The following is a 56,285-nucleotide window of genomic DNA, read 5'->3' as shown; positions in this document are numbered from 1 at the left end:
CGTAGATCGGCCCCACCGCCTGCATCACGCCGTCGGACAGGATCCGCGCGGCCGCGTCGGCCATCGGCACGAAGCCGGTGGCGTAGACGATCACATCGGCCGGCAGTTCGCTGCCGTCGCTGAGCACCAGGCCGTGCTCGCGCACCTCCTGGACCTCGACCCCCGCCCGCAGCCCGATCCGGCCGTCGGCGATCAGCTCAGACGCCCCGACATCGATATAGGTGCCGGAGGCGCGGCGCAGCAGCTGCGGCAGCAGGCCGGAGCCGTCCTCGCCATCCGTCAACAGGAACCCGGCCTGTTCGAGGCGGTCGTAGAAATCCGCATCCTGCTGCCGGATCGCCGCCGTGGCCGCCACCCAGCGCCGGGTCAGCAGCTTGAGCGGCAGCGAGGCGAACAGCAGGTCGGCCTTGTCGGTGGTGATGCCCTGCGCCACCGCCTCGTCGGAATAGGAGGCGGCGATGACGTCGATCATCCGGCCGAGGCGGGCGACGATGGTGGGCGAGCGCTGCACCATGGTGACATGCGCCCCGGCCTCCCACAGCGCCGCGGCGATGTCGTGCGCCGAGGTGCTGGCGCCAACCGCGACGCAGCGCTTGCCCTTGTAGGCGGGGCCGCCATGATGGGCGGCAGCGTGATGCTGCTCGCCCCGGAAAATCTCCATACCAGGATAGCGCGGCAGGCTCGGCGTCCCGGTCAGGCCGCTGGCGAAGACCAGGTGCCGGGGCCGGAGCGTCTGGACCTGGCCGCCGCGCTGGATCTCGACCCGCCATTCCTGGCACTGGCCGTCATAGACGGCGCTGCGGCACTCCGCCCCGGTCCAGATGTCGAGCTCCATCAGCCTGGCATAGGCGTCCAGCCAGTCGGCCATCTGGTCCTTGGACCGAAACACCGGCCAGCTCTCGGGATAGGCCATGTACGGCATCTCGTCGAACCGCACCGGCGAATGCAGCATCAGCGCCTCGTAGCGGTGGCGCCAGGTGTCGGACGGCCGGTCCTGCCTGTCGACCAGCAGCGTCGGCACGCCCAGGCGCTTCAGCCGGGCACCGAGCGCCAGCCCGGCATGGCCGGCGCCGACGACCAGGCAATAGGGCTGATGATTGACACCAAGTTCCGCCGCCTCGCGGTCCCGGTTCATCCGCCAGGACGGCCGGCCCGGGCTGTAGGCCTCCGGCATGCCCCGGGGCCGGCGGAGGCCGACCGCCTCCTCATGCCCCTTCAACTCGGTCATCGTGGTCAGCAGGGTCCAGCAGCGGCCGTCCTTGAGCCGGACCACGGCTTGGCCTCGCGCCCCCGCGGTCTCGAAGGTCAGCGTCGCCTCGACCACGCCGTCGGCCAGGCGGGCGGGGCCGGAAGCGGCCCAGCCGCTGGGCGCGGTGCCGGCGAGGCAGCCCTCCAGCAGGCCGCGGATAGCGTCGCGGCCTTCGGCGGTGTGGATGTTCCAGGTGAAGGCGACGACATCGCGCCAGAACCCGTCCGGCAGGAACAGGTCGGTGGCGGCGGCGATGTCGCCGCGGCTGAGAGCGCTGTCGAATTCCGACAGCCAGAGCGCCAGCTGCTGATCCGGCGCAGCGGTCATCATCGAGGCCATGGGCAAGATCTTTCGCGTTTGCGACAGAAACTTGCCCTGGATTAGGCCCCGCGGATTACCCGCTCATGTCCTCGTGAGTTGCGACGGTAACCGCTGTCCTATCGTCGCCATACGCCGGCGCGGGTGGCGCCGGCGGACCGGTTCAGCGATCCTTGTCGCCTCCGAGAACCAAAGCCGCGACATCGCCGCGATCCTCGGCGCTCAGGCCTTCGACCACGCCGGCGCGGTCGGCCGGCGGGCGGTTCTGGCTCATCTTCCACTTGCCCTCGAGGCGGGCGATCGGCAGGGCGAAGCCGATGATGCCCTTGAGCTGGCCGCGGACGAAATCGGCCGGCGCATCCGCCACGGCCCAGGGCGCGGCCCGGCCGCCTTCATGCCGTTCGGTCAGCCGCGTCACCAAAGCGAGCAGCCGGTCGGCATCGTCGTAGAGTTCGAGCGGCCCGGTGGCGTGGATCGCGACATAGTTCCAGGTCGGCACCACCTTGCCGGTCTGGCGCTTGGTCTCATACCAGGACGGGGTGATGTAGGCATCCAGCCCCTGGAAGATCGCCAGCGCCTGGACATCGGCGACCCCGGGCGACGCCTGCGGATTGGCCTTGGCGAGATGGCCGTGCAGCGTGCCGTAGGGCCCCGCCTCCGGGTCCAGCAGCATCGGCACATGGCTGGCGATCAGCCCATCGGCACGCAGGGTGACCAGCGTCGCCAGGCCGGACTGGCGGATGGCGTCGTGCAGGGTTTCGATCCGGTCTTCCCGGAAGGCGGGCGGAACATACATGGCAATGACCAAGGCAGCAGTGCGGAGGATAGAGAGATGGCAAGGAATCGGACCTTCCGGTAGGGCCAATCCGAACGGAATCGCCGAACCAATTCCGGCAGCGACGCACCGGCGGCATGCAGGCCCTGCGCTTCCGCCCTGCCGCAGCATGCTGCTATACCCGGCCAGAGTATCGGGACAGGTCTCTCTCAAACTGTCATGCCCGGGCTTGACCCGGGCATCCAGAGGCTGTCGACATCTTTTGGATTGCCGGGTCAAGCCCGGCAATGACAAGGAAAAGAAGACCCGTCCCCCGACCATCCATCCCCTGTACGGACCACGCCGATGATCCCGCGCTACAGCCGCCCCGAGATGACCCGGATCTGGGAGCCCGAGAACCGCTACCGGATCTGGCTGGACATCGAGGTCGCGGCGCTGGAGGCGATGTCCCAGCTGGGCATCGTGCCGGAGAGCGCGGTCAAGGCGGTGCGCGAGCGCGGCAATTTCGACGTTGCCCGGATCGATGAGATCGAGCGCGAGACCCGGCACGACGTCATCGCCTTCCTGACCAACCTGGCGGAATACGTCGGGCCCGAGGCGCGCTTCGTCCACCAGGGCATGACCTCGTCCGACGTGCTGGACACCACGCTGGCGATCCAGCTGACCCAGGCGATCGACCTGCTGCTGGCCGATGTCGACGGCCTGCTGGCCGCGCTGCAGCGCCGGGCGGAAGAACACCGCCACACCCTGACCGTCGGCCGCAGCCACGGCATCCACGCCGAGCCGACCACCTTCGGCCTGAAGCTGGCCAGCCACTGGGCCGCCTTCCGCCGCAACCGCGACCGGCTGGTGGCGGCGCGCGCGGAGATCGCGACCTGCGCCATTTCCGGGCCGGTCGGCACCTTCGCCTCGGTCGATCCCTTCGTCGAACGCTATGTCGCCGACAAGCTGGGCCTGGCGGTCGAGCCGGTGTCGACCCAGGTGATCCCGCGCGACCGCCACGCCATGGTGTTCTCGGTGTTCGGCGTCGTCGCCTCCTCGATCGAGCATTTGGCCATCGAGATCCGGCACCTGCAGCGCACCGAAGTGCGCGAGGCGGAGGAGTTCTTCCATCCGGGCCAGAAGGGCTCGTCGGCGATGCCGCACAAGCGCAACCCGGTGCTGACCGAGAACCTGACCGGCATCGCCCGGCTGGTCCGCGCCGCCGTGGTGCCGGCGCTGGAGAATGTGGCGCTGTGGCATGAGCGCGACATCAGCCATTCCTCGGTCGAACGGGTGCAGGGGCCGGATGCCACCATCGCGCTGGACTTCGCCCTGTCGCGCCTGACCGGCGTGGTCGACAAGCTGCTGGTCTACCCCGAGCGGATGCAGGCCAACCTGGATTCGCTGGGCGGCCTGGTGTTCTCGCAGCGCGTGCTGCTGGCCCTGACCCAGGCCGGCGTCAGCCGCGAGACCGCCTATGCCATGGTCCAGCGCAACGCCATGAAGGTGTGGCACGAGGGCGGCAGCTTCCTGGACCGGCTGGCGGCCGACCCGGAGGTGGCGAAGGCGATCCCGCGCGACGAGCTGGCGCACGCATTCAGCTATGATTTCTACACCAAGCACGTCGACGACATCTTCACCCGCGTCTTCGCGGCGTAACCACTGCCGGGGGGCGGGACGATGGACAAGAGCAAGCTTTCACAGGCCAGCATCGCGGCGCAGGCGCTGGGCTGGGTCGACCCGATCACCAAGGCGGTGACCCCGGCGATCCACCCCTCCTCCACCTATATCCGCGATCCGGACAACCAGTACACCTCGGGCCGGATCTACGCCCGGGACAACAACCCGAGCTACGACCAGGCCGAGGCGGTGCTGGCGGCGCTGGAAGGCGCGGCCGGTGCGGCCGTCTTCGCCTCCGGCATGGCGGCGGCGACCGCGGTGTTCCTGTCGCTGGCGCCGGGCGACCATGTGCTGGTGCCGACCGTGATGTACTGGTCGCTGCGCAACTGGCTGCTGACCGAGGCGACCCGCTGGGGCCTGAAGGTCGAACTGGTCGACACCAGCGACCTCGACGCCGTCCGCGCCGCGCTGCGGCCCGGCGAGACGAAGCTGATCTGGCTGGAGACCCCGTCCAACCCGATGTGGACCGTGACCGACATCGCCGCGGTGGCCGAGGCGGCGCATGCCGCCGGCGCCCGGGTGGCGGTCGATTCCACCGTGTCGACGCCGATCCTGACCCGGCCGCTGGCGCTGGGTGCCGATCTGGTGATGCATTCGGCGACCAAGTATTTGAACGGCCATTCCGACGTGATCGCCGGCGCCGTGGCCACTGCTCGCGATGACGAGCAGTGGCAGCGGATCAAGCGCAACCGCGCCCAGCTCGGCGCCATCCTGGGGCCGTTCGAAGCCTGGCTGCTGCTGCGCGGCATGCGCACGCTGGTGCCACGGGTGCGGCAAGCCTGCGCCACCGCCATGGCCATCGCCGAGCATTTCCACGGCCATCCGCGGGTCTCGGCCGTGCTGTATCCTGGCCTGCCCAGCGCCGCCGGCCATGCCATCGCGGCGCGGCAGATGCGGGGCGGTTTCGGCGGCATGCTGTCGATTCGCGTCGCCGGCGGCACCGAGGCGGCGATCGCCACCGCCGCGAAGGTCGAGCTGTGGAAGCGCGCCACCTCGCTGGGCGGGGTCGAGAGCCTGATCGAGCATCGCTCCAGCATCGAAGGCCCGAGCAGCCCGGTGCCGGGCGACCTGCTGCGCCTGTCCGCCGGCCTGGAAGACCCGGCCGATCTGATCGCCGACCTGGAACAGGCGCTGCAGGCCGCAGCGGGGTAGAGCGGCCGAAGGCTTGATGACCGCAACGCCGATTGCCTTGCCGCCTTCCGGGTCGCGCTGCCGTCACGATGTCGCCGAGCGGATGTCGCCGATACCGCAAATGGTGTGAGCGGATCGGCGTGCGCCCTCCCCTCGGATCATGCGACCTTCGGCAGATGGTCCAGGAGCTTGTCCAGCGTGACCGGATAGTCGCGCACGCGCACACCAGTGGCGTTGTAGACTGCGTTGGCGACGGCCGCACCGACGCCGCAGATGCCAAGTTCGCCGACCCCCTTGGCCTTCATCGGCGACGACATCGGGTCGGTTTCGTCGAGGAAAATCACGTCCTGATGCGGGATGTCGGCATGGACCGGCACCTCGTAGCCCGCGAGGTCGTGGTTGACGAAGAAGCCGCGGCGCGTGTCTACCGCCAGCTCCTCCATCAGCGCCGCGCCCACGCCCATGGTCATCGCCCCGATCACCTGGCTGCGCGCCGATTTCGGGTTGAGGATGCGGCCGGCGGCGCACACCGCCAGCATGCGCCGGACCCGGATCTCGCCGGTGGCGGCGTCCACCGCCGTCTCGACGAAATGCGCGCCGAAGGTCGATTGCTGGTGCGTCTTGTCGAGGTCGCCATATTCGATGGAATCCTCGGCGACCAGTTCGCCCTCCCCCGCCGCCTGGGCCAGCGGCAGGCTGCGATTGCCGGCGCGCACCTGGGCACCGGCGAAGACCGCCTCGGTGGCGTTGAAGCCGAGCCGCTGCGCCACGGCCTCGCGCAGTTTGATACAGGCCGCATAGACGCCTGAGGTCGCGTTGTTGGCGCCGAATTGTCCGCCTGAGCCGCAGGACACCGGGAAGCTGGAGTCCCCTAGGCGGACGACCACCTTGTCGAGCGGCACCCCCATCATCTCGGCCGCTGTCTGGGCGATGATGGTGTAGCTGCCGGTGCCGATGTCGGTCATGTCGGTCTCGACCGTTACGTCGCCGCGATGGTCGAGCCGGACACGGGCGCCGGATTTCGTCAGCAGGTTGTTGCGGAATGCGGCGGCGACGCCCGTGCCGATCAGCCAGCGCCCTGCGCGCGTCGAGCCGGGCTGCGGGTTGCGCCGGCCCCAGCCGAAACGATCCGCACCGATGCGCAGGCATTGAATGAGGCTGCGCTGCGAGTAGGGCCGCTCGGGCTTTTCCGGATCGACCTGGGTGTCGTTGCGGATGCGGAATTCGACCGGGTCGAGGCCCAGCTTCTCGGCCATCTCGTCCATGGCGATCTCCAGCGCCATCAGTCCCGGCGCCTCACCCGGTGCGCGCATGGCATTGCCCTCGGGCAGGTCGAGCACTGCCAGCCGCGTCGCCGTCATCCTGGCAGCGCCGGCATAGAGCAGCCGCGTCTGGTTGACCGCGGTCTCCGGCGTGCCCTCGGGCAGATTGCCGGACCAGCTTTCGTGGCCGATCGCGGTGATCTTCCCATCCCGATCCGCGCCGATGCGGATGCGCTGGATCGTCGCCGGACGATGCGTGGTGTTGTTGAAGATGAGCGGACGCTGCAGCGTCACCTTCACCGGCCGGCCGGCGGCACGCGCCCCGAGGGCCGCGAGCAACGCGTCGGACCGAACGAACAACTTTCCGCCGAAGCCGCCGCCGATGAAGGGCGAGATCAGGCGGACATTATCCTTGGCGATGCCGAGCGTTTTCGCCACATCCCCGACGCCCCAGGCGATCATCTGGTTCGAGGTCCAGAGCGTGAGCCTGTCGCCGTTCCAGGCGGCGGTCGAGGCGTGCGGCTCAATCATCGCGTGCCCTTGATCGGGCGTGCTGTAAGTGGCGTCAAGCTGCACCGGCGATGCGGCGAAGGCACCGGCGAAATCGCCGATGGCCGTGTCAGCCGGGCTGCCGAGGGTCGGCGGCGGCATGAAGGCGGCGTCCTTGGCGGCGGCCAGGTCGAAGGCACCGTCGGCCTTCACATAGTCGACGCGGACAAGTTGCGCGGCGGCGCGGGCCTGCTCGAAGGTCTCGGCGACGACCACCGCGACGGCCTGGTGATAGTGCGCGATCTCCGGGCCGCCGAGCAGCCTGGCGGTGTTGTAGTCGCCCTTGCCGAGCGTGCCGGCATTGTCCGCCGTGACGATGGCGAGCACGCCGGGCGCCGCGCGGGCGGCGGCCAGGTCCATCGACGCGATCCGGCCCTTGGCGATCGCCGATCCGACCACGTAGCCATAGGCGGGGTCCGCCACGGCATCGTGCCGCTCGAAGGCATAGGGCGCGGTGCCGGAGGTCTTGAGCGGGCCGTCGATCCGGTCGGTCGGCCGGCCGATCACCTTCAGCTGGTCGATCGGATTGATGGTGGCGGGGGTGTCGAATTTCATGGCTCAGGCCCTCGCTTCGGCCAGCAGCGCGGCGAGCGTGCGCTCCACCAGCGGCAGCTTGAACGCATTCTCCGGGGTCGGCCTGGCATCGGCCAGCAGTTGCTCGGTCACGGCCTTGGCCCCGCGTGGCAAATCGGCCTCCGCCGCCTCGATACGCCACGGCCTGGGCGCCACCCCGCCCAGCGCGACCCGGCCGGTGCCGTCGGGCTGCACGATCACACCGACCGAAACCAGCGCGAAGGCATAGGACGCGCGGTCACGCACCTTGTGGTAGATCTGCCGGCCCCCGAGCGGCTTCGGCAGCGTGACCGCGGTGATCAGTTCGCCGGATTCCAGCGCCGTCTCGATCTCCGGAGTATCGCCCGGCAGGCGGTGGAAGTCGGCGATCGGAATGCGCCGCGTCACACCGCCCGGCGCCACTGTCTCGACCACGGCATCCAGCACGCGCATCGCCACGGCCATGTCGCTCGGGTGGGTCGCGATGCAGACATCACTCGTCCCGACCACGCCCAATTGGCGGCTGACGCCGCCGATCGCGGCGCAGCCGCTGCCGGGCCGGCGTTTGTTGCAGGGCTGGTTGGTGTCGTAGAAATAGGGGCAGCGCGTGCGCTGCAGCAGGTTGCCTGCGGTCGTGGCCTTGTTGCGCAACTGGCCCGAGGCGCCCGCGAGCAGCGCCCGAGACAGCAGGCCGTAGTCGCGCCGGACGCGCGCGTCAGCGGCTAGATCCGTGTTGCGGACCAATGCGCCGATCCGCAATCCGCCCTCCGGCGTCGCTTCGACTTTGTCGAGGTCGAGGCCATTCACGTCAATCAGGTGCGTCGGCGTCTCGATCTCGAGCTTCATCAGGTCGAGCAGGTTGGTGCCGCCGGCGATGAACTTGGCGCCTCGGCTGTGCAAGACCGCCGCCGCGGCGTCGGCCGGCGAACGCGCCCGCTCATAGGTGAAGGCTCTCATGCCTGCCTCCCCGCCACGTCCGTAATCGCGTCGACGATGTTGGAGTAGGCGCCGCAGCGGCAGATGTTGCCGCTCATCCGCTCGCGCAGCTCGGCCTCGGTCAGCCGGGGCTGCGCGGTGAGATCGGCGGTGACGTGGCTCGGGATCCCGTCCTCGATCTCGTCCAGCATCGCCACGGCCGAGCAGATCTGCCCGGGGGTACAGTAGCCGCACTGATAGCCGTCGTGCCGGACGAAGGCGGCCTGCATCGGGTGCTGTGCGTCGGCCGTACCCAGCCCTTCGATGGTGGTGACGCTGTCGCCGTCATGCATGATCCCCAGCGTCAGGCACGAATTGATGCGCCGCCCTTCGACGATCACAGTGCAGGCGCCGCACTGCCCGTGATCGCAGCCCTTCTTGGTCCCTGTGAGATGCAGGTGTTCGCGCAGCGCGTCGAGCAGCGTGGTCCGGGTGTCCAGCTCGAGCTGCCGGACCTTGCCATTCACGGTGACGGACAGCGTCGACAGGACGGGTGCTTCGGCAACGCCTGCCTGCGCGTCGGCAACGATCGGGGCCGTCGTGACGGCCACGGACGCAGCAGTCCCGATCATCAGGCCGCGCCGCGTGATCGCGAGTTCGGATGAATCTGGCATGTCGTATCCCAATCTGTTCCTGGCCGGTCATATGCCGCCTTTGGCGCCCGCCTTCGTCTTGGGCGAGGCTGTCGGCCATCGGCTTCGAATGTCTGATCGGCAAGCCGGGGAGCGATGGGCAAGCGATGCCGGAATCGCAATACCCCTGTCCTGTGCCAATGCCCCGGGGCCTGTCGGAGTTCCAATGGCGTGGAACGATCCACCATCCGGTGATGCGCGGATTTGCACATCCATTCGCGGGCAGCGGCCGCGCAGGGGCGCTTTCACCGCGCCTGCGCTCAACAGGCGTCACACGGCCGCCGACGCATCGCACTTGCCTGTTTGCACGCATCCATGTTACCGGTCACATCAATAAGAAGGACAAAAGCCTTCGGGTCATGGGGAGGACCACCGACGTGCCTGTCGCCGATCGAATCCGCCCGACCGACCGCCGCATCCGGCCCTGAGCCATGCGCAGTCTTGCGGCCCGCCGTGCCGATCCGCGGCCTCCTCGTCCAAGCCTCCCTCTTTCCAGGCGGCGCGCCCGGCATCGGACTGATGCCGCGCCGATCGAGAGTTCCTCCATGCCCAAGCGTTCCCTGCGGCCGACCATGCGCGATGTCGCGCGCCTGGCCGGGGTCTCGCCGATGACCGTGTCCCGCGTCCAGGCCGGCAGCGCCCGGGTGCTGCCGGAAACGCGGGAGCGCATCAGGGCGGCGATGGACCGGCTGGGCTATGTCGAGGACAAGGTCGCCGCCAGCCTGTCGTCGCGCCGCACCGGCTTCATCGCCACCATCGTGCCGACCCTGACCAATTCCAACTTCGCCGACACCGCCCACGGCCTGACCGAGGCGCTGCGCCGGACCGGCTATCAGCTGCTGATCGGCTACACCCGCTACCGCATGAGCGACGAGGAAGCACTGATCCGGGCGATGCTGGAGCGGCGGCCGGAGGCGATCGTGCTGGCCGGGATGCACCACACCGCGGCAGCCCGGGCGATGCTGCGCGGCGCCGGCATCCCGGTGGTCGAGATCTGGGATTGCGGGGCTGCGGCGCCGATCGACCGCGCCGTCGGCTTCTCCAACATCGACACCGGCCGGGCCGCGGCGCGGCACCTGATCGCGCTGGGCCACCGCCGCATCGGCGCGATCGGCCCGATGACCGGCGACGACACCCATGATTTCCGCGGCGAGGCCCGGCTGACCGGATTCACCGAGGTGCTGCGCGAGGCCGGGCTGTCGACCGGCCGCATCGTCCAGCGTGGCGACGTGCCCCTGTCCTTTTCCGGCGGCGCCGAAGCCATGGCCCATCTGCTCGACACCGCCGGGCCGCTGGACGCCGTGTTCGCGATCTCCGACCTCGCCGCCTTCGGCGCGCTGATGGAATGCCAGCGCCGCGGCATCGCCGTGCCGGGCGACCTGTCGGTGATGGGCTTCGGCGATTTCGAGATCGGCAGCCAGTGCGTGCCGGCGATGACGACCATCCGGATCGATGCGGAGGGTATCGGCCGCCGGGTCGGCGGGCTGCTGCTGCGCCTGCTGGCCGCCGAAGCCGGCAGCCGCCCCGCCGCGGTCGACGATGTCGGCTTCGAGATCGTCGAACGGGGCTCGACCGCCCGAAGACCGTAACCGGTCCCACGCGTTCCGCTGCCTCGGCAGCCACCAGCAAGACGGCACAAGCCGCCGCCCATCACCCCCATCCGGGAGAAGCTGCATGCCCAAGATCGGTCTCCGCCCCATCGCGGCGGGTTGTGCCCTGGCCCTCGGCCTCGCCTTCGCGATGCCGGCCCAGGCGGAGGAAACGCTCACCGTCTGGTTCACCAAGGGCTTCTACAAGGGCGAGGACGATGCCCTGCTGGCCCTGATCGACCGGTTCCAGAAGTCGACCGGCGTCAAGGTCGACCTGTCGCTGTATTCGACCGAGGATTGCATCGTGAAGTCGGTCGCCGCGGTCGAGGCCGGCACGCCGCCCGATGTCGGCTACTGCACCACCTATGATTTCCGCACCACCGGCCAATGGGCCTATGAGGGCCGGCTGGAGGATGTCAGCGACGTCATCGCGCCGATCAAGGACGGCTTCCAGCCCGACGCGCTGGCCACCACCTTCCTGATGAACGGCAAGACCGGGCAGAAGGCCTATTACGCCTTCCCGATCGAACGCCAGACCATGCACATCTTCTACTGGAAGGACATGCTGCAGGATGCCGGCTTCACCGAGGCCGACATCCCGACCACCTGGGACGCCTATTGGGACTTCTGGTGCGGCAAGGTGCAGACGGCGCTGCGCGCCAAGGGCAAGCGGATCTACGGCATCGGCCAGCCGATGAGCGTCGCCGCCTCCGACACCTTCTTCAGCTTCCTGACCTGGGCCGACGCCTACAACGTCAAGATCGTCGACGAGAGCGGCAAGATCGTGCTGGACCAGCCCGAGAACCGCGCGGCGATGATCGAGGCGGTGAAGAGCTACACCTCGATCTTCATCCGCGGCTGTACCCCGCCGTCGTCGGTCAACTGGCTCGACACCGACAACAACGTCAACTTCCACAACCGCACCACGGTGCTGACCCACAACGCCACGATCTCGATCGCCGGCAAGCACCTGGACGATTCGACCAACCCGACGCTGACCGATGAGCAGCGGGCCCAGGCCAAGAAGAACTACGAAGAGAACATCCGCACCGCCTATTTCCCGACGAAGCCGGATGGCGGCGTGCTGCCGAACCTGGCGGCGACCAAGACCGCGGTCATCTTCGCCGATTCCAAGAACAAGGCCCGGGCCAAGGAATTCATGGCCTTCATGATGAAGGATGAGAACCTGACGCCCTTCGTCGAAGGCTCGGTCGGGCGCTGGTATCCGACCAGCAAGTCGGGTGCGGCCGCCCCGTTCTGGACCGACGGCAAGGACCCGCACCGCGCCGTGGTGTCGAAGCAGTTCACCGACGGCACCATCCCGTTCCCCTTCGTCTACAACTACCACTTCACCACGGTGAATGCGGAGAACGTCTGGGCCAAGGCGCTCGACCGCGTGGTCCAGGACGGGCTGACGCCCGAGCAGGCGGTCGATGAGATGATCGCCCGTATCAAGGTCATCGCCGGCTAAGCCCACGGCCCGGCCGGTGCGGCGCCTGTCACGCCGGCCGGGCTTCCCGCCCCCTTTCAGGGACGATCAACCGATGACCGCGACCACGATCGATGCGATCCCGGCCGCCGCCGGCCGGCACCGGCGCAGCTGGGCGATGTGGGGCTGGATCCTGCTGGCCCCCTATATCGCCGTGTTCCTGGTGCTGGTGGCCTATCCCGTCGGCTACGGCCTCTATCTCGGCTCCGACCCCGCCAGCTACCGCCGCCTGTTCGCCGACCCGATCTTCCTGACCGCCGCGGTCAACACGGTCCTGTTCCTGGCGATCGCGGTCAATGTGAAGATGGTGATCGCGCTCGGCCTGTCCGGCTTCTTCGCCGTGCCGCGCTGGTGGATCCGGCTGCTGCTGGTGCTGTTCATCCTGCCCTGGGCGGTGCCCTCGATCCCGACCATCCTGTCGTTCCGGGTCATGCTCAACCCCGAGAACGGCATGATCAACCAGCAGCTGTTCCGGCTGTTCGGCATCTTCGAAGGCCCGCCCTGGCTGACCAACCCGTGGCTCGCCTTCTGCTGCGCCATCGTGGTCCACATCTGGAAGTCGCTGCCGTTCTGGACCCTGATCCTGCTGACGGGGCGGCTGGCCATCGCCCGCGACCTGTACGAGGCCGCCTCGGTCGACGGCGCGTCGCGCTGGCAGCGCTTCCGCTTCGTCACCTGGCCGTCGGTGGCCGCGCTGTACGTCACCTCCACCATCCTGTCGATGATCTGGACGCTGGGCGATTTCAACAGCGTCTACCTGCTGACCGGCGGCGGCCCGGCCGACAGCACCCAGGTGCTGGCGACGCTGGGCATCCGCTATCTCCGCAACAACAACCTCGATCTCGGCGTCGCCTCGATCATCGTCGCCATGCCGCTGATCCTGCCGATGGTCTTCGTCATGGTGAAACGCCTGTCGAAGGGGAGCGAGGCATGAGGCGCTGGCTTGGAGAAGTGGTGCTGGTCCTGATCGCGATCCCGATCGTGCTGTGGACGGTGGTGCCGCTGTACCACCTGTTCATCCTGGCGATCTCGCCGCAGGATTCGGTGCTGGCCGGCGACCTGTGGCCGGAGCATCCAACCTTCACCAACTTCCTGACCGTGTTCCGGCAGCAGCACTACTATCTCAGCAATTTCTGGCTGCAGCTCGGCAACAGCTTCCTGATCGCGGTCTCCACCGGGGTGCTGACCCTGTTCGTCGCCACCTGCGCCGCCTTCGCCATCAGCCGGCTGCGGGCGCGGGCCGGCCGCACCGTGATGAACATGGCGCTGACCACCTATCTGATCCCGGCCGCCTTCCTGGCCGTGCCGATGTACAAGACCATGGGCTCCTACGGCCTCCTGAACACCCAGCTCGCCCTGATCCTGGCCATGGTCGCGCTGGCCTCGCCCTATGCCATCTGGGTGCTGAAGCAGGCGTCGGACAAGCTGCCGCGCGAGCTGGACGAGGCGGCGATCATGGACGGCGCCAAGCCGCTGCAGATCTTCCGCATGGTCTATCTGCCGCTGATGCGCCCGTCGCTGGTGGCGATCGGCATCTACGCGCTGCTGCTGGCCTGGAACGAGTACCTCTACGCCTTCCTGCTGCTGTCGAGCGAGAAGGCGGCGCCGCTGTCGGTCGGGCTGGGCCTGTTCCTGTCGGCCGATGATTCGCCCTGGAACCTGCTGATGGCGACCGGGCTGATCTACGCCGTGCCGCCAGCGGTGATCTACTATGTCTTCCGCAACGCCATGACCAGCGGGCTGACGGCCGGTGCGGTGAAGGGCTGACGCACGCATGAAAAAGGGCGGCCGGAGCCGCCCTTTTGTCTGCCGGAGGGTCGGCCCCTTACTTCGGGGTCGCCTCGGTCATGATCTGCTGCCGGGCCACGGCCAGCAGCGCGTCCATCTTCTTGCGCAGCCGGTGATCCGACAGGTCGACGTCGTGGATCTTGAGGTCGGCGTAGACCTTGTCGTGCACGTCCTCGTCCGTCTGCTTCTCGAAATCGGACATGATGACGTCCTTGGCATAGGCGTCGACGGCGCTGCCGGTCAGCCCCATCAGCTCCGCAGCCCACAGGCCGAGCAGCTTGTTGCGGCGGTTCTGAATCCGGAACAAAAGCTCCTGATCGTGCTGGAACTCCGCCTCGAAAGCCTGCCCCCGCGATTCGAACGTCATCCTACCGAATTCCTCTTATCTGCCCGCCGCCGCGGGCGCACTTCGCCAGAAACAGCATCCTATAACGACTCTCGCGCCCGGGGTCACGCGCGCGACGTCGCGGAGCGTGCAATTGTTTAGCGAACGTGCGCTTGCTATATCTGCGCGACCGCGGACGTCCGGCAAGGGCGTCCCGATCTTTTTTGTTGGCATCACCGTTCACATGGGCGATCCGCTATGAGCCGCCGCAGGCGCATCTACGAAGGCAAGGCCAAGGTCCTGTACGAGGGGCCGGAGCCGGGCACGATCGTCCAGTACTTCAAGGACGATGCAAGCGCGCAGAACGGGCAGAAGACGGCTGTGATCTCGGGCAAGGGGGTGCTGAACAACCGCATCTCCGAGTACCTGATGACCCGGCTGTCCGAGATCGGCGTGCCGACGCATTTCATGCGCCGCCTGAACATGCGCGAGCAGCTGATCCACGAGGTCGAGATCATTCCGCTCGAGGTCGTGGTCCGCAACATCGCCGCCGGATCGTTCTCGAAGCGCTTCAACGTGCCCGAAGGCACGCCGCTGCCGCGTTCGATCATCGAGTACTATCTGAAGTCGGACGAACTCAACGACCCGATGGTGTCGGAAGAGCACATCACCGCCTTCGGCTGGGCCAACGCCCAGGACCTGGATGACATGGTCTCGCTGTCGCTGCGGGTGAACGACTACCTCACGGGCCTGTTCCTCGGCACCGGCCTCAAGCTCGTCGACTTCAAGCTCGAATTCGGCCGTCTCTACGACGAGAACGACGAGATGCGGATCGTGCTGGCCGACGAGATCAGCCCGGACAATTGCCGCCTGTGGGACGTGCAGACCAACGAGAAATTCGATAAGGATCGCTTCAGCCAGGACCTGGGCGGCGTCATCGAGGCCTATCAGGAAGTGGCCCGGCGCCTCGGCATCCTGCCGGAAGGAAGCGTCGTCGACATCCGCGAAACACAGGCATCCCCATGAAAGCCCGCATCCACGTCATGCTGAAACCCGGCGTCCTGGACACCCAGGGCAAGGCGATCGGTCATTCCCTGCAAGGCCTCGGCTTCGGCGAGGTCGGCGAAGTCCGCCAGGGCAAGGTGATCGAGGTCGAGATCGCCGCCGACGACGCCGCCCAGGCGCGCGCCCGGCTGGACGAGATGTGCAAGAAGCTGCTCGCCAACCCGGTGACCGAGAGCTACGCGATCGAACTGGTCGCCTGAGGCGGCCAGTTCCGCTTCCCCTTCTGTCATTGCCCGGCTTGCCCGGGCAATCCAGGGGCCAAGCAGGGCCGCTCTGGTCGCCCCTGGATGCCACGGTCAAGCCGTGGCATGACATCGGAGGGTAAGGGCGCTCACCCGACCGTCGACGCCTGCGCTTCGAGATGGGCGGCCAGCCCGTCCGGCAGCTTCAGACGGGTGGCGAGGTCGTCGAGATAGGCCTTTTCGCGCGGGTCGTCCGGGTCGACCGCCAGGCGTGAGGCCAGCCAGATCTCCGCCGCCTGTTCCGGCGTCGCCGCCAGGGCCGCGATCGCAGCCACGTCGAGCGGCTTGGCCAGCTCATCCATCACGAACGCCTTCTGCTCGGTGTCGAGGCCGAGTTGCCCGATCCGGTCGAACAGCGCCCGCTGCTCGGTCGCATCGATATGGCCGTCGGCCTTGGCTGCGGCGATCATCGCCCGCACCACGGCGATGCGGGCATCACCGCCCCCCGCCGCACTCTGCGTCTCCAGGTCGAACGGGCTGCTCGGCGGTGGCAGGGCCAGGGTTTGCTGGACCGGCGCCTGGGCCGGGGCCGGCGCCCGCTTGGCCTGCCAATCCTGCCACGCCTTGAAGGCCAGGCCGCCCAGCACCGCCGCCCCGCCATAGCCGAGTGCCGAGCCGCCGAACTTGCGCACCTTCTTCGAGCCGAGAAGCAGGCCGATCACCCCGCCGCCGAGCGCGCCGGTCGCCAGCGTGCCGAGATTGTCGGACCAGCCAGACCCCTTGGCCTCGCCCTGCGGGGTCGCGCCTGATTTGTTCGTCTTGCCCAGGAAATTCTCGAACAGCGCTTTCGGGTCGATCACGCGCCTCTCCTCCCAATCATTGCGTTGGAGGGGAGATGGCCCGGCCGGCGGCGCCAGACAAGTCGCGTACAGGCTCAATCGCCCGGGCGCGACGTCATGACCGGCTCGCGCGGCGCCAGCGCGGTTTCCGCCGCGGCCGCCAGGATCCATTCCCGGAACGCCCGCACCATCGGCCGGCGCAGCGTGCGCGGCGGGGCTACGAAATGATAGCAGGCGTCGCTGGCGATCGAGAGGTCGAACGGCCGAACCAGGCGGCCGGCGGCCAGGTCATCGGCCGCCAGCGAATTCACCACCAGGGCCACGCCCTGCCCGCTGATCGCAGTCTGGATCGCCATGGAGGAATCGCTCATGCGCGGCCCCCGCACCCAGTCGACATCGGCCATTCCGACGGCGCGCAGCCATTCGCGCCAGGGCGCCAGGGACTGGTCGTGCAGCAGCGTGTACCGGCGCAGGTCGTCGAGCGTCCGCAGGCCGTCCCGCAGCGCCGGACTGCAGACCGGGAAGCTGTCATCCGCGAACAGCCGGTCGACCACCAGCCCGTCCCAGCCGCCCCGCCCCCAGCGGATGGCGCAATCCGCCTCGCCGCCGCCGAGATCGACCTGGGCCAGCGATGCGGTGACGTTGACGTCGACATCAGGGTGGGCCGCGATGAAGCCCGACAGGCGGGCGCCCAGCCATTTCGCGACAAAGGAGGTGGTGGTGCTGACGGTCAGGATGCTGGTCGAGCGGCCGGGCGCGATCTGCGCCGTGGCATCGGCGATGCCGGCCAGCGCGGCACTGACCAGCGGCAGGTAGGCGCGCCCCGCCTCGGTCAGCTCCAGGCTGTTCTCGCGGCGGTCGAACAGCCGGACGTCCAGCCAGCCTTCCAGCCGGCGCACCTGCTGGCTGACAGCGGCCTGGGTCACCGACAGCTCGCCCGCCGCCCGGGTGAAGCTGCGATGCCGCGCCGCCGCCTCGAAGGCCCGCACACCGTTCAGCGGCGGCAACCGCCACGCCATTTCGCATCTCCCCTAGCCCAAGCTTTTGTAGGGCTAGGGCCACACTATCCCGTTTGCGCGCGCGGCCGCCAGGACCGATCTTAAGGGCAAGGGTCGACCCTGATCCTTCACCCCGATCTGGACACATCACATGAGCACCGTCTGCATCGACGGGCCGCGCCGGGACTCTCGGCCGCGGCCGAGCCCCGCCCTTGCCTTCTTCCGCCGCCTGGCCGCCCTGCCGGCCCTGTGGCGCGCCCGCATCGTCGCCCGCACCGAGATGCAGCGCCTGGACGACGACGCCCTGCACGATCTCGGCCTGCGCCGTGATCAGGTCGAGGCGATGCGGCGCAAGCCGTTCTGGCGGGAATGACGCGTCAGCCCGCCAGCCTCAACCAACTGCGAAGCGGCGGCGGTAGTCGCCCGGCGACAGCCCGACCATACGGCGGAACAGGCGCCTGAACGCAGCGCCGTCCTCGTAGCCGACCGTCCAGGCGATCCGGTCGATGGGCTGCCGGGTGGATTGCAGCAGGTCCCGCGCCCGCTCGATCCGCACGCGCTGGGCATACTCCGTGGGCTTCATCCCCGTCGCCGCCCTGTAGCGGCGCAGGAAGGTGCGCTCACCCAGGCCGGCCTGCCCCGCCATCTCCGCCACCGTGACCGCCCGGGCCCCGGTGGCCTGCAACCAATGCTGCACCTTCAGGATGGCCTCGTCGCCATGGCTCAGCCGTGGCAGGAACCCGTTGTAATGCCGCTGTTCGCGGCCGGCGGGATCCGCCAGAAGGAAGCGCGCGGCCTCCGCCGCCACCGCTCCGCCGAAAACACGCTCGGCCAGGCGCAGGCCGAGATCGACCCATGCCATCATCCCGCTGGCGGTGACGATGTCGCCGTCGTCGACGATCATCCTGTCGACGTCCAGCCTGATATCGGGGAAGCGCGCCCGGAAGGTTTCGGCAAAAGCCCAGTGGCTGGTCGCGGGCCGTCCGGACAACAGGCCGGTCTCCGCCAGGAGGAAGGTTCCGCCGCACACAGCCGCCAGCGTCGCGCCGCGGGCATGCTGTTCCGCCAGCCACCGCGCCAGGGGGATGGCCTCCGCCGCATCGACCGGCCCCGACAACCGCCCGGGCACGATCAGGATGCCCGGATCCCGCCCGGTGCCCGGATGGCCTTCGGGGCGCCGCTCGATCCGGCCGAACGCATCCGCACCCCACCAGGTGACAGACAGGGGGCGGCCGCCGCGCCCGACCGCGATGTCGCTGGCGACCTGCAGCAGGTCGTTCAACCCGTGCACTGTCGCCGCCTGGCATCCCGGATAGAGAACCAGCCCGGCTTCCTCCACGGTTTCGACAGGTCCCGGGGCCATCTGCAACGGCATCATGCTCTCTGTCAGTTTTGGCACGGAGATTGTCGGATCCGCCAATCCCGCAGGTGGCGGGGCCGCCCTATGGTTTCAACCGGGACAGCCGCCCGACGAGGACGCGGCGCGGCACGGATGCCAATGAAAGGAACGATCGTGACATCGGGCAACAACCGGCCGGACTGGCCGGCGACGGGGCAATTTCACCGCTTCACGCAGGGCGAGTTCGATATCACCGTCCTGAGCGACGGCCACATCACGGTGCCGATCGACCTGGTGATGCCCGACGGCACGCCGGCCGATCGTGCGGAGGTGCTGGCCGCGACCGGCGATCCCGCCGCCGGGCTGGTCAATTCCAAGACGAACATCCCGGTCCTGCGCCGGGGCCGCGACCTGATCCTCGTCGACATCGGCGCCGGCACCCGATACCAGCCGAGCGATGGCCGGCTGTCGGCCAATCTCAAAACCGCCGGCATCGATCCCGGGATGGTCACCAAGGTCGTGCTGACGCATGGCCATCCCGATCACGCCTGGGCGATGCTGGCCGAGGATGGGCGTCTGCGCTTTCCCGACGCCACCTATTATGTCGCCGCCGCGGAATGGGATTTCTGGATGGATCCCGACTACCGCACCGCCATGCCGGCCGAACTCCACCCCTTCGCCGAGGAGACGCGGCGGGACTTTGACGCCATCCGCGAACGGGTCGTGATGCTGAAGGCGGGCGACGACGTGGTGACCGGGCTGCGCGCGCTGGACACCGCCGGCCACACGCCGGGCCATATCTCGCTGGAGGTGGCGGGCGGCGAAGGGCTGATCATCACCGGGGACGTCGCCACCAACGAGATCGCGTCGTTCCGGTTTCCCGAGGCCAGGTTCGGCTACGACACGCTTCCGGACCTGGCGATCCAGACCCGGACAGGCCTGATGCGCCGCGCCACGGCGGACCGCATCAAACTGCTGGGATACCACTGGACCTATCCCGGCGTGGGCTTCGCCGAAACGCGCGGGGCGGGCTACCGCTACGTCCCCTCCTGACGCGGGGGCGCCGCGGCAGCTGACGGGAACAGGCTCCGCCGGTCCGTGCCGCTTCGCCGATGGCGGAAATGCATGCCGCTCAGGACGCGCCGGGGCAAAAGGCATCGGCGCCGCCGCGCGACGGTCCTATCATCCCGGCACGGTCGCCCTTCTCCGAATTGCACCGCCGGCCCGGCTGCCCTGCCGGGCCGGCGGCCGCATGCGCGCCCTCGCGGCCGGGGCGAACTGACAAGGGATGGGCAGATGAGGCGCGACCTTCAGATCAGGACCTCGGACGGAACCGCCAAGGCGGCGCTGTTCCACCCCGATGGCGCCGCCGCCACCGGCAAGGCGCTGCGCGGGGTCATCCTCTACATGGACGCGATGGGCCCGCGCGCGTCGCTGGCCGGCATGGCGCAGCGGCTGGCCGATGCGGGCCATGTCGTCCTGCTGCCGGATCTGTTCTACCGCTCGGGGGCGTATGGCCCCTTCACCGGCGCCTCCTTCGGCAACGAGACGGACCGTGCCCGGATCATGTCGATGGTGCGCGAGACCAGCCAGGAGATGACGCGGCGGGACACGGCTGCCTTCCTCGACGTGCTCGACGCGGAGAATGTGACGGGCCCAATCGGCACCGTCGGCTACTGCATGGGCGGCGGTCGCGCGCTGACGGCGGCAGCCGCCTATGCCGACCGGATCGGCGCGGCGGCGAGCTTCCATGGCGGCAACCTGGCCAGCGAGACGCCCGACAGCCCGCATCTTCTCGCCGGCCAGATCAAGGGCCGCGTCTATGTCGGCGTCGCCGGAGTCGACAACAGCTTCCCGCCGGAACAGTCGGCCCGGCTGGCCGAGGCCCTGCGGCTGGGCGGCGTCGACCACATCATCGAGAACTACGTCGGCATGGCGCATGGCTGGGCGGTGCCCGACCACAGCGTCTATGACGAGACCGGGGCCGAGCGGCACTGGAAGCGGCTGCTGACCGTCTTCGACGAGGCGCTGGCCTAGGCCGAACCCTGCCGGCGGCTAGGCCGCCGGCAGGGTCTCCGGCGCGGCCTCGGCCTCCGCGGCGGCAGCGAACAGCCAGTCGCGGAAGGCCCGCACCAGCGGCCGGTTAAGCGCGCCGGGCGGCGCCACGAAGTAATAGGCATAGTCGCTCTTCAGGTGGTCGCTCGCCAGCGAGTGCCAGAACGGCCGCACCAGCCGGCCGGCGCGCAGATCGTCCATGACCAGCACCCGCTGCGCCAGCGCCACGCCCTGGCCTTCGATCGCCATCTGGATCAGCAGCGCCGAATCCTGCGTCCTGGGGCCGCGAACCCAGCCCAGCTCCTCCATCCCTGCCGCCCGCAGCCAGTGCTTCCACTGCACCAGCGTCTCGTCATGCAGCAGGCGGAAGCGGCGCAGATCCTCCAACCCCGACAGGCCGGCCGCGACCAGGTCCGGGCTGCACACCGGGAAGGTGTCCTCGGAGAACAGCTTTTCCGCCACCACCCCGTCCCAGGCGCCGCTGCCGAAGCGGATGGCGCAGTCGACCCTGTCGCGGCTGAAATCGATCAGCCGGGATTCGGCGTCGAGATTGACGTCGATCTCCGGCTGCTGCTCGTGAAAGGACGGGATCCGCGACACCAGCCATTTGCGGATGAAAGACGGAATCGCCGACACGGTGAGAATGCCGGAATGCGGCGGCGGCCGGATCCGGGCCGTGGCGTCGGCGATGGCGTCGAAGGCGTCGCGCAGCACCGGCAGGTAGGCGCGGCCGATCTCGGTCAGTTCCAGCCCGCCTTCGGTGCGGTCGAACAACTTGGCGCCCAGCCAATCCTCCAGCCGGCGGACCTGCTGGCTGACGGCGGCCTGGGTCACGGCCAGCTCCTCCGCCGCGCGGGTGAAGCTCTCATGGCGGGCCGAAGCCTCGAAGGCGCGGATGCCGTTCAGCGGCGGCAGGCGGCGGCGCGTGGCCATGGTCATTCCCCTCCTCGGGACCGGGTCCGATAGATTCTCTTATCCCCGGCACGAGAATATCCTGTTTGCGGTTTGTTCTCCAGAATCCGATCTTGCAGGTGTTCCCGACGAACCCCCGCCGGAAAGGGACATGAAATGACCACCGCCGCACGCACCGCCACGATCCAGCCCCGCACCAGCCTGCCTCAGCGCCGCGCCGGGCTGTGGGCGACGGTCAAGGCCACCGCGACCGTCCTGGTCGGCCGCCGCGGCGCCAGGCTGCCGGTCGACCGGCTGGACGACCACATGCTGCGCGATGTCGGCATCGACCTGCCGGCCGCCCCTACCGATCCGCGCGACCTGATCCTGCGCCTGTGACCTGAGGGCCCGCCCCTGTCACGCCGGTCACACACGGCCCGATGGCGGATGGGCTAAGCCCTCCGCCCATCGGACACTGCGATGGAGACCATCATGACCATGACCCACGGACATCTGAACTCGGCCACGAAAAACGCTGCCGCCAACACCCCGGCAGGCGGCACCGGCCGCCTCTGGACTGCCGCGATCGAGCCGGTCGCCCGGCATTTCGCCACCTGGTCCTACCGGCGCCGCAGCCGGCAGCATCTGCAGGCGATGGACGACCACATGCTGAGCGACATCGGCCTGTCGCGCGACGAGGCGCTCGACGAAGGGCAGAAGCCCTTCTGGCGTGCATGACAGGACAGCCCGCAGCGTTCTTGCCAAGGCCCTGCGGGCCGGTTAAACCGCGGGCATGCAAGCCGCCGTCATCGTCTTCCCGGGATCGAACGCCGACCGAGACCTCGCCGTGGCACTCTCCCACGCGACCGGACGGCCGACCCACATGGTCTGGCACCGCGAAACCGAGCTGCCACCGACCGACCTGATCGCCATTCCCGGGGGGTTCTCCTATGGAGACTACCTCCGCTCCGGAGCCATGGCCGCGCAATCGCCGGTCATGGGGGCGATCCGCCAGGCCGTCGCCCGCGGGGTGCCGACCGTCGGCATCTGCAACGGCTTCCAGATCCTGACCGAGGCGGGGCTGCTGCCCGGTGCACTGATGCGCAACGCCGGCCTGACCTTCGTGTCGCGCACCGTGTCGATGCGGGTCGAGACCTCGAACAGCCCGTTCACCCGCGGCTACAATGCCGGGCAGACGGTGCGCATCCCGATCCAGCATCACGACGGCTGCTATTTCGCCGATCCGGACACGCTGAAACGGCTGGAGGACGAAGACCGCGTTGCCTTCCGCTACATCGCGGACCAGGACGGCCGCGGCAACCCGAATGGCAGCCTGAACGACATCGCCGGCATCCTGTCCGAGAACCGGCGGGTGCTCGGCATGATGCCCCACCCCGAGCGTGCATCGGAGCCGGAACACGGCAACACCGACGGCCGCGCCCTGTTCGAAGGCCTGGTGCAGATCCTGTCATGACCACGCGCGCGCTTCCCCCCGAGCCCGAGGTCACGCAGGCGCTGGCGGCCGAATACGGCCTGACCGCCGATGAATTCGCGCTGACCCAGACCATCATGGGCCGGATGCCGACGCTGACCGAGCTGGGCATCTTCTCGGTGATGTGGTCGGAGCACTGCTCCTACAAATCCTCGCGCCGCTGGCTCAAGCAGCTGCCGACCACGGCACCCTGGGTGATCTGCGGCCCCGGCGAGAATGCCGGCGTGATCGACATCGGCGACGGCCAGGCCGCCATCTTCAAGATGGAAAGCCACAACCACCCGAGCTTCATCGAGCCCTACCAAGGTGCGGCGACTGGCGTCGGCGGCATCCTGCGCGACGTCTTCACCATGGGCGCGCGGCCGGTGGCCAACCTGAACGCGCTGCGCTTCGGCAGCCCGGACCACGCCAAGACCCGGCACCTGGTGGCCGGCGTCGTCTCCGGCATCGGCGGCTACGGCAATTGCGTCGGCGTGCCGACGGTGGGCGGCGAGACCAACTTCCACGCCTCCTACAACGGCAACATCCTGGTCAACGCCATGACCGTGGGCGTGGCCAACACCGACAAGATCTTTTATTCGGCCGCCGGCGGCATCGGCAACCCGGTGGTCTATGTCGGCTCCAAGACCGGGCGAGACGGCATCCACGGCGCCACCATGGCGTCGGCCGAATTCGACGACGCCTCGGACGAGAAGCGCCCGACCGTGCAGGTCGGCGACCCCTTCACCGAGAAGCTGCTGATCGAAGCCTGCCTGGAGCTGATGGCGACCGACGCCATCGTCGCGATCCAGGACATGGGCGCGGCCGGCCTGACCTCCTCCTCGGTCGAGATGGCGAGCAAGGGCGGCTGCGGCATCGAGCTGGATCTCGACCATGTGCCGCAGCGCGAGACCAACATGGTCCCGTACGAGATCATGCTGTCGGAAAGCCAGGAGCGGATGCTGATGGTGCTGAAGCCCGGCCGCGAGGCCGAGGCCGAGGCGATCTTCCGCAAATGGGAGCTGGATTTCGCCGTGATCGGCCGGGTCACCGACACCGGCCGCATGGTGCTGAAGATGTATGGCCGCACCTGGGCCGACATGCCGGTGGCGGAGCTGGTCGACGCCTCGCCGAACTACGCCCGGCCGTGGGAGCCGACGCCGAAGCAGCCGGAGATCGCCGCCGCGACCCTACCGCTGCCGGAAGCGCCCGAGGCGGTGCTGAAGCGCATGCTCGCCTGCCCCGACCTCGCCTCCAAGCGCTGGATCTGGGAGCAGTATGACAGCCGGGTCGGCGCCGACACCGTCGCCCTGTCCGGCGAGGCCGATGCCGCGCTGGTGCGGGTGCACGGCACCGGCAAATTGCTGGCCATCACCACCGACTGCACGCCGCGGTACTGCCTTGCCGACCCGGAGCGGGGCGGCGCCCAGGCCGTCGCCGAAGCTTGGCGGAATCTCACCGCCACAGGGGCCAGGCCGCTGGCGATCACCGACAACATGAACTTCGGCAACCCGCAGAAACCGCGGATCATGGGCCAGTTCGTCGGCTGCATCCAGGGCATGATCGCCGCCTGCCAAGCGCTTGATTTTCCGGTCGTTTCCGGCAATGTTTCGCTCTACAACGAAACCTCCGGTGAAGGCATCCTGCCGACCCCGGCGATCGGCGGCGTCGGCCTGATCGAGGCCGGTGGGCGCTACGTCAAGCTCGGCTTCAAGGCCGCGGGCGATGCCATTGTCCTGATTGGTGAAACCCAGGGCCATCTCGGCACGTCGCTGTACGCCCGCGAGATCCATGGCCGTGAGGACGGCGCGCCGCCGCCGGTCGATCTCGCCGCCGAGCGCCGCAACGGCGACCTGGTGCGGGCCCTGATCCAGGACGGCACGGTCACCGCCTGCCACGACCTGGCCGATGGCGGCCTCTATGTCGCCCTGGCCGAGATGGCGATGACCGGCCGGATCGGCGCCGAGATCGACTTGGCCGCCGAGGCGGGCGCGCTGTTCGGCGAGGACCAGGGCCGCTACCTCCTGACCACGGGGGATGGCGAGGCGGTGCTTGCGCAGGCCCGGGCGGCCGGGGTCCCGGCGCGGATTATCGGCACCACCGGCGGCGACCTGTTGAAGCGCCGGGATGGTGGGGCCATATCGGTAAGCGAGCTGCGGGCCGCCAACGAGGCGTGGCTGCCCGATTATATGACTGGCATCATCCAGGCTGGAGACGCATAGATGGCGATGGAGCCGGCGGAAATCGTCCGCCTGATCAAGGATGGCCTGCCGGGCGCCGAGGTGCGGATCGAGGATCTGCGCGGCGATGGCGACCATTACGCCGCCTATGTCACCAGCGCCGCCTTCACCGGCAAAAGCCGCGTGCAGCAGCATCAGATGGTCTATCAGGCCCTGGGTGGCCGGATGGGCAACGAGCTGCATGCGCTGATGCTGCACACCACCGCCGCCGCCGAAGCCTGACCCTCCGACAAGCGAGTTCCCCCATGGACAATCCTGTCTTCGAGCGCATCAAGAGCGACATCGCCAGCAACGACGTCGTCGTCTACATGAAGGGCACGCCCGTGTTCCCGCAGTGCGGCTTCTCCGCCGCCGTGGTGCAGGTGCTGACCCATATCGGCGTCCCGTTCAAGGGCATCGACATCCTGACCGATCCCGGCCTGCGCCAGGGCGTCAAGGAATACTCGAACTGGCCGACCATTCCGCAGGTCTACGTCAAGGGCGAGTTCGTCGGCGGCTGCGACATCGTCCGCGAGATGTTCCAGACCGGCGAGTTGCAGGAGTTGCTCGAGACCAAGGGCGTCGCGGTCGCCGCCCAGGGCTGACGCCCGGCACCACGACAACCGATCCAGCCAGTCCAATGCCCGCCCCTCCCGGGGCGGGCATTGTCGTATCGGCCGGCCCTACAGGACGAAATCGGAGGCCTGCAGGCTGGACGTCTGGTTGAGGACGATCTGGAAGTCGGCCACGTGGTCGCCATTGATGTCGCCTTCGACGATCACGGCACTGCCGGAGGCCTGGTATCGCACCTGCCCCGCCGCCGAGAAGGCGGAACTGCCGATGAAGCTGAAGGCCTGGTCGCCGGCAACTCCGGAATTGGCATCGATCGCGGACAGGTCGATGCGATCACCCTGGGCATGGCTGAAATCGGCGATCGTGTCGCGCCCCGCCGCGCCCGCCGCGGACTGAGCGGCATCGGAGAAGACAAAACGGTCCGCGCCGGCGAGGCCGGTCAGCACATCCTTGCCGGACCAGCCGTTCAGCACATTGGCGAGGATGTTGCCGGTGATGGTGTCTCCGCCGGTCGAGCCGGTAACGTTCTCGATGCCGAAATAGGTATCGCCCGCGGCGTTGCCGCCGCTGCCCTGCTGGGTGTTGAGGTTGACGATGATGGCGGCGGCGCCGTCGGTGTAGCTGATGGTGTCGACGCCGGCGCCGCCATCGAGGCGGTCGGCCCCTGCGCCGCCGCGGAGCAGGTCGCTGCCGTCTTCACCGTAGAGGGAATCATTGCCGTCACCGCCGGTCAGCACGTCGGTGCCGACTCCGCCCCGGAGGGTGTCGTTGCCGGTATCGCCGGAAATCGTGTCGTTGCCGCCCAGGCCGGAGAGCGTGTCATTGCCGGCACCGCCCTGCAGGGTGTTGGCATCGTCACTGCCGGTGAGACTGTCGGCAAAGGCTGAACCGATGACGGATTCGATCGAAACCAGATGGTCGCCGGTCGCGTCGCCGCCTGATGCGGCACCGGTGGAAAGATCGATCACCACGCCGCTGGCGCTGGTACTGTAGGTGATGGTGTCGGTGTCGTCCCCGCCATCCAGCCAATCGGCCCCGGCACCACCCGAGAGCGTGTCGTTGCCAAGGCCGCCATAGAGGCTGTCGGCGCCACCGGCGCCGGAAATCGTGTCGTTGCCGGCATCGCCATAGAGGGTCTCGGTGTCGGCCGACCCGACCAGGGTGTCGTTGCCGTCGCCGCCGGAGCCGTAGTCGCTGCCCCCGCCGCCCGTCTCGATCCGGTCGTCGCCAATTCCGCCATACATGTAGTCGGTGCCGAGCCCGCCGCGGAGAGTGTCGTTGCCATTCTCGCCATAGAGGCTGTCATTGCCATCCACGCCGGTCAGGGTGTCCGTGCCGTCGCCGCCATGGAGGCTGTCGTTGCCGGCCGCCCCGTTCAGGGCGTCGGTGCCGCCATAGCCATAGATCGTATCGGCCCCGCCTGCCCCTGTGACGGTGTCGTTGCCCGACCCGGCATAATAGGTCATCAGCTCCATGTTGATCGCCTGGCTGCCGTCGCTGCCGGCGGCACCGTTCAGGGTGAAGCTGACCCCTGTTGTGGCGGCGCTGTGGTCGACATACAGCGTGTCGGTGCCGGCGCCGCCATCGACGATGTCGACCCCGAGGCCGGTGGCGATGTAGTCGTCGCCGTCGCCGCCATTAACGGTGTCATTGCCGTCGCCGCCATAGAGCGTGTCGTTGCCGGCCGCCCCGGTGATGCTGTCGTTGCCGGCGTCGCCATAGAGGGTCTCGGCATCCGCCGATCCGACCAGGGTGTCGGTGCCGTCGCCGCCGGAGCCGTAGTCGCTGCCGCCACCCCCGGTCTCGATCCGGTCGTCGCCAAGTCCGCCATACATGTAGTCGGTGCCGAGGCCGCCGCGGAGGATGTCGTTGCCATCCTCGCCATAGAGGCTGTCATTGCCGTCCCCGCCGGTCAGCGTGTCGGTGCCGAGGCCGCCATGGAGGGTGTCGTTGCCGCCCGCGCCATTCAGGGCATCGGTGCCGGCATAGCCGTAGATCGTGTCGGCCCCTGCGGCACCGGTGATGGTGTCGTTGCCCGACCCGGCATAGTAGCTCATCGACTCCATGTTGATCGCCCGGCTGCCGTCGCTACCGGCGGCGCCGTTCAGGGTGAAGCTGACCCCTGTCGTGGCGGCGCTGTGGTCGACATAGAGCGTGTCGGTGCCGACACCGCCATCGACGATGTCGACCCCGATGCCGGTGGCGATGTAATCGTCGCCGTCGCCACCGTTCAGCGTGTCGTTGCCGTCGCGGCCGTAAAGCGTGTCATTGCCGATGCCGCCGCTGAGAACATCGTTGCCGGCCATGCCGTCGATGGTGTCGTCGCTGGTGGTGCCGACCAAAGTATCGTTACCGGCAGTGCCGGGTATGTAAGCCATGATGAAGCCCCCTTCGGTTCCAATCGCAGGTTGCGCCCAGCCTGCGGCAAAACTATGCCCGCCACATCAGCCGAACGGGGGACGCGCAACCGCGAGCAACGCTGTAGGCTGGTGGGTCGCCTTCGGCGTGTCCGTCATGCCGGGCAATGACATCCGGGCTGACGTGCCGTCATGCCGGGGCTGTGACCCAGGCATGACGAGGAGAGCGGCCCTGCCGCCGCCGGTTCGGTCCAGAATGGCGGCAAGGATGCCGCACCCATCTGCATGGGGAGCGGCCGATAATCTCAGGAGGGGAAGGCCCGTGTCAGCAGCCGAGAACGATCGGGCCGCTTCCGCATTTGCGTCTCACGTCCCCCCAGACCTGGCCGACGACCTTCTGATCGACGCCGAGGTCGACGAGATGCCGCCACCCACCCGGCTGAAGGCCGGCTGGCTGCTGGTGACCAGCCTGGTGCTGATCGCGATCAACCTGCGCCCGGCGCTGTCGAGCCTGGGCCCCGTCCTGAAGGAAATCATCGCCGACACCGGCCTGTCCGCCGGCGGCGCCAGCCTGCTGACCACCGCCCCGGTGGTGTGCCTTGGCCTGTTCGGCGTGCTGGCGCCGCGGATCAGCCGCCGGCTGGGCACCGAGCGGGCGGTGCTGGCGCTGCTGCTGGTGCTGGCGCTGGGCACCGCGCTGCGCGGCCTGGGCACGCCGCTGGCGCTGCTGGTGGGCGCCATCCTTGCCGGGGCCGGCATCGGCGTGACCAACGTGCTGTTGCCCGGCATCGTCAAGCGCGACTTCCCGGACCATGCGGCGCTGATGACCGGCGTCTACACCATGGCGCTGTGCGCCGGCGCCGCCATGGCCGCCGGCGCGACCCTGCCGATCGCCCGGGCTGCCGGCGGCTCCTGGGCCGCGGCCCTGGCATTCTGGACGATCCCCGTCGTGATCGCCGCGGCGGTGTGGCTGACCCAGATCCCGCGCCGCCACGGCCAGGCCGTCCAGGCCGGCTTCACCGTGCGGGGACTATGGAGCAGCCCGCTGGCTTGGCAGGTGACGCTGTTCATGGGGCTGCAATCCTCGCTCGCCTACACCGTGTTCGGCTGGCTGGTGCCGATCCTGCGCGATCGTGGCGTCGACGGAGTCGCCGCCGGGATCATGGTGTCGGTCTCGATCCTGATCCAGGTCGGCGCCGCCCTGGTGGCGCCGTCGTTGGCGACGCGCGGCCGCGACCAGCGCCTGGCCACGCTGCTGTGCATGGTGTTCTCGGTCGCCGGGCTGTGGGGCTGCCTGTTCGCGCCGCTCAGCACGGTCTGGCTCTGGGTCGTGCTGCTGGGCATCGGCCAGGGCGCCGCCTTCGCCGTGGCGATCACCCTGATCGTGCTGCGCACCAAGGATGCCCACGCCGCCGCCCACCTGTCGGCGATGTCCCAGGGCGTCGGCTACACCCTGGCCTCCGGCGGGCCGCTGCTGACCGGGCTGCTGCACGACTGGACCGGCGGCTGGACCGCGGCCGGCTTCCTGGTGCTGGCGATCGGCACCGTCGCCGCCCTGGCCGGCCAGGGCGCCGGCCGCGACCGCCAGGTCCCCGCGGTCACCGTCCGGCGCTGAGCCAGTCAAAACAAAAAGGGGCGCCCGCGGCCGCCCCTTCTGTTCGGTCAGCCGGCTGGATCAGCGGCTGTAGAACTCGACCACCAGGTTCGGTTCCATCTGGACCGGATACGGCACGTCGGCCAGGGCCGGGGTGCGGATCAGCTTGCCCTTGAGGGAGCCGTGGTCGACGTCGAGATAATCCGGCACGTCGCGCTCGGAGGACGAGATGGCGCCGAGGATGACCGGCAGCTCGCGCGACTTCTCCTTGACCTCGATCACGTCGTTGTCCTTGACCTGGTACGACGGGATGTTCAGGCGCTTGCCGTTGACCAGGATGTGACCGTGGTTGACGATCTGGCGCGCGGCGAAGACGGTCGGCACGAACTTCATGCGGTAGATGACGGTGTCGAGGCGGCGCTCGAGCAGGCCGATCAGGTTCTCACCGGTATCGCCCTTGCGGCGCACGGCCTCGTCGAACAGGCGGCGGAACTGCTTCTCGCCGATGTTGCCGTAATAGCCCTTCAGCTTCTGCTTGGACATCAGCTGCGTGCCGAAATCGGTCGGCTTCTTGCGCCGCTGGCCATGCTGGCCCGGGCCGTATTCGCGGTTGTTCAGGGGGCTCTTCGGACGACCCCAGAGATTGACGCCAAGGCGGCGGTCGATCTTGTGCTTGGAATTCTGGCGCTTGCTCACGCGCGAGATCCTTCTGTCTTCGTGTTGTCCCGGTAGGCCCTGCCCAAAGGCAGTGCGGGGCGCCGGCTCATGCACCGGACCCACGTTCCCAGGAATGGAAGCGGTGAAAGACGCGATTTCCCGGGCATTGTCAAGCCTTGAGGCCCTTGAAGCCCGCCTGGACGCCGCATCCGCCGCGGCGCGACTATGCCCATTGGCCGGACGGCACTCAAGACACATCTTTCGATATATCTTGAAACCGATCTCAGAGAGACCTATCTTTCGATATATCGAACATGAAGGAGTTCATTCGATGTTTGGCATGAGAGGCCATCGCGGGCATCGCGGCGAGTGTGGTGACGGCATGTCGGCCGGGGGCCGCGGTCGCCGCGGAATGTTCGGCCATCACGGTTTCGGCGAGGGCGGCGGGCGCGGCTTCGGCGGCGGCGACATGATGCGCGCCGGGCGGATGCTGGCCCAGGGCGATTTGCGCCTGCTGGCCCTGACCCTGATCGCGGAACAGCCGCGCCACGGCTATGAGATCATCAAGCTGGTCGAGGAAAAGACCGGCGGCTGGTACAGCCCGAGCCCCGGCGTGGTGTATCCCACCCTGACCTTCCTGGAGGAGGCCGGCTACGTCACGGTCGAGACCGAGGGCACCAAGAAGCTCTACACCATCACCATCGAGGGGCGGGCCTATATCGAGGAAAACCGCACCATCGTCGACGCCATCGTCGGCCGCCTGTTCGCCATCGGCGAGAAGATGAGCCGGATGAACCGGGCCTTCGGCGGCGAGCGCGAGCGGTCGAGCCGGATGCCGTCCCTGGTGATCGCGGCACTGGACAACCTGCGCGAGGCGACGGGGCAGAAGCTGGAATCCGATATCGAGGCCGAGACCCGGATCGTCGAGATCCTGGCCCGGGCCGCGGCCGAGATCCGGCGCGGCTGAGGGTGACGGCGTGAGCCCCGCCCCTGCCCTATCGGCAGCAAGCTTGCCCAGCGTCGCAAAGCTGCGCGACGCCGGGCTGCGGCCGACCCGGCCGCGCCGGGTGCTGCTGGCCGTGCTGGCCGAGGCCGAAGGCGCGCTCGATGCCCAGGAGATCCTGGGCCGGGCGCGCCGGCTGGATCCCCGTATCAGCCTGGCCACCGTCTACCGCTTCCTGGCTGCGCTGCGCCGCACCGGCGCCCGCGGCTGGTGGAACGACACGACGCGGCGCGCGGGCTGGCCGCCAGCCGAGCCGACCCGGCCGCTCGAGACGCTGACCCTGGGCGACGTCCAACTGCGCGCCGCCCTGGCGGATGTGCTGCGCCAGTTCGGCTATCACCTGCTCCGCGGGCGGGTCGAACTGGTGGTCGAGAAGCTGCACCCCGACGCGCCCCTGGCCGACCCGGCCTGGCACGGGCAAGCGTAGGGTCCGGGCCACCTTCCGTTCAGGGCCCTTCGCCGCGCTTTGAGGGGCCACCAGAAAGCCGGGACGTATTTTGCACCAGACCGTCCACGATGACCCTGATCTTGGCCGGCAGGGTCTTTGTCCGCGGCCAAAGCAGGTTGATCGGCACCTCCCCGCCTGACATCCCGTCGAGGACGGTCAGCAGCCTGCCATCCCGGATGTCATCCTGAACCATCCATAGGGGAAGCTGCGCCAGGCCCTGCCCTGCCCTCACAGCCCCCTGCATCATCTCGAAATCCTGGATTTCATGTCTGACGGAAATAGCCGGCCGCGCCATCGAACCATCCGGCTGTTTCAGCAACCAGGGAACGCGACTTCCTTGCCGTCGCCCGACGATGCAATCGTGGCCTTCGAGATCGGCCAGGGACCCGGGAACGCCGCGTTTGGCGATATATCCCGGCGCGCCGACGATCACCGAGTGCTGGATTCCAATCTGACGTGCGAGCAACTCGGCCGTGTCGTCGAGATGGCCAATCCGCACCACGAGGTCGATGTTTTCGCCGATAAGGTCGACCCGCCGGTCCGTAAAGCTCACGTTGAGACGCAGCGCCGGGTAGCGTTCAGCCAAGTCGAACAGCACCGGCATCACAAGCAGCCGGCCGAACGCTGTCGGCAGGTCGATCCGCACGTCGCCACAGGGCGTGTCGCGGGCGAGGACGAGTTCGCTCTCGCCGCGATCGAGTTCGGCGAGCGCCGTAACACAATGTTCGAGCCAGGCCTCTCCCGCCGGCGTCAGGATCAGACGGCGTGTCGTCCGGTGCAGCAGCTTGGCGCCCAACCGCGCCTCGAGCCGCGACACCGCCCGCCCGACCGCGGACTTGGTCAGGCCAAGCTCGACGGCAGCCGCGGTGAAACTCCCCGATCGCGTCGCGGCGACGAACTCCGCAATACCGTCAAAGCGTGTGTCCATCCGCTCTTTGTAGCCTCAGACACAACAATAAGTCGATCCACGGCCATCTAATAGGGACCCATCATCGGAATTAGATCAAGCGCGGCACCAAATCTTTTCCCCGATGAATGGAGCTGCCGCTATGCCGTCGCTGTTCGACCCCTATGATCTCGGCCCTCTTCCACTCAAGAACCGCATTGTCATGGCGCCGATGGAGCGATCGCGCGCGAGAAACCGGGACTGGGCCCCGGACGCGAACACGGCGCGCTATTTCGCGCAGCGCGCGGGCGCCGGGCTTATCATTACAGGCAGCATCGCCATCAGCGAATGGGCACGCACCTGGGCGTTCGAGCCGGGCCTCTACACGCCGGCCCAGATCGATTCGTGGCGCCATGTGGCCAACGAGGTTCATGACCATGGCGGGGTGATCTTCGGGCAGCTTCGGCATGGCGGCCGCGCCAGCCATTTCTCGCATCAGCCGAACGGCCAGGCGACCGTCAGCTCCACCGACGCGGGCGCGACGAAGGCAATCGCCATGGCCTTCGACAAGGACGGACTGCCGGCCTTCCTCGTGCAGAGCAAGCCGCGCGCCTTGCGGACCGAAGAGGTCCCGCAGATCGTCGGCGAGTTCGCCCGGGCGGCGCGCCACGCCCGGGAGGCCGGGCTGGACGGTGTCGAGATCCATGCCGCCAACGGTTATCTTCATGACCAGTTCATCAACGGCGCGCTCAACACCCGCGACGACCGCTACGGCGGCTCGATCGAGAACCGCATTCGCTTCACGCTGGAGACGGTCGATGCGGTGATCAGCGCCATCGGCAGGGAGCGCACGGGGATCCGGCTGTCACCCTTCGGCCGCTACAATGAGATGCCGGCATTCGAAGGCGAGGCCGCGACCTATCTGACACTCGCGGCCGAACTCTCCAGGCGCAACGTCGCCTATCTGCACGTCAGCGACCAAACCCGATGGGTGGACGATGTCTCCATTCCGGAGAATTTTCTCCGATCGTTTCGCAACGCCTTCCGAGGGCCTCTGATCCTCGCCGGCGGCTACCTCAAGGACAACGGGCAGGCCGCCATCGATGCGGGCGTGGCCGATCTGATCGGGATCGGGAAACCCTTCCTGGCAAACCCCGACCTGGTCGAACGGCTGCGCAATGACTGGCCGCTCAACACATGGAATTCCGAGACGTTCTATACGGATGGCCCGGCCGGATACATCGACTATCCCCGCCATGCGGATGAACCCGCACCGGGATCGGCCTGACCTCGGAACGGCCTATTCGCCGCCGGACTCTTTCTTCTGGCCCGACAGGGCGACGATGATGCCGTGCAGGGTCCGGACCTCCTGCGTCGAGAGCTGGGCGCGCTGCAGGAAGGCGCGGATGTTGCGCTGCATGCTCGGCCGCTTTTCCGGCACCCGGAAGAAGTTGCGGGAGTCGAGCACCTGTTCCAGATGCTCGAACATGTTGATCAGCTGGTCCTTGGTCGCCGCCGGGGTGTCGTCCTCATAGGTCATCTGCCGGCCCGGCGTCGCGTCGCCGGCGGTGAACCATTCATAGGACAGCAGCAGCACGGCCTGGGCCAGGTTCAGCGAGGAGAAGGCCGGGTTCAGCGGCACGTTGACCACCGCATCGGCCAAGGCGACGTCGTCATTGGTCATGCCGGCCCGTTCCGGCCCGAACAGGATGCCGCAATCGGCGCCGGCGGCGTGGTGCGCCCGCATCTCCTCCGCCGCCCGGCGCGGCGTCACCACCGGCTTCAGCTGGTCGCGCAGCCGCGCCGTGGTGGCGTAGACGGCGGTCAGGCCGGCGATCGCATCCTCGGTCCGTTCGAACACCCGAACGTGGTCCAGCACGGCGTCGGCGCCCGACGCGGTCGGCACCGCCCTGGGGTTCGGCCAGCCGTCGCGCGGCCGCACCAGCCGCAGATCGGTCAGGCCGCAATTCAGCATCGCCCGCGCCGCGGTGCCGATGTTCTCGCCCATCTGCGGCTCGATCAGGATGATCGCCGGGCCGCCGGTGCGCGGGGTCTGGGTCTGGTCGGTGCCGGCCATCAGCGAATCGCCTCGGTGCCCGAGCGCAGCAGCTTGTAGGTGAAGCTGTCGCCCAGCGCCTCGAACGAGGCATCGATGATGTTGGTCGAGACCCCGATGGTCGACCAGCGGGTGCCGTCGGCATCCTCGGTCTCGATCATCACCCGCGGCATGGCGCCGGTGCCGTCATTGGAGCGGAGGATGCGGACCTTGAAGTCGACCAGCCGCAGCGGCTGCAGCGCCGGATAGGCCGGCTCCAGCGCCTTGCGCATGGCGTTGTCGAGCGCGTTCACCGGGCCGTTGCCGAACGAGACCTCATGCAGGGTCTGGTCGCCGACCCGCACCAGCACCGTAGCTTCCGATTCCTGGACGATCTCGCCGCGGGCGTTGAACCGCCGCTCATCGACCACGGTGAAGCGTTCCATGGTGAAGAAGGACGGCACCTGGCCCAGCATACGGCGCGCCATCAGCTCGAAGCTGGCGGAGGCGGTGTCGTAGGAATAGCCCTCGAATTCGCGCTGCTTCACCAGGTCGACCAGCCGCTCGACATTGCGGTCCTTCGGGTCGATCGGCACACCGATCTCGGCGAAGCGCGCCAGGATGTTGGCCCGCCCGGCCTGGTCGGAGACCACGAGGTGGCGGCGATTGCCGACCCGCTCTGGCGCGACATGCTCGTAGGAGCGCGGATCCTTGGCGATGGCGGACACGTGCAGCCCGCCCTTATGGGCGAAGGCCCGGCCGCCGACATAGGGCGCGCTGGATTGCGGCACGCGATCCAGCCGCTCGTCGAACCAGTGGCTGAGATCGGTGAGCGAGGCCAGGCCGGCCTCCGTCACGCCGGTCTCGAAGCCCATCTTCAGCACCAGGGTCGGGATCAGGGTGATCAGGTTGGCATTGCCACAGCGCTCGCCCAGGCCGTTCAGCGTGCCCTGCACCTGGCGCACCCCGGCGCGCACCGCGGCCAGCGTGTTGGCCACGGTATTGCCGGTGTCGTCATGGGTGTGGATGCCCAGCCGGTCGCCCGGGATGTGGCGGGCCACGGCCGTGACAATCTCGCTCACCTCATGCGGCAGGGTGCCGCCATTGGTGTCGCACAGCACCACCCAGCGGGCGCCGGCCTCGAACGCCGCCTTGGCACAGGCCAGGGCATAGTCCGGATTGGCCTTGTAGCCGTCGAAGAAATGCTCGCAGTCGAAGCCGACCTCACGGCCGCGCCCGACCACCTCGGCGACGCTGTCACCGATCAGCACGACATTCTCGTCGCGCGGGATGCCCAGCGCGACGTCGACATGGAAATCCCAGGTCTTGCCGACCAGCGAGATCGCCTTCACGTCGCTGTTCAGCAGCGCCGACAGGCCGGGATCGTTGGCGGCGCTGCGCCCCGGCCGCCGGGTCATGCCGAAGGCGGTGAAGATGGCGCGGTCGAGCTTCGGCGGTGCCGCGAACAGCGCGTCGTCGGTCGGGTTGGCCCCCGGCCAGCCGGCCTCGACATAATCGATGCCCAGCGCGTCGAGCCGCTTGGCGATGGCGATCTTGTCGGCGACCGAGAAGTCGACGCCCTGGGTCTGCGCCCCGTCGCGCAGCGTGGTGTCGAACAGCCAGATCCGCTCGGTCATGACGGCCTCACCACTCCCGCCGCCACAGGGTACGGTCGGGCTTGTCCTCCAGCGCGATGCCGGCGGCGACCAGCTGGTCGCGCAGCCGGTCGGCCTCGGCGAAGTTCTTCGCCGCCCGCGCCGCCCGGCGATCGGCCACCAGCGCCTCGATCTCGGCGTCGGTCAGGCCGGACGCGGCCTTGGGCTGCCAGCGGAACCACTCCTCCGGCGCCTGCTCCAGCAGACCCAGCAGCGCGCCGCCCGCCAGCAACTCGGCCTTGAGCCGGGCCTGCTCGGCGGGTTCGGTCGCCTTGTTCAGCTCGCCCACGGTCTCGTGCAGTGCCGCCAGGGCCTGCGGCGTGTTGAGGTCGTCCTCCAGCGCCGCCAGCAGTGCGGCGGGCGCCTTGCCCGGCTCGGCAGCAATGGTCCCGACGGCGCGCAGCGCGCCATAGAACCGGTCGAGCGCCGCCCGCGCCTGGCGCACCCCTTCCTTGGTGAAGTCGATGGGCTGGCGGTAATGGCCCGACAGCAGGGCGTAGCGCAGCGCCTCTCCCGGGAACTCCCCCAGCAGCTCATGCGGCGTGTAGAAGTTGCCGAGCGACTTCGACATCTTCTGGCCTTCGACCTGCAGGAAGCCGTTGTGCAGCCAGATATTCGCCATCACAGGCGTGCCATGGGCGCAGCGGCTCTGCGCGATTTCGTTCTCGTGATGCGGGAAGACGAGGTCGATGCCGCCGGCATGGATGTCGAACACGTCGCCAAGATGGGCGGCGGCCATGGCCGAGCATTCGATGTGCCAGCCCGGCCGGCCGCGGCCCCACGGGCTGTCCCAGCCCGGCTGTTCGTCGGTCGACGGCTTCCACAGGATGAAATCGGCCGGGTCGCGCTTGTACGGCGCGACCTCGACCCGGGCGCCGTCAATCTGTTCGTCGCGGTTGCGGCGCGACAGCTGACCGTATTCCGGCATCGACGGCACGTTGAACAACACATGCCCGTCGGCGGCATAGGCATGGCCGTTGCCGACCAGCGTGCCGATCATCGCGACCATCTGCGGGATATGCTCGGTGGCGCGCGGCTGGACGTCGGGCGGCAAAGCCCCCAGCGCCGCCATGTCCTCGGCAAAGACCTGGCCGGTGCGCTGCGTCAGCTCGCCGATCGGCTCGTTGTTCGCCGCCGCCCGCTCGATGATCTTGTCATCGATGTCGGTGATGTTGCGGGCATAGGTCACCCGCGGATACAGCGACCGCAGCAGCCGGGACAGCACGTCGAACACGACGATGGGCCGGGCGTTGCCGATATGCGCGTAGTCGTAGACCGTCGGGCCGCAGACATACATCCGCACATGGCTCGGGTCGATCGGGACGAAGGTTTCCTTCGTCCGGGTGAGCGTGTTGTGCAGGGTAAGCGCCACGGGTCGGAATCCTACGGTCTGGCCGGCTTGGTCGGGACCGCGACGATTACCAGATCACGCCGCCGGCGTCCAAGGCCGCTTGGCCTCGGGGGATTGCAAGGCAGCCCGGTCAGCGGCGCTTACCGAACCAGCCCTTGCGCTGCGGCACCACCGGGCTGCCCGCCATCAGCGGCGGGCCGGCCATCGGCGCGTGCGGCAGGCCGGCCCCCGGCTCGTCGAACTGCGCGGTCAGCGATGGCCGATGGGCACGGGCCTGGGCGGCCGGGCGCGGTGCCTCCGCCGTGGCGGGGCCGAGGCGGGCGGGCCGGGACGCATCGGCCGGCGGGCCCATGCGCAGCCGCGGCGCCGGTTCGGCCGGCCGCACCGGGACGGGTTCGGACCGCAGCAGCGGCGCCGGCTCGGGCCGGAGCGGGACATTGGCGCGCGCCGGCGCAGGGGCCGGACGGATTTCGGGGGTCGACCGCATGTCGGGCCGCATCGGGGCCGCGGCCCGCTGCGGCCGGCCGAGTATGGCGCAATCGACGAACCGGTCGCATTCCGCCTGGAACAGCGGGTCGAGGCGGCGGGCCGGGCCGATGCCGATCACCTGCTTGCCGTGGCGGCGCAGGCTGCGCACCAGCGGTAGCAGTGCTGCGCTGCCGGTCACCAGCACGACGGTGTCGATGGCGCCTTCCAGCAGTGCCACTTCCATGGCGTCGACCACCAGGCGCAGCGGGGCGGGCTTGCCGCCGCGCTCGGTCTCGGTGGTCTGCACCTGGTCGAAGCCGTGGCGGTGGGCGACGCTGCGCAGATCGGGCAAGGCCGCCCAGTCGGCATAGGCGATGCGGCGGACCGGACGGCAGACGGTGCCAAGCCCCCCGAGGACGCGGGCAAGGCTTTCCGGCTCGTCGTCGGCCAGCGATGCGACATCGAGGAAGACCGCAGCCGCCGGCAGCGCCGGGGCGTCATGGGCAAACGAAGTCTCGTCGGTCATGACCGCTTCTTACCTCGACGGACAGCCCCTCGCCAAGAGGGGGCGAATTAAGATTTGGTATGTCGGATCGTCACGCCTCACGGCCGGACAGCCGTGCCAAGGCCCGATCGCGGCCGATCAGCGGCAGCAGGCCGCGCAGTTCGGGGCCATGGTCGAGGCCGGTCAAGGCCTGGCGCAGGGTCATGAACAGGGGCTTGCCCTTGACCCCGGTCCGCTCGCGCACCGCGGCCGTCCAATCGCCCCAGGTGGTGTCGCCCCAGGGCTCCGGCGGCAGCAGTTCGACCGCCGTGGCCAGGAACGCCGCGTCGCCGAGCACGGGCGTCATCGGCCCGGTGACCACGCGCCACCAGTCGGCGATGTCTTCGAGGCGATGCAGGTTGGGGCGCAGCACCGCCCAGGCCGATTCGTCCACCGCGCCGAGGCCGAGCGCCGCCAGCCGGTCGCGCACCGCGACATAGGGCGTCTCGTGCAGGATGCGGTTGTTCAGCCGCTGCAGCTCGGCCGGATCGAACCGCGCCGTGGTGCGCGAGAATTTGGCGAAGTCGAAGGCCGCGACCAGCGGGTCGAGCGACAGCTGTGCTTCGATCGGGTCGGAGGTGCCGAGCTTCGCCAGCAGGCTGGTGACCGCCATCGGTTCGATCCCGTCCGCGCGCAGGCTGCGCAGCGACAGGCTGCCCAGCCGCTTGGACAGGCCATGGCCGTCGGCGTCGGCGATCAGCGCCAGATGGGCATAGGCCGGCGGGGCAGCGCCCAGCGCCTCGGCCAGCTGGATGTGCATGGCGGTGTTGGCGACATGGTCTTCGCCGCGCACCACCAGATTGACGTCCATGTCGATGTCATCGACCACCGAGCCGATGTGGTACAGCGGCCGGCCATCCGCGCGCACCAGCACGGGGTCGGAGATGTCGCGGCCGTTGAAATGCACGGGGCCGCGGACCCGGTCGTGCCATTCGACCGGCGCATCCGCCATCTTGAAGCGCCAATGCGGCCGGTGGCCCTCCCCCTCCAGCCTGGCACGGTCGGCATCGGTCAGGTCGAGCGCCGCCCGGTCGTAGAGCGGCGGCAGGCCCCGGGTCAGCTGGCTCTTGCGCTTGAGCTCCAATTCCTCCGCCGTCTCGTAGCAGGGGTAGAGCCGGCCGGAGGCCTTGAGCCGGTCGAGCGCGTCGCGATAGCGGTCGGTCCGATCGGACTGGCGGGCGAAGCCATCCCAGCCGAGGCCGAGCCAGCGCAGATCCCGCTCGATCGCCGCTGCGAATTCGGCGCTGCCGCGTTCGGTGTCGGTGTCGTCGAGCCTCAGCAGGAAGCGGCCGCCGGAGACGCGGGCGGCGAGCCAGCACACCAGAGCGGTGCGGACATTGCCGACATGCAGCAGCCCGGTCGGGCTGGGCGCGAAGCGGGTGACGATCGGAGCGGAAGCGGTCATGGTCGAGACGGTCATGAGCGGGGACATAGCACGATCGGGGCCATAACGGAAAAGGCCCGGAAATCCGGGCCTTTCCGTCGTCGGAGCCGGCTCAGGGCCGGCACCCGCGGATCTTACTCTTCGGCGGCTTCGCCCTCTTCCGGGCCGCCCGTGGCCATCATCTTGTCGGAGACCAGCCCGGCATTGCCGCGGATCTTGGCCTCGATCACCTTCGCCATCTCGGGATTGTCGCGCAGGAAGGTCTTGGCGTTCTCGCGGCCCTGGCCGATGCGCTGGCCGTCATGGGAGAACCAGGCGCCCGACTTCTCGACCACCCCGGCCTGGACGCCGAGATCGAGCAGCTCACCGGTCTTCGAGATGCCTTCGCCATACATGATGTCGAATTCGACGACGCGGAACGGCGGCGCCATCTTGTTCTTCACCACCTTGACCCGGGTCTGGTTGCCGGTGACGGTCTCGCGGTCCTTGATCGCACCGATGCGGCGGATGTCGAGCCGGACCGAGGAGTAGAATTTCAGCGCGTTGCCGCCGGTCGTCGTCTCCGGGTTGCCGAACATCACGCCGATCTTCAGCCGGATCTGGTTGATGAAGACCACCAGGGTGTTCGACCGCGAGATCGAGCCGGTGAGCTTGCGCATCGCCTGGCTCATCAGCCGCGCCTGCAGGCCGGGCTGGTTGTCGCCCATCTCGCCTTCGAGTTCGGCCCGCGGCACCAGGGCCGCGACCGAGTCGATGACGATCACGTCGATCGCGCCGGAGCGGACCAGCGTGTCGGTGATCTCCAGCGCCTGTTCGCCGGCATCGGGCTGCGAGATCAGCAGCTCATCGATGTTGACGCCCAGCTTCTTGGCATAGCCGGGGTCGAGCGCATGTTCCGCGTCGATATAGGCGCAGGTGCCGCCGGCCTTCTGCGCTTCGGCCACGGCATGCAGCGCCAGGGTGGTCTTACCAGAGCTTTCCGGGCCGTAGATCTCGACGATCCGGCCTTTCGGCAGGCCCCCGATGCCGAGGGCGATATCGAGACCGAGCGAACCGGTCGAGATCACCTCCGCATCGACCTGGGGCCGGGCCCCAAGCTTCATCACCGACCCCTTGCCGAAGGCGCGTTCGATCTGGGTCAGGGCAGCTTCAAGCGCCTTGGTCTTGTCCATCGGGGCTCTTTCCACAACACGGAGAGTCGGGATCGACATCACCTGTCCCTTTCCAGTTGCATGGGCGGTATCGCCACGTCAATGCAGGTTTCGTACACGTTTTGTTCACATGACGCAAGCGACGATCTTCCGAATGCCGCGGAATGGCTGGCACCAGCCCCTTTCCGATCCCCAGCTTCGCAAGCAGGATCAATCTGCTTCGGGCTAGGAGAAAGGCTGGGAGAACGAACCGATGCCGAAGGACACCACCCTCGACCGCCACCTCGCCCGCATCCAGCGGGTGATCGATCACATCGCCGGCCACCTCGACGACCCGGTCGATCTCGACCGGCTGGCGGCGGTCGCCTGCTTCTCGCCCCACCACTTCCACCGGGCCTACCGGTACCTGCTGGGCGAGACGGTGGCGGAGACAGTGCGCCGGCTGCGCCTGCACCGCGCCGCCGGCACCCTGCTGGGCGGCGAGACCGCGGTGGCCCGGGTGGCGCGGCAGGCCGGCTATGGCAGCGTTGCCGCCTTCAGCCGGGCCTTCGCCGAACGGTATGGGCGGCCGCCGGCCGCCTATCGCGACACGCGCCGGTCGTTCCCCTTCGACCCACCCGAAGGAGACAACGCCATGCCCGACGTCACCTACCGCATCCTGGCGCCGATTCGCGTCGCCGCCGTGCGCCACATCGGCCCCTATATGGAGGTTGGCCGCAGCTTCGACACGCTGATGGCCTGGGCCCAGGCCCGCCAGCTGCTGCGCCCCGAGGCCCGCAGCCTGGGCCTCTATCACGACGATCCGGCGGCGGTGGCGCCGGACGCCCTGCGCTCCGACGCGTGCCTGGAGGTGCCAGAGGGTGTGGCGGTGGAGGGCGAGGTCACCCTCCTGACCGTCGCCGGCGGGCCGCACGCCGTGCTGCGCCACACCGGCCCCTATGCCGAACTGGAGCGGTCCTATGCCTGGCTGTACCGCACCTGGCTGCCGGTCAGCGGCGCCGAGCCGGCCGCGGCGCCGATCTTCGAGCAGTATCTGAACGACCCGCGGACGACTCCGGCGGCGGCACTGCTCACCGACATCCACCTGCCGATCCTGGCGCTGCCGGAGGCGCGCGGCTGACGGCCGATCCGGGAGTGTCGATGAGACGCTCCCGGACCCGGCTGATCAGAACGGGTAGACGTCGCCGGTCGGCAGGTGGTTGACGGTGAGCGGCAGCGTCGCGTTGGGCTTGCAGGTCACGGCCTGCTGCCAGCTGGACGCTGTGGCGGTGGCGAAAGAGCCAGCGGGCTGGGGGCCCGGCTCCTCGGCCGAGACCGGGTTGGGACCGGTCGGGATGTTGATCGCCTCGAAGGACGGGATCGGCTGCGGCTGCGGGCCGGCCGCGACCGGCCGGGCTGCGAATGGGAGATAGGTGTCGTCCGCCTGCTTGTCGATCGACGACTGGCTCGACTTCCGGGCGGCGCGGCGGTCGCGCGCCGAGTTGACCGGCGCCATCGCCACGATCGGGCCCGGCAGCCGAGCCGATGCGCTGGCCGGCACGACATAGGGCTGCTGCGGCTGGGTCGCCACGGCAGGCGTCGCCACCGGCATCGCCGGCGTCAGGGCGACCGGCTGGCCGGGGGCCGCCGCTTCCTGCGGATAGCACTTCGGCACCGGCAGGCACTGGAAGGTCGCGCCCTTCCGGCCATCGACCACGTCCTCGACCTTGAACACGGCCAGGCGGTTGATCGTGGCGCATTGCGCATTGGCGTAGACGGCGGCCTGATCGGCGGAGGTGACGAAGCCCGCGTAGTCGACGCGGGCCTCCTTCGGATTCACCGGGTCGATCCCGCAGCCTGAAACGGCGAGAAGAGCGGCGATAAGCGCAGCGCCACGATACATCGAAAACCCTCGATCTGAATGCCCCGGCGCCACCCTAGCACGGGAGGGGACGAAGGCGGAGATACGAACGGCGCTGACCAGCGCGGACAAAGGACAATGACGCCCGGGACGGCGGCGGCGCCATCCGCCCAGGGAAACAGAAGCCGGAACGACGCCTTGCGGCCCAAGAAGACCAGAAACCAGAACGGCGCCATCAAGGCGCCGTGGGCTGGTCAATCGTTGCTGTGGGTGCGTTCCAGCCGCTCATGGCGCTCCTGCGCCTCGAGACTCAAGGTCGCCGTCGGGCGCGCCTCCAGCCGCTTGACGCCGATCGGCTCACCCGTCTCCTCGCAGAAGCCGTAGCTGCCGTCCTCGATCCGGCGCATGGCCGAATCGATCTTGGACAGCAGCTTGCGCTCGCGGTCGCGGGTCCTGAGCTCGAGCGAGCGGTCGGTCTCGGCCGAAGCCCGATCGGTCAGATCCGGCTCCTGGATGCCGCCATCCTGCAGGCTGCTCAGGGTCGCGCTGGATTCGGCGAGCAGATCGGCCCGCCACTTCAGAAGCTTTCGCCGGAAATACTCGATCATCATCGGATTCATGAAATCTTCATCATCCGATGGACGATAGTCCGGAGGCAGAAGCATCGCTGTCATCGCAAACAACCACTCACTGTCTGACGTGCCGGCCTCTCCGGGCCTTAGGCGGCGCGGAGTATAGGGAGACGCTAGGTTGGAAACAATCGAAACGATGCGCGGATCAAATCGACCAACCCGCTGATTTTCCACGACTTTGAACGACCACACAAAACCCGTCGCCCCCGGACGCCGCTTCGCCTCGCCGCATCGGGGCGCCGCGGCGAGGACGGGTCACAATTCGGACCGATCTTCGCATTGCGGCATGCGGCGCCCTGATACCGCCGAACGGGCCAGGAACGCAAGGGGATCAGAGTGTGGCGAAACTCCGGACGGCCATGCACGAGGCGAAAGATGGGAATTGAGACCGCTGTCACAGCCTCGCCCGTCGGGTCTCATCCCCCGACATAGACCGGGTTGCCAAGGGCCCGGCGCAGGGGCTGGGCGACGATGTCCTGGCGGGTGACACCGGCCGGCAGGCTGCGCCCGGCCACCGCCTGCAGGAAGTCGGCCTCGAGCCGGGGCCGGCTGGCCGCGGCGACGATCTCGGCGCGCAGGAAGCAGTCCGGCGCCGGCAGGGTCAGCCGCGCCGTCCAGCGATCCTCCGGCACGACCTGCTCGGCGACCACGCCGCCGGCATCGACCCAGACCAGCCGGTCGCCGGCCGCGCCATGCACCTCCGCCTCCACCATCCAGGGCGTGCCGCCGGGATGGCTGCCGCCCATCGGCACGCCTCTGACGGTGACGGCGAGATGCGGCCCGTCCGGCCCTTCGGTGACATAGCCGCGCCCGGCCCGCAGCGCGCGCAGCACGGCCGCTTCGGACAATTCGGGCAGCCACAGCGCGGTGGTGGGCCGACCGAGCCCGAGGGGGCCCGGCGGCGTCACGGCCACCGGCTGGTGCCAGTCACTGCCGCCGATCAGGGCGATCTTCCAGCCGGCGCGCAGCCGCTCGTCATAGCGCGCCAGCGAGATCCAGTTGCCGGCGAACCAGTGCGACTGCCAGACCTCCATGCAGTCCAGCATCGGCAGCTCGTGCCGCCACGGGATCGGCGGCTTGTCATGGTTGATCGACAACAGGCCGCCGGCACGGTGGACCATGGCCGCCAGGCGATGCACATCGGCCGGCGCCGTCATGCGGAAGTCGATCCAGTCCTCGGCGCCGAAGACGTTGGCATGGCCCTCCGCCGTGGTGATCTCCTCGCCGCGGATGAACACGAGATCCCGGCTGCTTCTCGGCGCGAAATAGCGGCGCTGGGTGGTGGTGTTGTGGTCGGTCACCGCCAGGAAGCGCAGGCCGGCCCGCCGCGCCGCTTCGTGCAGCACCTCCGGCGCACCCTTGGCGTCGCTGTGATGGGTGTGGCAGTGCAGGTCGCCGCGATACCAGCCGGGTTCAGGGTCATCGACCTCCGCCGCCGGCTCGGGCACCCACAGCGGCCGCGGCGCGTCGTCGAGCTGGATCGACAGCGTCACCTCGGTGCCACCAGGCGGCACCCGGTACAGGCCGAGCAGGATGGTCCAGGCCCCAGGCGGGATCGGCCCCGGCACATAGCCGGGGGTGGCGTCGTCGGTGGCGACGAAGACGCCGTCGCGGGCACCGCCGCTCCAGCCGCGGAATCCGGCCGGGCTGGGAAAGCCGGTGGCGCGCGGATCCATCAGGCCGAGATCGATGATGCAGTCGCCGGCCTTGGGGTAGGCCATGGCGACGTCGATCCGGGTGGTGCCGGGCGGGATCTCCAGCGGCACCGGCAGATACGGTCCGGTCGCCGCCTTCGCCGCCGTCACCCGGACGGTCAGCGTGCGATCGGACCGGCCGGCTGCCGTCACCGCCCCTCCTCCACCCCCGGGATCCGGCGGCCCTCGGCATCGAACACCACGATATCCTCCGGCCGGAAGCCGAGCCGGACGTCGCGGCCGAGATGGATCGGATCGTCGCCGAAGATCCGGGCGGTGACCCGGCGGTCGCCCGGCAGCAGCATGGTCACCAGGCTTTCCGGCCCCATGCCCTCATTGGCGAACAGTTGGCCGGACAGGCACCAGCCGTCTCCCCCGCCGGCAATGCCCAGATGCTCCGGCCGGATGCCGAGGGTGACGCGGCCGGCGCGGTCGATGGCGCGGGCCAGCCCGTCCCACAGCGGCAGCGGCGGCGCCTGCAGCCCTTCGGCCGCCAGGATCGCGGCGCCGTCGCGCAGCGTTGCCTCGGCCGGCACCAGATTCATCGGCGGGTTGCCGACGAAGCCGGCGACGAAGGTGGTGGCCGGGCGGCGATACACCTCCAGCGGCGGGGCGTACTGCACCACCTCCCCCGCCTCCATCACCGCGATCCGGGTGGCCAGCGCCATGGCCTCGGCCTGGTCATGGGTGACATAGACCGCGGTCATGCCGATGTCGCGCTGCAGGTGGTTCAGGAAGGCCCGCGCCTCCAGCCGCAGCTTGGCGTCGAGGTTGGAGAGCGGCTCGTCGAACAGATAGACCTGGGATGGGTGGACCAGGGCGCGGGCCAGCGAGGCGCGCTGCTGCTGGCCGCCGGAGATCTGCGACGGCAGCCGGTCGAGCAGATGGCCGATCTGCAGGATATCCGCCACCTCCTGCGTCCGGCCGCGCCGCGAGTCCACGGGCGCGCCGCGCACCTTCAGGGGATAGCCGATGTTCTGGCCCAGCGACATGTGCGGGTACAGCGCATAGTCCTGGAACACCATCGAGAGGTTGCGGTCCCTCGGCGGCTTGTGGGTGACGTCGGTGCCGCCGATCAGGATGCGGCCGGCAGTCGGCTGCTCCAGCCCCGCCACCATGCGCAGCGTCGTGGTCTTGCCGCAGCCGGAGGGCCCGAGCAGGCAGACGAAATCACCGTCGCCGATGCCGAGGCTGATGTCGCGCACGACGGTGAGGGTGCCGAAGGCTTTCTGCACGCCCTCGAAGCTGACCGAAGCCATCAGGTCTCCCGCTTTCTCAAGACTTTATGCCGCCGAAGAACCGGAACCCGAACTTCCAGCTGACGAACAGGTAGAGCGCCACGACCGGCGCCGAATAGACCACGGCATAGGCGGCCAGCAGGGTGACGATCGGGGTGCCGGCCTCGGAGTAGTAGGAATAGATCGCGAGCGAGGCCGGCATCCGGGATTCGCTGCGCAGCAGGACGAAGGGGATCAGGAAGCTGCCCCAGATCTGCACGAAGGCCCACACGGCCACCACCACGACGCCCGGCCGGATCACCGGCAGGGCGACATCGAAGAAGGCGCGCAGCGGCGAGGCGCCGGCAACCAGGGCCGATTCCTCATAGGTCCGCGGCAGCCCGTCGATGAAGTCGCGCAGGATGAACATCGCGGTCGGCAGCAGCCCGCCGGCGAAGACCAGGATGACGGCGATGTGGGTGTCGATCAGGCCGATGGCGCTGACGATCAGGAAGATCGGCACCATGGCGGCGGAGCCGGAGACGACCGACGAGAACAGCAGCAGCAGGTAGGTGATCGGGCCCTTGCCCGGGATCGGCGCCCGCGACATGGCATAGGCCGCCAGCGTCGCCGCGCCGGTGACCAGGGCAACGCCGCCGACGCTCTGGATCAGGCTGTTCAGCAGCGCCCGCATGGCGAAGCCGTTCTCGAACGCCTTGGTGAAATTGCCGAGGGTGAAGGGGGCGGGCACGGCGAGGCCGAGTTCGGCCCGGGCGTTGAACGGCGCCAGCACGAACCACAGGAGCGGCAGGGCAAAGACCAGGCCGATCAGCGCCGCGAGGCCGGAGAACAGGATGCGGATCAAGAGCTTGCGCAGCGGCATCTCAATGCTCCGCCGTCCGGCGGCGCCGCGCCAGGCCGAGATAGACCAGGGCGAAGGCCAAGTTGATCAGCATGATGACGACACCGACCGCAGCGCCGCGGCCGAATTCGAAATGCTTGAAGGCGAGCTGGTAGGTGTAGATCGACAGGATCTCGGTGCGGAAGGACGGGCCGCCGCCGGTCAGCAGGAACGGCGTGAACACGTTGAAGGTCCACATCGTCACCAGGATCAGGTCGGTGACGACATGGCCGCGGATCAGCGGCAGGGCGATGTCGCGCAGCTTCTGCCAGGACGAGGCGCCGACGACGTTCGCGGTCTCGAAATAGCTCGGCGGGATCGATTGCAGCGCCGAGGAGAACAGCATCATCGAGAAGGCGGTGCCGCGCCAGGTGTTGAACACCACGATCGCCAGGAACGGCATGTCCAAGAGCCAGTCTGCGCCGGGCAGGCCGAGCGCGCCGAGGATGCCGTTGAGGGTACCGGCATCGCGGTCGAGATAGGCGAACCAGGCGAAGCCGATCACCACCTCTGGCAGGATCCAGGCCGCCACCACCGCCGCCTGCACCGCGGCCTTCAGCGCCGGCGGGATGTTCTGCAGCAGCCAGGCCAGCAGCAGGCCCAGCACCGCCTGGCCGACCAGGGCGGACAGCAGCACGAACTGGATGGTCAGGATCAGCGAGGCGCCGAATTCGCCCGGCGCGAGAAAGCTGCTGCCATCAAACAGCGAGGTGTAGTTCTGCAGCCCGACGAAATCGGGGTGCAGCGCGGTGCGGCCCAGCAGCGTGCGGTTGGTGAAGCTGACCGCGATGATCCAGAAGAACGGGACGACGACGAACAGCCCGACCAGGATCCCGGCCGGCACCATGAACGCAGCCCCGGTGCGGGCGGTCAGCAGGGTGGTCCGCTTCACCGCCTATTCTCTCACCAGCGCCCCCACCCTCAGCTCTTGCTGACGGTGTCGGCGTCGCCGACGATCTTCTTCACCGCTTCGCCATAGCGGGCCATCGCTTCCTCCGGCGTGGCGTTGCCGGACACCACGGCCTCGGTCATGCGCTGTAGCTCGGCCGAGACCTTCTCGTAATTCGGGTCGTTCGGCCGCGCCGTGGTGATCGGCAGCAGCGCCTTGGCGGTGTCCTGCAGGAAGGCCGAATTCGGCACCGGCACGTCGTCGCGGGTGCGGATCCTCTCCTCGAAGCCCTGATAGGCGGTCAGCGCCTGCTGGCTGTTCATGAAGGCCAGCAGCGCCCAGGCCGGCTTCGGGTTCTCGGTGTTCGGGTTGAGCACGAAGCCGGTGCCGCCGGAGATGGTGACGAAGTCGCGCCCCTCCAGCCCATGGCCGGCGGTCTCGGCCGGGATCTTGGCCCAGGCCATGGTGTGGTCGCGGTCGGCGACGGCGAATTCGCTGCCAGGTGCTGTGACCGAGCGGTAGAACCAGTCGCCCTCGACCAGCATCGCGGTCTTGCCGTCGCGAAAATTGGCGAAGCTGCGGTTGCGGCCGTCGGCCAGCAGCTGCGCCCGCTGGTCGCCCAGCTTCTCGTCGACATAGATGGTCTTGTACAGCTTCAGCGCCGCCAGGATCGCCGGGCTGGCGGTGATCCACTTGCCGTCCTTGTCCTGCAGCGCCTCGCCGGCGCCGAGGATCAGCGGGTAATAGCCCTGCATCGTCGTGGCCTCGCCCATCGAGACGCCGGCGTTGATCTGCAGCGGGAAGCTGTCGGGATCGGCCTTCTTCAGCGCCCGGGCGGCGGCCAGCAGTTCGTCCCAGCTGGCCGGCTGCCAGCCATCGGCCTTCAGCCCAGCCTTCTGGAACAGGTCGCGGCGATAGAAGATCACCCGGATGTCGGTGCCTTCCGCCAGGCCGTAGCGCTTGCCCTGGTACGACATCAGCGCCTGGGCGCCGGCCGAGATGTGCGGCCAGCCGTCCCAGCTGTCGACGTCGGCGCCGGCGATCTCGTCGAGCGGCTTGAGCAGCCCGCCCTCGACGAAGCTGGGGATCAGGAAGCCGTCGAAGCTGGAGATGTCGGCGCCGGCACCGGTGGAGAAATCGAGCGCCAGCTGCTGGGTCAGCTGTTCGTCGGTGCCTCCGAACTGCTTCAGCGTCACCGTGCCGTCGGCCCCCGCCGGGGTCTTGGCGAATTCGGGGATGACCCAGCCCTTGATCCAGCGGGCCAGTTCGCCGTTCGCGCCGCCTTCGACGCAGCGGCAGACGATCGACAGGTCGGCGGCCTGCGCCGGCGCGCCCCAGGACAGGGTCGCGGCGAGGCCGATGGTGAGCAGTCCCAGGCGATGTGCGGTCATGCGCTCTCTCCTCCCATGGGCGGGCGCATCCTTCGGGCGGGATGCGGCCTCGCTCAAAAGTGAACACGCTTTCAGTCCGGCGTCAATGGCGCTCCATGGTGGCCGATGCCCGGTCCTTTCGGTCCATACACTTCGATCGAAATTCGAGCATTCCAGCCAAATTTTCTTCCAGGAAGTTCGACCCGGCTTGACAGCCCGGCGGCAGCCGACCAGTCTTTGGTGAAAGCGATTTCAATCGACAGAGGGCACAGGTGGGAAGCGCGGACGGGCCCCGGAAGGGACTATCCATCGCCGAGATCGTCGCCGACCGGGCACAGGTGTCCCGGGCCGCGGTGTCGCGCGCCTTCAATCCGAACGCACCGCTGCGGGCGGACAAGCGGGCCCTGGTGCTGCAGATCGCCGAGGAGTTGAGCTACGTCCCGAACATGGCCGGCCGGGCGCTGGCGACGCAGCGGTCGCACCTGGTCGGCGTGATCGTGCCGCATGTCTGCAGCCCCTGGGAAAGCCTGGAGATCGACGCGCTGACCACGGCGCTGCAGGCCCGCGGCTTCGCCACCCTGCTGTTCAAGACCAAGGTCGACCGCAGCCTGGACCCGAAGCTGCTGTCCTATATGCGGGCCTACAATCCGGACAGCATCGTGGTGTTCACCGAGAATGTGCGCCCCGACCTGCTGCACCGCGCCTTCGACCAGGCGGTGCCGGTCTATGTCGACTATCCCGATGAAGCGGGCGACCCGCCGCCGCCGCCGGAATCGGCGATGAACCGTTTCGACTGCCTGCGCGTGCTGCAGCGCGACGGCATCGAACAGGCGGTCGCGCTGCTGTCCGGCTTCGGCCGCAAGCGCATCGCCTATCTCGCCGGCCATCCCAAGGCCCAGGCCAATGTCGCGCGGCAGCGCACGCTGCAGCAGGTGCTGGCCGCCCGCGGCATGACCCCGGCCGTGGTGGCCGAGGGCGATTTCAGCTATCAGCGCGGCTTCACTGCCACGCTGGAGCTGTTCCGCGCCGGCCCGGGCGCCGAGGCGATCTTCGCCGCCAACGACGTCAGCGCCTTCGGCATCCTCGACGCGCTGCGCCATGGCCTGGGCCTGCGGGTGCCGGACGATGTCAGCGTGGTCGGCTTCGACGACATCGACCAGGCCGCCTGGCACAGCTACGACCTGACCACCATCAAGATCGACGTCGAGGAGCGGGTGGCCGCCCTCGTCCGGCTGATCCTGCAACGGCTGCAGGACCGCACAGCACCGCCCCTGACCGAGACGATCCGCACCAAGCTGGTCGTGCGCGGCACCGTCGGCTAGGAGCCCGCCCGCAAATGCTACTGGCGCGGCCGCTTGATGCCGGCTTCTCCGCTTCCGGTGCTCACGGACGAGATGTCCGCTGCGCGCCGGTTCTCGAAACCGACACCAATCGACTCACGCCAGCGCATTTCCGGACAGGCTCCTGCAGATCCAGAAGGACAAGACGATGACCGGCAGGACGATCCACCTCGTCTTCAAGACCCATCTCGACATCGGCTTCACCCAGCTGGCCGAGACGGTGCGACGGGAATACCACGAGGTGTTCATTCCGCGCGCGATCGACACCGGCGAGCATTTCTTCGCCGAGGATCCGGCGCAGCGGATGTTCGTCTGGACCACCGGCGCCTGGCTGATCTGGGACCATCTGGAGACCCAGCCGCGCGACAAGGTGCGGCGGCTGGAGCAGGCGATCGAGCGCGGGCTGATCCGCTGGCACGGCCTGCCCTTCACCACCCACAGCGAGCTGATGTCGCCGGCGCTGTTCCGGGCCGGGCTGTCCTACGCCCAGGCGCTGGACCGCCGCTTCGGCACCACCACGATCGCGGCCAAGATGACCGACGTGCCGGGCCATCCGCTGGGCATCGTGCCGCTGTTGGCCGAGGCCGGCATCCGCTTCCTCCACATCGGCGTCAATTCGGCCTCGACCCTGCCCGAGGTGCCGCCGCTGTTCCGCTGGCGCGCGCCGTCCGGCGAGGAGGTGCTGGTCGCGTATCAGAGCAGCTACGGCGCCACCTTCTTCCCCGACGGCATGGACCAGGGGCTCAGCTTCGCCCACACCATGGACAATGTCGGGCCGCAGACCATCGCCGCAGCCACCGAATGCCATCGCGACCTGCGGGTGGCGCGGCCGGGCGACGCCATCCGCGCCTCGACCCTGGACGATTTCGCCGCGGCGATCTGGCCGCAGCGCGAGCGCTTCCCCGTGGTCGACCGTGAGATCGGCGACAGCTGGATCCATGGCAGCGCCACCGACCCGGAGAAGACGGCCCGGTTCCTGGCACTGCAGCGCGTCTATGACCGTTTCGCCGGGGAGGATCTGACCGCCAGCCGGCTGGATTTCGGCCGTCGGCTGGCGATGGTCGCCGAACACACCTGCGGCGTCGACATCAAGACCTTCCTGCGCGACGAGACGGCCTGGGACCGGCCCGATTTCGAGGCGGCGCGGCAGAACGATCCGCGATTCCGCTTCACCGAACGCTCCTGGGCCGAACAGCGCGGCTATCTCGACCACGCCGTGGCCGTCCTGTCGGACGCCGATCGCGAGGTGGCGGACCGGGCCCTGGCAGAGCTGCAGCCGGGGCAGCCGGTCACAGGTGACGTCAAGCCGGCAGCAGGCACGATCGAGGCCCGGGCCGGCGACTGGCGCCTGGTCATCGACGGCACCACCGGTGCGATCGGCGCCGTCGTTGCGCCGAATGGCCGGACGCTAGCCGGGCTCGACGGCAGCCTGATCGCCTATGGCTATGAAAGCTACGACGCGGCCGACGTCACCGCCCACATGCAGGGCTATCTGACCAACTGGACGGAATGGGCCGTCCTCGACCACAACAAGCCGGGGCTCGACCGGGCGAAGACCCCGCGCTCCGCCGCGTGGCAGCCCCGCCTGGCCGGGCTGGTACAGGATGGGTCGGCCGTGACGCTGCTCCTGGACCTGCCCGGGGAGGCGCATGTGACGTTCGGCGCCCCGCAGCGGGTGGAGCTGCGCATCGCGCCGGCCGGCGAAAGCCTGGACCTGACCTTGGTGCTGCGCGACAAGCCGGCGAACCGGATGCCGGAGGCGAGCTTCCTCGGCTTTACCCCGGCCGGTGCCGCGGGCTGGGCGTTCCGCAAGATGGGGCTGTGGCAGCCGGCCGACCGGATCACCCCCAAGGGCGGTGGCCAGTTGCAGGCCGTCTCGGCCATCCGCGCCACGGCCGGCGGCACGACGATCGGGTTCGAGTCGCTCGACGCACCGCTGGCGGCGCCGGCCGCCTCGCCCTTCATGCCCTTCGCCCCCGGCCTGCCCGACTATTCCGGCGGCGTGCGGATCAACCTGCACAACAACAAATGGGGCACCAACTTCCCGATGTGGTGCGAAGGGACCTTCCAGTTCCGCTTCCGGCTGCGCCTGGCCGCGTGAGTTTCGGCGCGCCGCATGCCATAGAAAAGCCCGACGCCGGGTGTGGATTGCGGCAAGAGTCGAATTGCGGGGGAGCCGATCGTGAAGACCCATTCCACCATTCTTTCGATCGGCCTCGTCGCCGGTATGGCCGCCAGCCTGTTCGCCCTGGCCGGCACAGCGCAGGCGAATGATTCGACGGCGGAACTGGCGACCGGCGGCCTGGTGCTGACCAAGACCGCCGATATCGAGATGCGGTCGGAAGATCTCTATGTCTCGGCCAAGGAAATCCGGGTCACCTATCACTTCTTCAACCGGTCGGCGCAGGACAAGACCGTCACGGTCGCCTTCCCGATGCCGGACATCACCCTCGACTTCATCGACGGGATGACCGCCGTGCCGCATCCGGGCACCGAGAACTTCCTCGACTTCTCGACCAAAGCCGACGGCAAGCCGGTCGCCACCCAGGTCGAGGTCAAGGCCTTCGGCAATGGCGTCGACCAGACCGCGCTGCTGCAGAAGCTGGGCGCGCCGCTGTATCCGGCCGACGACTATGTCGGGCTGGACGATCTGCCGAAGGCGAAGTGGGACGAGATGGAGAAGCTCGGCCTCGCCATTGTCAACGAATACGACGCCGGCAAAGGCTGGGAACGGCACCTGGCGCCGAGCTGGACGCTGAAGACCACTTATCATTTCCAGCAGACCTTCCCGGCCGGCCGCGAGGTGGTGATCGAGCACAAGTACAAGCCAGCCACCGGCAGCGGCGTCGGCACCGCCCTCTCCTACCCCGACCCCGCGCCCGACAGCGACTACACCCAGTATGTGAGCAAGTACTGCGTGGACAAGGGCTTCCTGGCCGCGATCGAGCGGGCCCGGGTGGCGGCCAAGGCCGAGTTCGCGCCGTTCGGCGACCAGCGCATTTCCTACATCCTGAAGACGGGCGCGAACTGGGCGGCGCCGATCAAGGATTTCCGGCTGGTGGTCGACAAGGGCGATCCGTCCTATCTCGTCACCTTCTGCGGCGACGGGCTGAAGAAGATCTCGCCGACCCAGTTCGAGATGCGGAAGACCGACTTCACCCCGACCGCCGATCTCGACGTGCTGATCCTGACGCCGCGGAAGGACGACTGAGCGATCGTCCTGGCCGTCTGATCCCGCCCTTCGACAGCGGAAGCAATTCCCATGCGCCTTCTCGTCCCGATCGCCCTGGCCCTGGCCTGCGGCGCCGCCCTGCCGGCCGCGGCCGCCGCCACCAAGCCGCCGCCCCTGCCCCTGTACAAGGAGTTCAAGGACTGGCTGCTGGCCTGTGACAATGGTGGCCGGTGCGAGGCCAAGGGATTCGCCGAGAGTGACGGGACGTCGGTGCTGCGCATCGCCCGCGATCCCGGCCCGGACGGCCGGGTCGAGATCAGCCTCGAGGCCGGGGACCGCTTCGGCGTCGCCGACCTGCAGCTGGACGACACGGCGGTGCCCAAGGGCTGGTGGACCGACAAATCGAAGGATGGCGACTATCTGCTGACCGTCGACGGCCAACAGAACACCATCGACGCCCTGCAGGCGCTGCTGACCGGGACCACCCTGAGCCTCGGCGGCGATGCCGGCGAGGTCTCGCTGAACGGCATCACCGCGGCGCTGCTGGGGATGGACGACGCCCAGGGCCGCGTCGGCACCCGCACCGCGCTGATCCATCCTGGCACCGCAGCCGCCAGCACCGTGCCGGCCGGCCCGGCCCTGCCGGTGCTGAAGCCGCCGGCCCCGGCGCCGGCGCCGTTGTCCGACAGCACAGCCAAGGCGCTGATATCAGGGGTGCGGGCATCGCAGGAAGCGGCGCTGTCGGACTGCAGCGTGGCCCCGGACGAACCGCGCTACGACCAGGCTGTCGCACTGACCGACACCGAGGCGCTGGTCATGGTCGATTGCATCCATGGCGCCTACCAGTCGGGTTTCGTGGTGTTCCGCGCCCCGGTGAAGGACGCCAAGGCGGCGCAGAAGCTGGTCCTGCCCCAGCCGACCGGCGAGAGCTTCGACGAATTCATCGAGCCCGACTATGAGGCGGCGAGCGGCGAGTTCGCCTTCTCGGCCAAGGGCCGCGGCCCGGCCGATTGCGGCGAATCCGCCAGCTGGATCTTCGACGGCAAGGACTTTCAGCTGAGCAGCTTCAGCCGCCAGGACAAGTGCAGCGGCCTGCCCGGCGACTGGCCGACGCTGTGGCGGGTGGCGGAGACGAAGGCAGCAGCGGCAAGCACGACGCCCGGCCAGGCCAAGCCGTCCTTCGACTGCACCAAGGCCAAGGCCCCGGTCGAGGTCGCGATTTGCGGCAGCGTCCCGCTGGCCAAGGCGGATGCCGACATCGCCACGCTGTACGGCCGGCTGCGCCAGGCGCTGGACGGCAAGACCGCCGCGGCGCTGAAGCAGGACCAGCAGACCTTCATCGCCTTGCGCGACCAGTCCTTCGGCGACACGGGCGATGCGGATCGGCTGGCGGATCTCGGCGAGCGGATGAAGAACCGGGTCGAGTTTCTCGGCCGGGTGAAGGCCGCGGCATCAGCCGGATTCGCCGGCGCCTGGGGCAACAGCTTCGGCACGGTGGAGATCAAGCCGGCCAAGGGCGGCAGCCTGACGGTGAGCATCGAGACGGTCGAGCAGTTGAACGCCCGCTGGGTCTGCGATGTGGGCGGCTCCGGCACCGCGGCCGGCGCCAAGCTGTCCGTCCCAGTCGATGACGGCTGGGTGCTGAAGCTGTCGCGCGACGGCGGAGTGCTGACGGTGGATGAGGTGCAGCCCACCAGTGGCCCATCGGACGACCAGCGGCCCTATGGCGGCAACAACGGCGCGGTCAGCGGCACCTATCTGCCGCTGAC

The 56,285-nt window shown here is 68.7% G+C and carries 52 protein-coding genes (1 of these 52 running past the window's edge); 26 read left to right on the top strand and 26 right to left on the bottom strand.

Annotated elements, in window-relative coordinates:
* Positions 1 to 1,588, bottom strand: the 5' portion of a protein-coding gene (locus tag AC3XYG_RS07850; protein ID WP_489139256.1) for an NAD(P)/FAD-dependent oxidoreductase. It extends 209 nt beyond the left edge of the window; only the first 1,588 of its 1,797 coding nucleotides appear in the window; its start codon is at positions 1,586 to 1,588; the stop codon falls past the left edge of the window.
* Between the two features lie 142 nt (positions 1,589 to 1,730).
* Entirely contained in the window at positions 1,731 to 2,363 is a 633-nt protein-coding gene (locus tag AC3XYG_RS07845; RefSeq protein ID WP_489139255.1) for an FMN-binding negative transcriptional regulator, read from the bottom strand.
* A 324-nt stretch (positions 2,364 to 2,687) separates the two neighbouring features.
* Here AC3XYG_RS07845 and purB point away from each other — a divergent pair, with 324 nt between their 5' ends.
* Positions 2,688 to 3,983, top strand: coding sequence for an adenylosuccinate lyase (gene purB / locus AC3XYG_RS07840; RefSeq protein WP_489139254.1), 1,296 nt, complete (start codon positions 2,688 to 2,690; stop codon positions 3,981 to 3,983).
* Positions 3,984 to 4,004: 21 nt separating this feature from the next.
* The gene (locus AC3XYG_RS07835) at positions 4,005 to 5,156 is read left to right on the top strand and encodes a trans-sulfuration enzyme family protein (protein WP_489139253.1); all 1,152 of its coding nucleotides are present in this window, start codon (positions 4,005 to 4,007) and stop codon (positions 5,154 to 5,156) included.
* A gap of 137 nt (positions 5,157 to 5,293) precedes the next feature.
* Here AC3XYG_RS07835 and paoC read toward each other — a convergent pair whose 3' ends face one another.
* Genes paoC through paoA form a run of 3 tightly spaced genes read right to left on the bottom strand, consistent with a single transcriptional unit; the run spans position 5,294 to position 9,099 of the window.
* Positions 5,294 to 7,501 (bottom strand): aldehyde oxidoreductase molybdenum-binding subunit PaoC, encoded by a 2,208-nt coding sequence (paoC, locus tag AC3XYG_RS07830; protein WP_489139252.1) that lies wholly within the window; start codon positions 7,499 to 7,501, stop codon positions 5,294 to 5,296.
* A gap of 3 nt (positions 7,502 to 7,504) precedes the next feature.
* Positions 7,505 to 8,455 (bottom strand): FAD binding domain-containing protein, encoded by a 951-nt coding sequence (locus AC3XYG_RS07825; RefSeq protein WP_489139251.1) that lies wholly within the window; start codon positions 8,453 to 8,455, stop codon positions 7,505 to 7,507.
* Positions 8,452 to 9,099, bottom strand: coding sequence for an aldehyde dehydrogenase iron-sulfur subunit PaoA (paoA, locus tag AC3XYG_RS07820; RefSeq protein WP_489139250.1), 648 nt, complete (start codon positions 9,097 to 9,099; stop codon positions 8,452 to 8,454). The genes AC3XYG_RS07825 and paoA overlap by 4 nt, the downstream gene beginning before the upstream one ends.
* A 551-nt stretch (positions 9,100 to 9,650) precedes the next feature.
* Here paoA and AC3XYG_RS07815 point away from each other — a divergent pair.
* The 4 genes from AC3XYG_RS07815 to AC3XYG_RS07800 all read left to right on the top strand — a co-directional run bounded on the left by AC3XYG_RS07815 (position 9,651) and on the right by AC3XYG_RS07800 (position 13,950).
* On the top strand, positions 9,651 to 10,694 hold the full coding sequence (locus tag AC3XYG_RS07815) for a LacI family DNA-binding transcriptional regulator (protein ID WP_489139249.1): 1,044 nt from the start codon (positions 9,651 to 9,653) through the stop codon (positions 10,692 to 10,694).
* Between the two features lie 85 nt (positions 10,695 to 10,779).
* Complete coding sequence (locus tag AC3XYG_RS07810; protein ID WP_489139248.1) at positions 10,780 to 12,165, top strand: ABC transporter substrate-binding protein; 1,386 nt, start codon at positions 10,780 to 10,782, stop codon at positions 12,163 to 12,165.
* A 73-nt stretch (positions 12,166 to 12,238) separates the two neighbouring features.
* On the top strand, positions 12,239 to 13,117 hold the full coding sequence (locus AC3XYG_RS07805) for a carbohydrate ABC transporter permease (RefSeq protein WP_489139247.1): 879 nt from the start codon (positions 12,239 to 12,241) through the stop codon (positions 13,115 to 13,117).
* Positions 13,114 to 13,950, top strand: coding sequence for a carbohydrate ABC transporter permease (locus tag AC3XYG_RS07800; protein WP_489139246.1), 837 nt, complete (start codon positions 13,114 to 13,116; stop codon positions 13,948 to 13,950). Before AC3XYG_RS07805 ends, AC3XYG_RS07800 begins: the two co-directional genes overlap by 4 nt.
* A 58-nt stretch (positions 13,951 to 14,008) precedes the next feature.
* Here AC3XYG_RS07800 and AC3XYG_RS07795 read toward each other — a convergent pair whose 3' ends face one another.
* Positions 14,009 to 14,338: a DUF1476 domain-containing protein gene (locus AC3XYG_RS07795; protein ID WP_489139245.1), complete on the bottom strand. Its 330-nt coding sequence runs from the start codon at positions 14,336 to 14,338 to the stop codon at positions 14,009 to 14,011.
* Between the two features lie 216 nt (positions 14,339 to 14,554).
* On the opposite strand from AC3XYG_RS07795, the gene purC reads away from it, so the two are divergent.
* Together purC and purS are read left to right on the top strand one after the other, a co-directional pair.
* A complete protein-coding gene (purC, locus tag AC3XYG_RS07790) occupies positions 14,555 to 15,322 on the top strand; it encodes a phosphoribosylaminoimidazolesuccinocarboxamide synthase (RefSeq protein ID WP_489139244.1) in 768 nt (255 codons plus the stop codon).
* Positions 15,319 to 15,561 carry a phosphoribosylformylglycinamidine synthase subunit PurS gene (gene purS / locus AC3XYG_RS07785; protein ID WP_489139243.1) on the top strand — a complete coding sequence of 81 codons (243 nt, stop codon included), beginning with the start codon at positions 15,319 to 15,321 and terminating at the stop codon, positions 15,559 to 15,561. Before purC ends, purS begins: the two co-directional genes overlap by 4 nt.
* A 131-nt stretch (positions 15,562 to 15,692) precedes the next feature.
* Here purS and AC3XYG_RS07780 read toward each other — a convergent pair whose 3' ends face one another.
* Positions 15,693 to 16,403, bottom strand: coding sequence for a tellurite resistance TerB family protein (locus tag AC3XYG_RS07780; protein WP_489139242.1), 711 nt, complete (start codon positions 16,401 to 16,403; stop codon positions 15,693 to 15,695).
* 74 nt (positions 16,404 to 16,477) lie between these two features.
* Entirely contained in the window at positions 16,478 to 17,401 is a 924-nt protein-coding gene (gcvA, locus tag AC3XYG_RS07775; RefSeq protein ID WP_489139241.1) for a transcriptional regulator GcvA, read from the bottom strand.
* A gap of 130 nt (positions 17,402 to 17,531) precedes the next feature.
* Between gcvA (AC3XYG_RS07775) and AC3XYG_RS07770 the strand changes: the two genes are divergently transcribed.
* Positions 17,532 to 17,753, top strand: coding sequence for a DUF1127 domain-containing protein (locus AC3XYG_RS07770; RefSeq protein ID WP_489139240.1), 222 nt, complete (start codon positions 17,532 to 17,534; stop codon positions 17,751 to 17,753).
* An 18-nt stretch (positions 17,754 to 17,771) separates the two neighbouring features.
* Here the strand turns inward: AC3XYG_RS07770 and AC3XYG_RS07765 are convergent, their stop codons facing one another.
* Entirely contained in the window at positions 17,772 to 18,743 is a 972-nt protein-coding gene (locus AC3XYG_RS07765) for a GlxA family transcriptional regulator (protein ID WP_489139239.1), read from the bottom strand.
* Between the two features lie 150 nt (positions 18,744 to 18,893).
* Here AC3XYG_RS07765 and AC3XYG_RS07760 point away from each other — a divergent pair, with 150 nt between their 5' ends.
* Entirely contained in the window at positions 18,894 to 19,772 is an 879-nt protein-coding gene (locus AC3XYG_RS07760; RefSeq protein WP_489139238.1) for an MBL fold metallo-hydrolase, read from the top strand.
* A 243-nt stretch (positions 19,773 to 20,015) separates the two neighbouring features.
* A complete protein-coding gene (locus AC3XYG_RS07755; protein WP_489139237.1) occupies positions 20,016 to 20,756 on the top strand; it encodes a dienelactone hydrolase family protein in 741 nt (246 codons plus the stop codon).
* Between the two features lie 18 nt (positions 20,757 to 20,774).
* On the opposite strand, the gene gcvA (AC3XYG_RS07750) is transcribed toward AC3XYG_RS07755, so the two are convergent.
* Positions 20,775 to 21,707, bottom strand: a complete 933-nt coding sequence (gene gcvA, locus AC3XYG_RS07750; RefSeq protein ID WP_489139236.1) for a transcriptional regulator GcvA — start codon at positions 21,705 to 21,707, stop codon at positions 20,775 to 20,777.
* 135 nt (positions 21,708 to 21,842) lie between these two features.
* On the opposite strand from gcvA (AC3XYG_RS07750), the gene AC3XYG_RS07745 reads away from it, so the two are divergent.
* The 6 genes from AC3XYG_RS07745 to grxD all read left to right on the top strand — a co-directional run bounded on the left by AC3XYG_RS07745 (position 21,843) and on the right by grxD (position 25,960).
* Positions 21,843 to 22,064 carry a hypothetical protein gene (locus AC3XYG_RS07745; RefSeq protein ID WP_489139235.1) on the top strand — a complete coding sequence of 74 codons (222 nt, stop codon included), beginning with the start codon at positions 21,843 to 21,845 and terminating at the stop codon, positions 22,062 to 22,064.
* A gap of 93 nt (positions 22,065 to 22,157) precedes the next feature.
* Positions 22,158 to 22,403: a DUF1127 domain-containing protein gene (locus AC3XYG_RS07740; protein WP_489139234.1), complete on the top strand. Its 246-nt coding sequence runs from the start codon at positions 22,158 to 22,160 to the stop codon at positions 22,401 to 22,403.
* Between the two features lie 55 nt (positions 22,404 to 22,458).
* Positions 22,459 to 23,139, top strand: coding sequence for a phosphoribosylformylglycinamidine synthase subunit PurQ (gene purQ, locus AC3XYG_RS07735; protein ID WP_489139233.1), 681 nt, complete (start codon positions 22,459 to 22,461; stop codon positions 23,137 to 23,139).
* Positions 23,136 to 25,358, top strand: coding sequence for a phosphoribosylformylglycinamidine synthase subunit PurL (gene purL / locus AC3XYG_RS07730; protein ID WP_489139232.1), 2,223 nt, complete (start codon positions 23,136 to 23,138; stop codon positions 25,356 to 25,358). Before purQ ends, purL begins: the two co-directional genes overlap by 4 nt.
* Entirely contained in the window at positions 25,359 to 25,598 is a 240-nt protein-coding gene (locus tag AC3XYG_RS07725) for a BolA family protein (RefSeq protein WP_489139231.1), read from the top strand.
* Between the two features lie 23 nt (positions 25,599 to 25,621).
* Complete coding sequence (grxD, locus tag AC3XYG_RS07720) at positions 25,622 to 25,960, top strand: Grx4 family monothiol glutaredoxin (protein WP_489139230.1); 339 nt, start codon at positions 25,622 to 25,624, stop codon at positions 25,958 to 25,960.
* Between the two features lie 78 nt (positions 25,961 to 26,038).
* Here grxD and AC3XYG_RS07715 read toward each other — a convergent pair whose 3' ends face one another.
* Positions 26,039 to 28,306, bottom strand: coding sequence for a calcium-binding protein (locus AC3XYG_RS07715; protein ID WP_489139229.1), 2,268 nt, complete (start codon positions 28,304 to 28,306; stop codon positions 26,039 to 26,041).
* 400 nt (positions 28,307 to 28,706) lie between these two features.
* Here AC3XYG_RS07715 and AC3XYG_RS07710 point away from each other — a divergent pair, with 400 nt between their 5' ends.
* The gene (locus AC3XYG_RS07710) at positions 28,707 to 29,900 is read left to right on the top strand and encodes a CynX/NimT family MFS transporter (protein WP_489139228.1); all 1,194 of its coding nucleotides are present in this window, start codon (positions 28,707 to 28,709) and stop codon (positions 29,898 to 29,900) included.
* 60 nt (positions 29,901 to 29,960) lie between these two features.
* Here AC3XYG_RS07710 and rpsD read toward each other — a convergent pair whose 3' ends face one another.
* Complete coding sequence (gene rpsD / locus AC3XYG_RS07705) at positions 29,961 to 30,575, bottom strand: 30S ribosomal protein S4 (RefSeq protein WP_489139227.1); 615 nt, start codon at positions 30,573 to 30,575, stop codon at positions 29,961 to 29,963.
* A 292-nt stretch (positions 30,576 to 30,867) separates the two neighbouring features.
* On the opposite strand from rpsD, the gene AC3XYG_RS07700 reads away from it, so the two are divergent.
* Both AC3XYG_RS07700 and AC3XYG_RS07695 read left to right on the top strand, forming a co-directional pair.
* The gene (locus tag AC3XYG_RS07700; RefSeq protein ID WP_489139226.1) at positions 30,868 to 31,503 is read left to right on the top strand and encodes a PadR family transcriptional regulator; all 636 of its coding nucleotides are present in this window, start codon (positions 30,868 to 30,870) and stop codon (positions 31,501 to 31,503) included.
* Between the two features lie 43 nt (positions 31,504 to 31,546).
* Positions 31,547 to 31,966 carry a Fur family transcriptional regulator gene (locus AC3XYG_RS07695; protein WP_489139225.1) on the top strand — a complete coding sequence of 140 codons (420 nt, stop codon included), beginning with the start codon at positions 31,547 to 31,549 and terminating at the stop codon, positions 31,964 to 31,966.
* A 19-nt stretch (positions 31,967 to 31,985) separates the two neighbouring features.
* Here AC3XYG_RS07695 and AC3XYG_RS07690 read toward each other — a convergent pair whose 3' ends face one another.
* Entirely contained in the window at positions 31,986 to 32,915 is a 930-nt protein-coding gene (locus AC3XYG_RS07690; protein ID WP_489139224.1) for a LysR family transcriptional regulator, read from the bottom strand.
* A 121-nt stretch (positions 32,916 to 33,036) separates the two neighbouring features.
* Here AC3XYG_RS07690 and AC3XYG_RS07685 point away from each other — a divergent pair, with 121 nt between their 5' ends.
* Positions 33,037 to 34,161 (top strand): alkene reductase, encoded by a 1,125-nt coding sequence (locus AC3XYG_RS07685; protein ID WP_489139223.1) that lies wholly within the window; start codon positions 33,037 to 33,039, stop codon positions 34,159 to 34,161.
* A gap of 12 nt (positions 34,162 to 34,173) precedes the next feature.
* On the opposite strand, the gene AC3XYG_RS07680 is transcribed toward AC3XYG_RS07685, so the two are convergent.
* The 6 genes from AC3XYG_RS07680 to recA form a co-directional block, all read right to left on the bottom strand.
* Positions 34,174 to 34,950 carry an RNA methyltransferase gene (locus AC3XYG_RS07680; protein WP_489139222.1) on the bottom strand — a complete coding sequence of 259 codons (777 nt, stop codon included), beginning with the start codon at positions 34,948 to 34,950 and terminating at the stop codon, positions 34,174 to 34,176.
* Positions 34,950 to 36,545 carry a citramalate synthase gene (gene cimA, locus AC3XYG_RS07675; RefSeq protein ID WP_489139221.1) on the bottom strand — a complete coding sequence of 532 codons (1,596 nt, stop codon included), beginning with the start codon at positions 36,543 to 36,545 and terminating at the stop codon, positions 34,950 to 34,952. The genes AC3XYG_RS07680 and cimA overlap by 1 nt, the downstream gene beginning before the upstream one ends.
* 7 nt (positions 36,546 to 36,552) lie before the next feature.
* The gene (gene cysS, locus AC3XYG_RS07670; RefSeq protein ID WP_489139220.1) at positions 36,553 to 37,935 is read right to left on the bottom strand and encodes a cysteine--tRNA ligase; all 1,383 of its coding nucleotides are present in this window, start codon (positions 37,933 to 37,935) and stop codon (positions 36,553 to 36,555) included.
* 109 nt (positions 37,936 to 38,044) lie between these two features.
* Positions 38,045 to 38,908: an NYN domain-containing protein gene (locus AC3XYG_RS07665; protein ID WP_489139219.1), complete on the bottom strand. Its 864-nt coding sequence runs from the start codon at positions 38,906 to 38,908 to the stop codon at positions 38,045 to 38,047.
* A gap of 70 nt (positions 38,909 to 38,978) precedes the next feature.
* Positions 38,979 to 40,331 carry a glutamate--tRNA ligase gene (gltX, locus tag AC3XYG_RS07660; RefSeq protein ID WP_489139218.1) on the bottom strand — a complete coding sequence of 451 codons (1,353 nt, stop codon included), beginning with the start codon at positions 40,329 to 40,331 and terminating at the stop codon, positions 38,979 to 38,981.
* Between the two features lie 113 nt (positions 40,332 to 40,444).
* Positions 40,445 to 41,521: a recombinase RecA gene (gene recA / locus AC3XYG_RS07655; RefSeq protein WP_489139217.1), complete on the bottom strand. Its 1,077-nt coding sequence runs from the start codon at positions 41,519 to 41,521 to the stop codon at positions 40,445 to 40,447.
* 193 nt (positions 41,522 to 41,714) lie between these two features.
* Here recA and AC3XYG_RS07650 point away from each other — a divergent pair, with 193 nt between their 5' ends.
* The gene (locus AC3XYG_RS07650) at positions 41,715 to 42,581 is read left to right on the top strand and encodes an AraC family transcriptional regulator (protein WP_489139216.1); all 867 of its coding nucleotides are present in this window, start codon (positions 41,715 to 41,717) and stop codon (positions 42,579 to 42,581) included.
* A 45-nt stretch (positions 42,582 to 42,626) separates the two neighbouring features.
* Here AC3XYG_RS07650 and AC3XYG_RS07645 read toward each other — a convergent pair whose 3' ends face one another.
* The 7 genes from AC3XYG_RS07645 to AC3XYG_RS07615 all read right to left on the bottom strand — a co-directional run bounded on the left by AC3XYG_RS07645 (position 42,627) and on the right by AC3XYG_RS07615 (position 50,025).
* Positions 42,627 to 43,280, bottom strand: a complete 654-nt coding sequence (locus tag AC3XYG_RS07645; RefSeq protein ID WP_489139215.1) for a hypothetical protein — start codon at positions 43,278 to 43,280, stop codon at positions 42,627 to 42,629.
* Positions 43,281 to 43,555: 275 nt separating this feature from the next.
* Positions 43,556 to 43,975 (bottom strand): RNA polymerase-binding protein DksA, encoded by a 420-nt coding sequence (gene dksA, locus AC3XYG_RS07640; RefSeq protein WP_489139258.1) that lies wholly within the window; start codon positions 43,973 to 43,975, stop codon positions 43,556 to 43,558.
* Positions 43,976 to 44,349: 374 nt separating this feature from the next.
* The gene (locus tag AC3XYG_RS07635; RefSeq protein ID WP_489139214.1) at positions 44,350 to 45,780 is read right to left on the bottom strand and encodes a CehA/McbA family metallohydrolase; all 1,431 of its coding nucleotides are present in this window, start codon (positions 45,778 to 45,780) and stop codon (positions 44,350 to 44,352) included.
* A complete protein-coding gene (locus AC3XYG_RS07630; RefSeq protein ID WP_489139213.1) occupies positions 45,777 to 46,886 on the bottom strand; it encodes an ABC transporter ATP-binding protein in 1,110 nt (369 codons plus the stop codon). Before AC3XYG_RS07630 ends, AC3XYG_RS07635 begins: the two co-directional genes overlap by 4 nt.
* Positions 46,887 to 46,902: 16 nt before the next feature.
* A complete protein-coding gene (locus tag AC3XYG_RS07625; RefSeq protein WP_489139212.1) occupies positions 46,903 to 47,727 on the bottom strand; it encodes a carbohydrate ABC transporter permease in 825 nt (274 codons plus the stop codon).
* Position 47,728: 1 nt separating this feature from the next.
* Positions 47,729 to 48,637 (bottom strand): carbohydrate ABC transporter permease, encoded by a 909-nt coding sequence (locus tag AC3XYG_RS07620; protein ID WP_489139211.1) that lies wholly within the window; start codon positions 48,635 to 48,637, stop codon positions 47,729 to 47,731.
* Between the two features lie 29 nt (positions 48,638 to 48,666).
* Complete coding sequence (locus AC3XYG_RS07615) at positions 48,667 to 50,025, bottom strand: extracellular solute-binding protein (RefSeq protein ID WP_489139210.1); 1,359 nt, start codon at positions 50,023 to 50,025, stop codon at positions 48,667 to 48,669.
* Positions 50,026 to 50,276: 251 nt separating this feature from the next.
* Between AC3XYG_RS07615 and AC3XYG_RS07610 the strand changes: the two genes are divergently transcribed.
* The 4 genes from AC3XYG_RS07610 to AC3XYG_RS07595 all read left to right on the top strand — a co-directional run.
* A complete protein-coding gene (locus AC3XYG_RS07610) occupies positions 50,277 to 51,326 on the top strand; it encodes a LacI family DNA-binding transcriptional regulator (protein ID WP_489139209.1) in 1,050 nt (349 codons plus the stop codon).
* 166 nt (positions 51,327 to 51,492) lie between these two features.
* On the top strand, positions 51,493 to 53,445 hold the full coding sequence (locus AC3XYG_RS07605; RefSeq protein ID WP_489139208.1) for a DUF5054 domain-containing protein: 1,953 nt from the start codon (positions 51,493 to 51,495) through the stop codon (positions 53,443 to 53,445).
* Positions 53,446 to 53,526: 81 nt separating this feature from the next.
* Positions 53,527 to 54,555 (top strand): DUF4424 domain-containing protein, encoded by a 1,029-nt coding sequence (locus AC3XYG_RS07600; RefSeq protein ID WP_489139207.1) that lies wholly within the window; start codon positions 53,527 to 53,529, stop codon positions 54,553 to 54,555.
* Between the two features lie 51 nt (positions 54,556 to 54,606).
* On the top strand, positions 54,607 to 56,285 hold a 1,679-nt coding region (locus AC3XYG_RS07595; protein ID WP_489139206.1), incomplete at its 3' end, for a DUF1176 domain-containing protein.

It is taken from the genome of Inquilinus sp. (assembly GCF_057815775.1).
This window is presented reverse-complemented; position numbering and strand designations above follow the sequence as displayed.

Excerpts from the sequence above, each read along its gene's own strand:
- AC3XYG_RS07845 (WP_489139255.1), bottom strand. The coding sequence starts at position 2,363 with ATGTATGTTCCGCCCGCCTTCCGGGAAGACCGGATCGAAACCCTGCAC.
- purB (WP_489139254.1), top strand. The coding sequence starts at position 2,688 with ATGATCCCGCGCTACAGCCGCCCCGAGATGACCCGGATCTGGGAGCCC.
- AC3XYG_RS07835 (WP_489139253.1), top strand. The coding sequence starts at position 4,005 with ATGGACAAGAGCAAGCTTTCACAGGCCAGCATCGCGGCGCAGGCGCTG.
- paoC (WP_489139252.1), bottom strand. The coding sequence starts at position 7,501 with ATGAAATTCGACACCCCCGCCACCATCAATCCGATCGACCAGCTGAAG.
- AC3XYG_RS07825 (WP_489139251.1), bottom strand. The coding sequence starts at position 8,455 with ATGAGAGCCTTCACCTATGAGCGGGCGCGTTCGCCGGCCGACGCCGCG.
- AC3XYG_RS07815 (WP_489139249.1), top strand. The coding sequence starts at position 9,651 with ATGCCCAAGCGTTCCCTGCGGCCGACCATGCGCGATGTCGCGCGCCTG.
- AC3XYG_RS07810 (WP_489139248.1), top strand. The coding sequence starts at position 10,780 with ATGCCCAAGATCGGTCTCCGCCCCATCGCGGCGGGTTGTGCCCTGGCC.
- AC3XYG_RS07805 (WP_489139247.1), top strand. The coding sequence starts at position 12,239 with ATGACCGCGACCACGATCGATGCGATCCCGGCCGCCGCCGGCCGGCAC.
- AC3XYG_RS07800 (WP_489139246.1), top strand. The coding sequence starts at position 13,114 with ATGAGGCGCTGGCTTGGAGAAGTGGTGCTGGTCCTGATCGCGATCCCG.
- AC3XYG_RS07795 (WP_489139245.1), bottom strand. The coding sequence starts at position 14,338 with ATGACGTTCGAATCGCGGGGGCAGGCTTTCGAGGCGGAGTTCCAGCAC.
- purC (WP_489139244.1), top strand. The coding sequence starts at position 14,555 with ATGAGCCGCCGCAGGCGCATCTACGAAGGCAAGGCCAAGGTCCTGTAC.
- purS (WP_489139243.1), top strand. The coding sequence starts at position 15,319 with ATGAAAGCCCGCATCCACGTCATGCTGAAACCCGGCGTCCTGGACACC.
- gcvA (WP_489139241.1), bottom strand. The coding sequence starts at position 17,401 with ATGGCGTGGCGGTTGCCGCCGCTGAACGGTGTGCGGGCCTTCGAGGCG.
- AC3XYG_RS07770 (WP_489139240.1), top strand. The coding sequence starts at position 17,532 with ATGAGCACCGTCTGCATCGACGGGCCGCGCCGGGACTCTCGGCCGCGG.
- AC3XYG_RS07765 (WP_489139239.1), bottom strand. The coding sequence starts at position 18,743 with ATGGCCCCGGGACCTGTCGAAACCGTGGAGGAAGCCGGGCTGGTTCTC.
- AC3XYG_RS07755 (WP_489139237.1), top strand. The coding sequence starts at position 20,016 with ATGAGGCGCGACCTTCAGATCAGGACCTCGGACGGAACCGCCAAGGCG.
- gcvA (WP_489139236.1), bottom strand. The coding sequence starts at position 21,707 with ATGGCCACGCGCCGCCGCCTGCCGCCGCTGAACGGCATCCGCGCCTTC.
- AC3XYG_RS07745 (WP_489139235.1), top strand. The coding sequence starts at position 21,843 with ATGACCACCGCCGCACGCACCGCCACGATCCAGCCCCGCACCAGCCTG.
- AC3XYG_RS07740 (WP_489139234.1), top strand. The coding sequence starts at position 22,158 with ATGACCATGACCCACGGACATCTGAACTCGGCCACGAAAAACGCTGCC.
- purQ (WP_489139233.1), top strand. The coding sequence starts at position 22,459 with ATGCAAGCCGCCGTCATCGTCTTCCCGGGATCGAACGCCGACCGAGAC.
- purL (WP_489139232.1), top strand. The coding sequence starts at position 23,136 with ATGACCACGCGCGCGCTTCCCCCCGAGCCCGAGGTCACGCAGGCGCTG.
- AC3XYG_RS07725 (WP_489139231.1), top strand. The coding sequence starts at position 25,359 with ATGGCGATGGAGCCGGCGGAAATCGTCCGCCTGATCAAGGATGGCCTG.
- grxD (WP_489139230.1), top strand. The coding sequence starts at position 25,622 with ATGGACAATCCTGTCTTCGAGCGCATCAAGAGCGACATCGCCAGCAAC.
- AC3XYG_RS07715 (WP_489139229.1), bottom strand. The coding sequence starts at position 28,306 with ATGGCTTACATACCCGGCACTGCCGGTAACGATACTTTGGTCGGCACC.
- AC3XYG_RS07710 (WP_489139228.1), top strand. The coding sequence starts at position 28,707 with ATGCCGCCACCCACCCGGCTGAAGGCCGGCTGGCTGCTGGTGACCAGC.
- AC3XYG_RS07700 (WP_489139226.1), top strand. The coding sequence starts at position 30,868 with ATGTTTGGCATGAGAGGCCATCGCGGGCATCGCGGCGAGTGTGGTGAC.
- AC3XYG_RS07690 (WP_489139224.1), bottom strand. The coding sequence starts at position 32,915 with ATGGACACACGCTTTGACGGTATTGCGGAGTTCGTCGCCGCGACGCGA.
- AC3XYG_RS07685 (WP_489139223.1), top strand. The coding sequence starts at position 33,037 with ATGCCGTCGCTGTTCGACCCCTATGATCTCGGCCCTCTTCCACTCAAG.
- AC3XYG_RS07680 (WP_489139222.1), bottom strand. The coding sequence starts at position 34,950 with ATGGCCGGCACCGACCAGACCCAGACCCCGCGCACCGGCGGCCCGGCG.
- cimA (WP_489139221.1), bottom strand. The coding sequence starts at position 36,545 with ATGACCGAGCGGATCTGGCTGTTCGACACCACGCTGCGCGACGGGGCG.
- AC3XYG_RS07665 (WP_489139219.1), bottom strand. The coding sequence starts at position 38,908 with ATGACCGACGAGACTTCGTTTGCCCATGACGCCCCGGCGCTGCCGGCG.
- gltX (WP_489139218.1), bottom strand. The coding sequence starts at position 40,331 with ATGACCGCTTCCGCTCCGATCGTCACCCGCTTCGCGCCCAGCCCGACC.
- recA (WP_489139217.1), bottom strand. The coding sequence starts at position 41,521 with ATGTCGATCCCGACTCTCCGTGTTGTGGAAAGAGCCCCGATGGACAAG.
- AC3XYG_RS07650 (WP_489139216.1), top strand. The coding sequence starts at position 41,715 with ATGCCGAAGGACACCACCCTCGACCGCCACCTCGCCCGCATCCAGCGG.
- dksA (WP_489139258.1), bottom strand. The coding sequence starts at position 43,975 with ATGACAGCGATGCTTCTGCCTCCGGACTATCGTCCATCGGATGATGAA.
- AC3XYG_RS07630 (WP_489139213.1), bottom strand. The coding sequence starts at position 46,886 with ATGGCTTCGGTCAGCTTCGAGGGCGTGCAGAAAGCCTTCGGCACCCTC.
- AC3XYG_RS07625 (WP_489139212.1), bottom strand. The coding sequence starts at position 47,727 with ATGCCGCTGCGCAAGCTCTTGATCCGCATCCTGTTCTCCGGCCTCGCG.
- AC3XYG_RS07615 (WP_489139210.1), bottom strand. The coding sequence starts at position 50,025 with ATGACCGCACATCGCCTGGGACTGCTCACCATCGGCCTCGCCGCGACC.
- AC3XYG_RS07605 (WP_489139208.1), top strand. The coding sequence starts at position 51,493 with ATGACCGGCAGGACGATCCACCTCGTCTTCAAGACCCATCTCGACATC.